This window comes from Acinetobacter sp. PC34, assembly GCF_051789135.1.
In the GTDB taxonomy this organism is placed as follows: domain Bacteria; phylum Pseudomonadota; class Gammaproteobacteria; order Pseudomonadales; family Moraxellaceae; genus Acinetobacter; species Acinetobacter johnsonii.
Window position 1 is genome coordinate 57,672 of the sequence record NZ_CP196665.1, and the last position, 57,671, is coordinate 115,342.

General features: G+C 39.4%; 44 protein-coding genes, 11 pseudogenes and 1 other annotated feature (2 of these 56 cut by a window edge). Of the genes and pseudogenes, 33 read left to right on the plus strand and 22 right to left on the minus strand.

Annotated features, from left to right (window positions below; genetic code table 11):
- Window positions 1-410: the beginning of a chromate resistance protein ChrB domain-containing protein gene (locus tag ACSC9N_RS17310; protein WP_026055779.1), read on the minus strand. Its footprint begins 517 nt before the window's first position; the window shows 410 of its 927 coding nt (coding positions 1-410); the start codon lies at window positions 408-410; its stop codon lies off the left edge, out of view.
- 190 nt (window positions 411-600) lie between these two features.
- On the opposite strand from ACSC9N_RS17310, the gene ACSC9N_RS17315 reads away from it, so the two are divergent.
- Window positions 601-951, plus strand: a complete 351-nt coding sequence (locus ACSC9N_RS17315; protein WP_004644745.1) for a DUF3147 family protein — start codon at window positions 601-603, stop codon at window positions 949-951.
- Window positions 952-1,176: 225 nt separating this feature from the next.
- Here the strand turns inward: ACSC9N_RS17315 and ACSC9N_RS17320 are convergent, their stop codons facing one another.
- Window positions 1,177-1,743 carry a recombinase family protein gene (locus ACSC9N_RS17320; RefSeq protein WP_000678311.1) on the minus strand — a complete coding sequence of 189 codons (567 nt, stop codon included), beginning with the start codon at window positions 1,741-1,743 and terminating at the stop codon, window positions 1,177-1,179.
- A 69-nt stretch (window positions 1,744-1,812) separates the two neighbouring features.
- Between ACSC9N_RS17320 and ACSC9N_RS17325 the strand changes: the two genes are divergently transcribed.
- From ACSC9N_RS17325 to ACSC9N_RS17335, 3 genes are read left to right on the plus strand one after another with little or no spacing between them, the layout of a single operon-like run.
- The gene (locus ACSC9N_RS17325; RefSeq protein WP_001067784.1) at window positions 1,813-2,517 is read left to right on the plus strand and encodes an IS6-like element IS1006 family transposase; all 705 of its coding nucleotides are present in this window, start codon (window positions 1,813-1,815) and stop codon (window positions 2,515-2,517) included.
- Between the two features lie 58 nt (window positions 2,518-2,575).
- Window positions 2,576-3,319, plus strand: coding sequence for a DUF1173 family protein (locus ACSC9N_RS17330; protein ID WP_332108386.1), 744 nt, complete (start codon window positions 2,576-2,578; stop codon window positions 3,317-3,319).
- Window positions 3,320-3,329: 10 nt separating this feature from the next.
- Window positions 3,330-3,680: a hypothetical protein gene (locus ACSC9N_RS17335; protein ID WP_228740241.1), complete on the plus strand. Its 351-nt coding sequence runs from the start codon at window positions 3,330-3,332 to the stop codon at window positions 3,678-3,680.
- Between the two features lie 208 nt (window positions 3,681-3,888).
- Here ACSC9N_RS17335 and ACSC9N_RS17340 read toward each other — a convergent pair whose 3' ends face one another.
- A complete protein-coding gene (locus ACSC9N_RS17340; RefSeq protein ID WP_044113053.1) occupies window positions 3,889-4,200 on the minus strand; it encodes a hypothetical protein in 312 nt (103 codons plus the stop codon).
- Between the two features lie 191 nt (window positions 4,201-4,391).
- Between ACSC9N_RS17340 and ACSC9N_RS17345 the strand changes: the two are divergent.
- The 19 genes and pseudogenes from ACSC9N_RS17345 to ACSC9N_RS17435 all read left to right on the plus strand — a co-directional run.
- A pseudogene (locus tag ACSC9N_RS17345) lies at window positions 4,392-5,084 on the plus strand (HAD-IC family P-type ATPase); the annotation flags it as partial.
- A 272-nt stretch (window positions 5,085-5,356) separates the two neighbouring features.
- Window positions 5,357-5,800: a hypothetical protein gene (locus ACSC9N_RS17350; protein WP_005248669.1), complete on the plus strand. Its 444-nt coding sequence runs from the start codon at window positions 5,357-5,359 to the stop codon at window positions 5,798-5,800.
- A gap of 47 nt (window positions 5,801-5,847) precedes the next feature.
- Window positions 5,848-7,047, plus strand: coding sequence for a TolC family protein (locus ACSC9N_RS17355; protein ID WP_005248670.1), 1,200 nt, complete (start codon window positions 5,848-5,850; stop codon window positions 7,045-7,047).
- An 11-nt stretch (window positions 7,048-7,058) separates the two neighbouring features.
- A complete protein-coding gene (locus tag ACSC9N_RS17360) occupies window positions 7,059-8,534 on the plus strand; it encodes an efflux RND transporter periplasmic adaptor subunit (RefSeq protein ID WP_044111958.1) in 1,476 nt (491 codons plus the stop codon).
- 12 nt (window positions 8,535-8,546) lie between these two features.
- Window positions 8,547-11,676: pseudogene (locus ACSC9N_RS17365) on the plus strand (efflux RND transporter permease subunit).
- Window positions 11,677-11,687: 11 nt separating this feature from the next.
- A complete protein-coding gene (locus tag ACSC9N_RS17370; RefSeq protein WP_005403915.1) occupies window positions 11,688-12,026 on the plus strand; it encodes a hypothetical protein in 339 nt (112 codons plus the stop codon).
- 40 nt (window positions 12,027-12,066) lie between these two features.
- Window positions 12,067-12,780 carry a HupE/UreJ family protein gene (locus ACSC9N_RS17375; RefSeq protein ID WP_005248674.1) on the plus strand — a complete coding sequence of 238 codons (714 nt, stop codon included), beginning with the start codon at window positions 12,067-12,069 and terminating at the stop codon, window positions 12,778-12,780.
- An 11-nt stretch (window positions 12,781-12,791) separates the two neighbouring features.
- Window positions 12,792-13,008, plus strand: a pseudogene (locus ACSC9N_RS17380) (transmembrane anchor protein); the annotation flags it as partial.
- An 83-nt stretch (window positions 13,009-13,091) separates the two neighbouring features.
- A pseudogene (locus ACSC9N_RS17385) lies at window positions 13,092-13,430 on the plus strand (transmembrane anchor protein); the annotation flags it as partial.
- Window positions 13,431-13,513: 83 nt separating this feature from the next.
- On the plus strand, window positions 13,514-14,821 hold the full coding sequence (locus tag ACSC9N_RS17390) for an MFS transporter (RefSeq protein WP_005248677.1): 1,308 nt from the start codon (window positions 13,514-13,516) through the stop codon (window positions 14,819-14,821).
- Window positions 14,818-14,949 (plus strand): annotated as a pseudogene (locus ACSC9N_RS17395) (DedA family protein); the annotation flags it as partial. The gene ACSC9N_RS17390 and the pseudogene ACSC9N_RS17395, both read left to right, overlap by 4 nt.
- Window positions 14,950-15,056: 107 nt before the next feature.
- Window positions 15,057-15,341, plus strand: a pseudogene (locus tag ACSC9N_RS17400) (transposase); the annotation flags it as partial.
- A gap of 42 nt (window positions 15,342-15,383) precedes the next feature.
- Window positions 15,384-15,635, plus strand: a complete 252-nt coding sequence (locus ACSC9N_RS17405) for a tryptophan synthase subunit alpha (protein ID WP_005401806.1) — start codon at window positions 15,384-15,386, stop codon at window positions 15,633-15,635.
- Between the two features lie 291 nt (window positions 15,636-15,926).
- Window positions 15,927-17,051 carry an ABC transporter ATP-binding protein gene (locus tag ACSC9N_RS17410; RefSeq protein WP_098733170.1) on the plus strand — a complete coding sequence of 375 codons (1,125 nt, stop codon included), beginning with the start codon at window positions 15,927-15,929 and terminating at the stop codon, window positions 17,049-17,051.
- Window positions 17,052-17,072: 21 nt separating this feature from the next.
- Complete coding sequence (locus tag ACSC9N_RS17415; protein WP_044111962.1) at window positions 17,073-18,089, plus strand: extracellular solute-binding protein; 1,017 nt, start codon at window positions 17,073-17,075, stop codon at window positions 18,087-18,089.
- 82 nt (window positions 18,090-18,171) lie between these two features.
- A complete protein-coding gene (locus ACSC9N_RS17420) occupies window positions 18,172-19,800 on the plus strand; it encodes an ABC transporter permease (protein WP_044111963.1) in 1,629 nt (542 codons plus the stop codon).
- Window positions 19,801-19,969: 169 nt separating this feature from the next.
- Window positions 19,970-20,497, plus strand: a complete 528-nt coding sequence (locus ACSC9N_RS17425) for a helix-turn-helix domain-containing protein (RefSeq protein ID WP_044111965.1) — start codon at window positions 19,970-19,972, stop codon at window positions 20,495-20,497.
- Between the two features lie 60 nt (window positions 20,498-20,557).
- Window positions 20,558-20,977, plus strand: a complete 420-nt coding sequence (locus ACSC9N_RS17430) for a transposase (RefSeq protein WP_081241779.1) — start codon at window positions 20,558-20,560, stop codon at window positions 20,975-20,977.
- Between the two features lie 334 nt (window positions 20,978-21,311).
- Window positions 21,312-23,396, plus strand: coding sequence for a TonB-dependent receptor family protein (locus tag ACSC9N_RS17435; protein WP_044111966.1), 2,085 nt, complete (start codon window positions 21,312-21,314; stop codon window positions 23,394-23,396).
- Window positions 23,397-23,532: 136 nt separating this feature from the next.
- Here ACSC9N_RS17435 and ACSC9N_RS17440 read toward each other — a convergent pair.
- Together ACSC9N_RS17440 and ACSC9N_RS17445 are read right to left on the minus strand one after the other, a co-directional pair.
- Window positions 23,533-23,931, minus strand: a pseudogene (locus ACSC9N_RS17440) (recombinase family protein); the annotation flags it as partial.
- Window positions 23,932-23,984: 53 nt separating this feature from the next.
- Window positions 23,985-24,689, minus strand: a complete 705-nt coding sequence (locus ACSC9N_RS17445; protein WP_001067783.1) for an IS6-like element IS1008 family transposase — start codon at window positions 24,687-24,689, stop codon at window positions 23,985-23,987.
- A 62-nt stretch (window positions 24,690-24,751) separates the two neighbouring features.
- On the opposite strand from ACSC9N_RS17445, the pseudogene ACSC9N_RS17450 reads away from it, so the two are divergent.
- From ACSC9N_RS17450 to ACSC9N_RS17465, 4 genes and pseudogenes are all read left to right on the plus strand, one after another.
- Window positions 24,752-25,234: pseudogene (locus ACSC9N_RS17450) on the plus strand (zinc-binding dehydrogenase); the annotation flags it as partial.
- Window positions 25,235-25,327: 93 nt separating this feature from the next.
- A pseudogene (locus ACSC9N_RS17455) lies at window positions 25,328-26,550 on the plus strand (IS256 family transposase).
- Between the two features lie 42 nt (window positions 26,551-26,592).
- Window positions 26,593-29,259 carry an excinuclease ABC subunit UvrA gene (locus ACSC9N_RS17460; protein ID WP_004979617.1) on the plus strand — a complete coding sequence of 889 codons (2,667 nt, stop codon included), beginning with the start codon at window positions 26,593-26,595 and terminating at the stop codon, window positions 29,257-29,259.
- A gap of 167 nt (window positions 29,260-29,426) precedes the next feature.
- A complete protein-coding gene (locus ACSC9N_RS17465) occupies window positions 29,427-30,359 on the plus strand; it encodes an IS5 family transposase (RefSeq protein WP_079284451.1) in 933 nt (310 codons plus the stop codon).
- 133 nt (window positions 30,360-30,492) lie between these two features.
- Here ACSC9N_RS17465 and ACSC9N_RS17470 read toward each other — a convergent pair whose 3' ends face one another.
- Together ACSC9N_RS17470 and ACSC9N_RS17475 are read right to left on the minus strand one after the other, a co-directional pair.
- Window positions 30,493-31,656, minus strand: a complete 1,164-nt coding sequence (locus tag ACSC9N_RS17470) for a zinc-dependent alcohol dehydrogenase (RefSeq protein WP_439036154.1) — start codon at window positions 31,654-31,656, stop codon at window positions 30,493-30,495.
- Window positions 31,657-32,066: 410 nt separating this feature from the next.
- Window positions 32,067-32,768: an IS1 family transposase gene (locus ACSC9N_RS17475; RefSeq protein ID WP_004282341.1), complete on the minus strand. Its 702-nt coding sequence runs from the start codon at window positions 32,766-32,768 to the stop codon at window positions 32,067-32,069.
- A 132-nt stretch (window positions 32,769-32,900) separates the two neighbouring features.
- Here ACSC9N_RS17475 and ACSC9N_RS17480 point away from each other — a divergent pair.
- Window positions 32,901-34,134, plus strand: a pseudogene (locus tag ACSC9N_RS17480) (IS3 family transposase).
- Window positions 33,190-33,306: a sequence feature (AL1L pseudoknot), on the plus strand. It overlaps the preceding pseudogene by 117 nt.
- Before the next feature lie 39 nt (window positions 34,135-34,173).
- Here ACSC9N_RS17480 and ACSC9N_RS17485 read toward each other — a convergent pair.
- Window positions 34,174-34,740 carry a recombinase family protein gene (locus tag ACSC9N_RS17485; RefSeq protein WP_004897285.1) on the minus strand — a complete coding sequence of 189 codons (567 nt, stop codon included), beginning with the start codon at window positions 34,738-34,740 and terminating at the stop codon, window positions 34,174-34,176.
- Between the two features lie 731 nt (window positions 34,741-35,471).
- Between ACSC9N_RS17485 and ACSC9N_RS17490 the strand changes: the two genes are divergently transcribed.
- From ACSC9N_RS17490 to ACSC9N_RS17505, 4 genes are read left to right on the plus strand one after another with little or no spacing between them, the layout of a single operon-like run.
- On the plus strand, window positions 35,472-36,485 hold the full coding sequence (locus ACSC9N_RS17490; RefSeq protein ID WP_005006358.1) for a nucleotidyltransferase domain-containing protein: 1,014 nt from the start codon (window positions 35,472-35,474) through the stop codon (window positions 36,483-36,485).
- Between the two features lie 9 nt (window positions 36,486-36,494).
- Window positions 36,495-38,153 carry a ThiF family adenylyltransferase gene (locus tag ACSC9N_RS17495; RefSeq protein ID WP_439036155.1) on the plus strand — a complete coding sequence of 553 codons (1,659 nt, stop codon included), beginning with the start codon at window positions 36,495-36,497 and terminating at the stop codon, window positions 38,151-38,153.
- Window positions 38,138-38,638: a Mov34/MPN/PAD-1 family protein gene (locus ACSC9N_RS17500; protein WP_005006362.1), complete on the plus strand. Its 501-nt coding sequence runs from the start codon at window positions 38,138-38,140 to the stop codon at window positions 38,636-38,638. Before ACSC9N_RS17495 ends, ACSC9N_RS17500 begins: the two co-directional genes overlap by 16 nt.
- Before the next feature lie 2 nt (window positions 38,639-38,640).
- Window positions 38,641-40,266, plus strand: coding sequence for an SAVED domain-containing protein (locus tag ACSC9N_RS17505; protein ID WP_005006366.1), 1,626 nt, complete (start codon window positions 38,641-38,643; stop codon window positions 40,264-40,266).
- A gap of 146 nt (window positions 40,267-40,412) precedes the next feature.
- Here the strand turns inward: ACSC9N_RS17505 and ACSC9N_RS17510 are convergent, their stop codons facing one another.
- Window positions 40,413-40,739, minus strand: a complete 327-nt coding sequence (locus ACSC9N_RS17510; RefSeq protein WP_005028412.1) for a hypothetical protein — start codon at window positions 40,737-40,739, stop codon at window positions 40,413-40,415.
- 145 nt (window positions 40,740-40,884) lie between these two features.
- Between ACSC9N_RS17510 and ACSC9N_RS17515 the strand changes: the two are divergent.
- A pseudogene (locus ACSC9N_RS17515) lies at window positions 40,885-41,807 on the plus strand (IS5 family transposase).
- 129 nt (window positions 41,808-41,936) lie between these two features.
- Here ACSC9N_RS17515 and tnpC read toward each other — a convergent pair.
- The 13 genes from tnpC to ureE all read right to left on the minus strand — a co-directional run.
- Window positions 41,937-43,541 carry an IS66 family transposase gene (gene tnpC / locus ACSC9N_RS17520; RefSeq protein ID WP_004835366.1) on the minus strand — a complete coding sequence of 535 codons (1,605 nt, stop codon included), beginning with the start codon at window positions 43,539-43,541 and terminating at the stop codon, window positions 41,937-41,939.
- A 74-nt stretch (window positions 43,542-43,615) separates the two neighbouring features.
- A complete protein-coding gene (gene tnpB, locus ACSC9N_RS17525) occupies window positions 43,616-43,951 on the minus strand; it encodes an IS66 family insertion sequence element accessory protein TnpB (protein WP_004282310.1) in 336 nt (111 codons plus the stop codon).
- Complete coding sequence (tnpA, locus tag ACSC9N_RS17530; protein ID WP_098733097.1) at window positions 43,948-44,331, minus strand: IS66-like element accessory protein TnpA; 384 nt, start codon at window positions 44,329-44,331, stop codon at window positions 43,948-43,950. The genes tnpB and tnpA overlap by 4 nt, the downstream gene beginning before the upstream one ends.
- Before the next feature lie 141 nt (window positions 44,332-44,472).
- The gene (locus tag ACSC9N_RS17535; protein WP_005005738.1) at window positions 44,473-45,849 is read right to left on the minus strand and encodes a hypothetical protein; all 1,377 of its coding nucleotides are present in this window, start codon (window positions 45,847-45,849) and stop codon (window positions 44,473-44,475) included.
- 3 nt (window positions 45,850-45,852) lie between these two features.
- On the minus strand, window positions 45,853-51,078 hold the full coding sequence (locus ACSC9N_RS17540; protein WP_308957383.1) for an AAA domain-containing protein: 5,226 nt from the start codon (window positions 51,076-51,078) through the stop codon (window positions 45,853-45,855).
- Window positions 51,079-52,138: 1,060 nt separating this feature from the next.
- Window positions 52,139-53,839 (minus strand): urease subunit alpha, encoded by a 1,701-nt coding sequence (gene ureC, locus ACSC9N_RS17545; RefSeq protein ID WP_395474870.1) that lies wholly within the window; start codon window positions 53,837-53,839, stop codon window positions 52,139-52,141.
- Window positions 53,840-53,881: 42 nt separating this feature from the next.
- Window positions 53,882-54,190, minus strand: a complete 309-nt coding sequence (locus ACSC9N_RS17550; RefSeq protein WP_005100595.1) for an urease subunit beta — start codon at window positions 54,188-54,190, stop codon at window positions 53,882-53,884.
- 19 nt (window positions 54,191-54,209) lie between these two features.
- Window positions 54,210-54,512 (minus strand): urease subunit gamma, encoded by a 303-nt coding sequence (ureA, locus tag ACSC9N_RS17555; RefSeq protein WP_000422459.1) that lies wholly within the window; start codon window positions 54,510-54,512, stop codon window positions 54,210-54,212.
- A gap of 100 nt (window positions 54,513-54,612) precedes the next feature.
- Entirely contained in the window at window positions 54,613-55,491 is an 879-nt protein-coding gene (locus ACSC9N_RS17560; protein WP_005100596.1) for an urease accessory protein UreD, read from the minus strand.
- 71 nt (window positions 55,492-55,562) lie between these two features.
- Window positions 55,563-56,129 (minus strand): HupE/UreJ family protein, encoded by a 567-nt coding sequence (locus ACSC9N_RS17565; RefSeq protein WP_005100597.1) that lies wholly within the window; start codon window positions 56,127-56,129, stop codon window positions 55,563-55,565.
- Window positions 56,130-56,143: 14 nt separating this feature from the next.
- Window positions 56,144-56,758 (minus strand): urease accessory protein UreG, encoded by a 615-nt coding sequence (gene ureG, locus ACSC9N_RS17570; protein WP_005100598.1) that lies wholly within the window; start codon window positions 56,756-56,758, stop codon window positions 56,144-56,146.
- Window positions 56,759-56,775: 17 nt separating this feature from the next.
- Window positions 56,776-57,441: an urease accessory protein UreF gene (locus tag ACSC9N_RS17575; RefSeq protein WP_005100599.1), complete on the minus strand. Its 666-nt coding sequence runs from the start codon at window positions 57,439-57,441 to the stop codon at window positions 56,776-56,778.
- Window positions 57,428-57,671, minus strand: partial view of an urease accessory protein UreE gene (gene ureE, locus ACSC9N_RS17580; protein ID WP_005100601.1) — the 3' portion only. Its footprint extends 239 nt past the window's final position; the window shows 244 of its 483 coding nt (coding positions 240-483); its start codon lies off the right edge, out of view; the stop codon is at window positions 57,428-57,430. The genes ACSC9N_RS17575 and ureE overlap by 14 nt, the downstream gene beginning before the upstream one ends.

Below are 57,671 nucleotides of genomic sequence, written 5' to 3' on the forward strand. Positions count from 1 at the left end.
TTCAGTGTTTTGCTTTGATGAGTATTTGGGAAAAAATCTATTTCTATCAGTGAATTGAGGTTTTTTCTTAATTTTCGAATCTGTTTGAGATGTTCTTTTTTCTTATTTTCCTCAAGCGTATTTTGTATTTGTGAAATTTCAGTTCTCAGTTCTTCATATTCTCCAGTTCTGTCGAAAAGTTGAGCAAGGTCTAAATGTGCAGGAGGTTCAGTCTGAAAGATATAGGCATGCCCATGTTCATTAAGATGATCATGAACAACAGACTCGAATTTTTCAGAATGTGCTTCGGGTAAGAGGTAAACACCATCTCTTAAAGTTGCTGCACCATTTGACTTTAATGAACGCCAAATTCGCATTCTTGCGGTTGTGCTTTGACTGGGAAGTGATGAGATCAGTAATGATATTTTCATGTTATAAAATCAACAAATTTTGTTTATCTTATAACAATTTTAAAGGATTAAAAATAGTTTTCCTTTAATAAGAATATATGTAAAAGTCATAAAAGATTTTTCTATCCTTTAATAGTAAATTCAACAGATGCTTATAACTTAGCAGTTTGTAAAATAGAACTTTATAAATCTATTCATCTAGGAAATGCACATGGTCTGGCTTATTGCTAAGTACGCTCTAACTGCTGGAATGGTCATACTTATTTCAGAAGTTGCTAAACGTAGTGACCGTCTAGGCGGATTGATTGCAGCCTTGCCTATCGTAACGATACTTGTGCTGATATGGATGAAACTTGAGAATCAAGACCCGCAGAAAATTTCAAATCATGCTTGGTATACCTTTTGGTATGTAGTACCGACATTACCTATGTTTTTAGCATTCCCAATACTTTATCAGCGTTATGGATTTTGGCTATCTCTAGCCATTTGCTACGTAATGACCATTCTTCTTTTTCTTGCATGGGCAGCTATATTGCACCATTTCGGTATTGATTTGCTATAAATGAACTAGGGGCATGAATGTTAGTTTTTCTAAAATTAACATAATACACCTTATACGAAACACTTTATATTTATCATTAAATTTCAGTATATTAGATTAAGCCGCTCTAGGAAGTAAGGCACCAGAGCGGCTTTTTATTGATTATTCATGTTCCACGCTTAAAATTCGAACAGTGTTTCATGTTTTTTATAAGTTAAACTAAATTTAGTTGCTAATCCCAATAAGCTATTCACTAACTTGTAAATATCGGTATACCGCCTGACGACTAATCCCAAAAGCTTTCCCTAATGCCATTTTCGATGGATACTTCCCCTCCTTCCATGCTTGTCGTAAAGCTTCAGCTTGGTCAGGCTTTAGTTTATGCACCCGACCTTTGTACTTCCCCTGAGCAGAGGCGAGTTTTATTCCTTCCTTTTGCCGCTCTAAAATGATCTCACGTTCGAACTGTGCAAAAGCACCCATCATTTGAAGCATCAAATTATCCATCGGGGTGGATTCGGCTGTAAAAGTAATATTTTCTTTTACAAACTGGATGGCGATCCCTCGTTTGACCAGTTTATCTACTTCAGTGACCAAATCTTTTAGGCTTCGCGCAAAACGATCCATTGAATGTACAATCACCCTGTCCCCTTCCCGGACATAGTTCAACATTTCCTGAAATTTAGGTCGGTCAGTATTTTTACCTGAAGCACGGTCAACAAAAATCCGGTCGACCTCAATTCCTTCAAGTTGACGTCCAGTGTTTTGCTCGACAGAACTTACCCGGACATACCCTACTTTTTGGCCTTTCACTTTTTCAGGCACTGTTGCAAATAACCACGAATGGTAAGCTGAAGACTGTTTTAGCTAAAGGTGCAGCATATGAATCCTTTCCATGGTCGGCATTTTCAGGGCGAAATCATTCTTTGGGCTGTGCGCTGGTATTGTAAATATGGCATTAGCTATCGTGAACTGCAGGAAATGCTGGCCGAACGGGGTGTGAATGTTGATCACACGACTATTTACCGTTGGGTTCAACGTTATGCTCCTGAAATAGAAAAACGTTTACGCTGGTATTGGCGTAATCCTACAGATCTGAGCTCGTGGCATATTGATGAAACCTATGTAAAAGTGAATGGACGATGGTCTTATCTGTATCGTGCAGTCGATCAACGTGGCGATACCATTGATTTTTATCTTTCTTCTAGACGTAATACCAAATCAGCATATTGTTTTCTTGGAAAAATTTTAAATAATGTGAAGAAGTGGCAAATTCCACAAGTGATCAACACGGATAAAGCACCCACATATGGACGTGCTTTATCACGGTTAAAACGGGAAGGTAAATGTCCACCAGACCTTGAGCACAGGCAGATTAAGTATAAAAATAACGTGATTGAATGTGATCATGGCAAGCTAAAGCGGATCATCAGGGCCACATTAGGATTCAAATCTATGAAGACGGCTTATGCCACAATTAAAGGTATTGAAGTCATGCGTGCACTACGTAAAGGACAAGCATCGTCATTTTATTATGGTCAGCCTCAGGGTGAAGTGTGTCTAATCAACAGGGTTTTCGGTCTCTAAGTACTTTTTAAAGGGAACATCATCGACTCAAATCTCTATTTGCAACAGTGCCTTAAAAATAGCCTTGAACGATAAAAAGAATAAAAAAGATGATTTAAGCGGATTGGTTTATATCCCTGAATATTACGACCAAACTAAACATAATGAGATTGAAGCTCGCAGAAAATCAGAGTTAGCAGACCTGAAAGTTAAAGGGAATAAACGCCCATTAAAAATATTTATTGGTGTGATTAAGTCTATTGATGATGCACGTTTTGATGGGGGTAGAATCATTCTAAAACATGCCCCTACATTGCATTTATTTATGGATGCAAAAATGTATAGCCAAGTTAATAAACGCTTTGAAGCAGAGCTGGAGCAAGCCCATTATCAAGATGATGTAAGCCTATTGGCGATTGGAACTTTTGGATTTGCAGACAGTGGCATTGCAAAGATTGAAGAAATAGCTCTAGTGCCTTTAAATCAAACTTGGCTACCATTTGAGAGTTTAGGTGAAAAAGAACTATTAGACACGCTCACAATGCAAAATAGATCATTTATTAAATGCCTGCGATATAACCTAAGTCCGAAAAGTCCAATTGCAAACGTATTGCTTACAGATACCAACCCACCAACGGCATTTTACTTGATCAATGATCAGACTGAAGATTCTTATATTGCTGAAGCAAAGGAATTGATTGCATCAAGTGAGTTCACTTCAATTCTGGTCAATGTAGATCGGGACGTTGTGGACATACCACCACCTGAAAATAAGCCATTGTTAGGCTATAACAATTACACTGACACCGCAGTTAATAATTAAGGATTCATACATGGATTACCAAGAACAGGAACAATTTAAAATTTTTACAGGCTTTGTCGCTTTTCTAATAGCTGTTTTTTGCTTTCTAGTATGGAAAGGTTCAAGTGCAGTGGGCTTAGACTTTGCAACTGGCATGAGGTCTAGTGTTGGTTTAATTGCTTTGGTAGTGGCGGTGTACTTCGCTATCAAATGGGATATACCTAAAGCTATACTTTTCCCTGCTGTAGCAGTTTTATTGGTTGTGTGCCTGTTCCCTGCATTGAATTACTACGCACTTGAAGCATCGGAAAAGTCATTTAATCATACGACTAATTTTTTAGGTCAACCAGTACAAGAATTTTCGGCAACTGTGCGAGAGTAGTAAAGTATCATACTGATTTACTTTCAAGTCTTTGATTTTATATATCCACATAGAAGCCGATAAGACAATAAAGATTCATACTAGAGCTATCAAATTTAAATCTATGAAAAATTTACAAGCAATAAAGTTTCATACTAAATTGAATATTTTATTAATATTCTTTTTATGTTGAGCTAACCCAACTTCTGGAACTTACATTCTCATACATTTAGTCTGAATATTCAGGTGTATATCGCGTCCTAATAATACTTCCATCCTTTAAGAATAAAAGAAGCGCACCTCCTTCTAAATAGCATGGATGAAATAGGCTACTAAATGCTTGATTAACAAGATTTCTTTTAATTGTTAATTCTTCTTGCTTAAATCCATCACTCAATAAATGTTCAGAAAAATCTTTTTTAGTATATTCACGTCCTACTTCATGCGAATGAATAAACGATGCGAATGAATCTCTGAAACGCTGTAAATCAATTTTTTCAATCTGTGCCTTAGAAAGTTCATATTTAGGATATTTACGCATTTAATTAATCCTTATTTTTATAGAGACGCTTTTTATTTTAGGACAGTATTGCTGTTTTGCAATGTTCTACAGAAGAATAAAGCATAGTTAAAATGGGCTTAGGGAATTATAGCTGTGTCTGATCAATATAGGATGAAACTATATTAATCAGTACGATACTTTAATACTTAGTATGAAACTTTATTGCTCTCGTACAAAAACTAGGTTTGAATCCTAATGTTTTTTCTCAATTTTCGGATCGTTTGGGAGAAGAAGGAAAAACCCCTCTCTATGTTGCGATTGACCAGAAACTTGCTGCCATTATTGCTGTAGCAGATCCAATTAAAGAATCAACATTTGCTGCAATTGAAGCGTTACATCAGTTAGGTTTAAAGGTTGCCATGATTACAGGTGATAACCGTCATACAGCTCAAGCGATTGCAAAAAAACTAGGTATTGATGAGGTTATTGCTGAAGTCTTACCTGAAGGTAAAATAGAGGCCGTTAAAAAATTAAAAAATCAATATGGTAAACTCGCATATGTTGGAGATGGCATTAATGATGCCCCTGCACTTGCAGAAGCAGATATTGGCTTAGCGATAGGTACAGGTACAGACGTAGCTATTGAAGCTGCTGATGTGGTTTTGATGTCTGGCAACCTGAAAGGAGTGCCGAATGCTATCGCTTTAAGCAAAGCGACTATAAGCAATATTCGTGAAAATTTATTTTGGGCATTTGTTTACAATGCAGCTCTGATTCCTATTGCAGCTGGTGTACTTTATCCGCAATTTGGACTGCTACTTTCTCCTGTATTTGCTGCTGGTGCAATGGCTCTCTCGTCAATATTTGTACTAGGAAATGCTTTACGATTAAAACGTTTTAAAGCCCCCCTTGCAATTATTTAACCATTTTTTATATACATTTAAAGTCTTGTTGGCTTCACTTTATATATTTGGAAATGAGATCCTTATTACAGGCATAACAACAGTAGTGGGTATTGAATAAGATAATTCCAAAATAAGGTTGTTGAGGAAATCAAACATTAGAGTACTTATCTTTGGTAGCTTACTCATACCTTTTTCTAAAAATAATACAAATAGTTTTTATCTTAGATAACAATTTACTTTTGAAGTTCTATTCAGTATGCTTTCTGCGAATCTCGAGATGATTTTTTCGTATGCCACATAATAAGTTCTCAAAACTTATTCTTGCGTTTGTCCTGTTTTTGTTTGCGATAACAACAACGGGAGCTTACACATGGGCGCCAGTTATAGCTAAAAATCTTGACCATCATCATGATGTGACTATCTCAGTTGAAACAGACAGTTCCAGCCAATGGTCTCTTATTCATCATGCTGAAGAGCAAGTCTTAGAAGATACTAAAAATCACAACTGGACCAGTTATGATGAAGCACCTTTTCATCATTCTACTAAGCCTATTCAAGCTGATGATCAAATTACAATTGATCCAGTTTTTCTCTTAAGTTTTTCCCTCCCGCTCATTCTGCTTTTCCTGAGTCTTTTTGAACGACCCGTTCGATCCTATGCACTTAGGAAAAGGATAGAATATCTTTGTAATTCCTATATATTTACAAAAGGTTTAATTGTTCTAAGAAATTGATTTTTCTGTACAAAAAATAATTTCCATTTTTTTGTATAGGTAAAGTCATGTCTAAAAAATATCAGATATTTCTTGCCTGTGGTTTAGTAGCAGCAACGACTCGATTATTTGCAGCATCTGATTACGTTCAGCTACAACAACAGGTAATTTCAAACGATTCAATTTTGAAGAGTTTGCAACAGTCTCAACACGCATATGCCATAAATCAGAAATATGCCGGTAGACTTAATAATCCTACGTTTAATCTTGAATTAGACAATTTAGGTAATTCAGACCTTAAAGATCTTGATGGGCCAACGACTATGATTGGTTTGTCCCAGGATATTCCTCTCAATAATAAACGCGCTTTGCGTAGGCAGTTGGCAGGGTTTCAAGGGAATAATAACCAATTTGAGGCATTGAAGCGTCAGGCTGAATTAAAAGCCGATTTCCGTGTTTGTATGTCAAATTGGTATGCGGCTTCAAAACGGGTAGAAATTTATTCTACCGAAAGCAAGATGAACGCGAGACAAGCCCATGTTCTGAATGAAAAATTGAAGTTTGGCAGAGTAATTCCATCTGATGTTCAATTGAGTTCAGCTTTATCGTCTGAATCAAAACTACGTTATCAGAACGAAGTGAAGAAAGTTCAATTTCAAAAAAATCTGTGTTCCAAATTCATATCTGTATTACCTGATCAAGCAATAGAAGTTCCTTTAAGCATTAACTTTGCGGATAAACTGAGCTTATCTGAACAAGAAGCCTTGCTTAAAACTCAACTGGCTAAAACCCAGTATGAATTAGCTAAAAAAGAAGCCGTGCCAGATATTACACTGGGTTTAGGGGTAAGGAACTATCAGGAGACCAATGATCAAGTTTTCTTAGTTTCTACATCTATTCCCCTATCTGTTTTTAATCGAAATAAGGGGAGCATTGCACTTGCACAAGCGGAGCAAGTACATGCAGAAACTCGTTCTATTCTCGTAAACCGTAACTCCAAAATTGAATTAGAAAATAAGTCTATTGAAGTATCGAACCTGATTGATTCGATCAAAAATTATGATCAGTCCATACTTCCTGCCACCAAAGAAAGTTTGAGAATTGCTGAAATGGGGTATCAGGCAGGAAAAATTTCTTTACTTGAATTCAATACTATTAAGCAAATTTGGTTGGATAAACATCTCGCTCGATTCGATTTGTGGTTGGCTTTGCAAAATCAAATTGCAGAGGTTGAACGAAATTATGTGACCAATTTAGATCAAGAATAAGGCCTGAAAATATGAATAAACCAACCAATACTTTAATTACTACAGGTGTTATCGCTTTATTAGTCGTTTTATGTGCAATCGCTTGGTACAAAACGGGTAATAAAGCCGAAACTTCAAGTCATAATGAGGTGACTGAAGAAAAAGTTGCTGTAGCAGGAGATGAAAAAGGCCCGCATGGGGGCCGTTTATATCGCGATGGTGATTTTGCTGCTGAAGTCAAAATCTTCGAGGAAGGGGTAGAGCCTCATTTACGGGTGTATGGCTACTTTAAAGATAAGCCATTAAAACCAGAAGAGATTAGTGCCAATATTTTTATCCAGCGTCTTGATGCAGAACAAACCATATCATTTAAGCCTGAAAGCGATTATCTGATTGGGAATGAAATTGTCTATGAGCCACATTCATTCTTGATGGTGATCAATGTTGATTATCAAGGTAAAAAACATACTTGGAAATGGGATACCAAAGAGGGACGAGTCACTATGCTTGATAGCAGTATCAAGAGCAGTGGTTTGGAACTTTTAAAAGTTGAACCCATGATGTTTGAAAATGCACTCGAACTCAAAGGTGAACTTAAATTTCCTGATAATTTTGAAGGCTTTATTACACCTAAAACGAGTGGAACATTAATAAAAACGTACCGTTCAATTGGCGATAAAGTGAATCAGGGGGATCTGTTAGCGACTGTGCAAAGTCAGGAGTTAATCCGTCTTAATGCGGAACGTACGCTTGCATTGGATACCTTACAATTTGCCCGTAAAAAGATGGAACAGGAACGAGTTTTATTTCAAAAGAAAGTTTCACCTGAAATTGACTACATCAATGCCAAACGTGAATTTGAAAATGCTCAGACTAGGGCCAATGAGCTGAATAGCTTAATCCGTTCCTATGGGGGGGCAGGTAATGGAACAATTGAAGTCAGAGCCGCAATGTCAGGTACGATTCTACAAGTGCTTGGTGCTGTTGGTTCTAATGTAACGCCATCATCTCCATTGTTCAAAATTGCCAATACATCTCAACTTATTGCTGTGGTTAATGTGCCTGCGGATCAACTGGATGCCATTAATCCAAATAATAAAGTAACTGTTAAGCCTCAAACTCAAACAGGCACAGAAGAAGCATTGGGGCGCATCAAATATATCAGTGACGTGATTGATCCAAAAACACGAACTGCGCAAGTTTTTATTGAAATTCCCAACCAGTTCAGATGGCGTTCAGGACAGTTAATCACTGCACAAATCTTTGAAAACCAGAGCATGAAACCGATGGTTGTCCGTGAAGATGCTTTGCAAAACTTCCGTGATTGGGATGTGGTGTTTATTCGTGTCGGGAATGACTTTGAAGCACGTCCTCTAGAGTTAGGCGATAAATTTAATGGTTTTGTTGAAGTTAAATCTGGTCTAAAAGCAGGGCAGATTTATGCAGCAGGTAATTCTTATTTATTAAAAGCAGAGCTGGGTAAATCTGGCGCTACTCATGATCATTAAGGAGTAGCGTTTATGTTTGACCAAATTGTAAAGCTCTCGATAAAGAATCGTTGGCTGGTACTGATCATTTTCCTATTCATAGGGGCATTTGGCGTTTACAACTATTTTAAACTGCCAATTGATGCTGTACCCGATATTACCAACGTACAAGTTCAAATTAACAGTGAGGCCCAGGGCTTATCTCCAACCGAGATGGAATCCCAGGTCACCTACCCCATTGAAACGGCTTTGGCTGGTATTCCTAATCTGGACTATACCCGATCAGTATCCAGATACGGCTTATCTCAAGTGACTGCGATTTTTAAGGAAGGCACGGACATTTACTTTGCCCGTCAGCTAGTGAATGAAAAGTTGCAAGGGGTTACACCAAGTCTTCCAGGAGGTATATCGACTTCTATGGGTCCTGTTTCTACAGGACTTGGCGAAATCTTCATGTACACGGTGGAAAATGCAAAAAACAACCCGACTCCACTTTCACCGACTGAATTGCGAACACTTCAGGATTGGGTGATCAAGCCTCAGCTTCGAAATGTCGAAGGTGTGAATGAAATCAATACGATTGGTGGCTATTTAAAACAATTTGTTGTACAGCCCGACTATGCGTATTTACGAAGTATTGGTCTAGATCAAAAGACTATTTTGGATGCTATTTCTAAAAATAGCATGAATAAAGGTTCAGGCTATATTGAGAAGAATGGTGAGCAGTACTTGATACGTTCTGATTCTCAAATCAGTTCGATTGAACAAATTCAGAATATTCCGATCACCACAAGCAGCGGTTACATTCTGCGTTTGAAAGATGTGGCAAAAATATCGATTGGTCACGAGTTACGTACAGGTGCAGCAACTAAAGATGGGCAAGAAATTGTCTTAGGTACTGCATTTATGCTGATTGGTGAAAACTCGCGAAATGTTGCTCATGCGGTAGATCAAAAGTTACAAAAAGTCCAAGAGTCATTGCCAGAAGGTGTTGAGGCAAAAGCAGTTTATAACCGTACAACCTTGGTTGATGCGACGATAGACACGGTGAAGAAAAACCTTCTAGAAGGTGCAATCCTCGTTATTGTCGTTCTTTTCTTATTTCTTGGACATTTCCGTGCAGCGCTCATCACTGCGATGGTGATTCCTTTATCAATGCTCATGACCATTACAGGCATGGTGAATCAACGAATCAGTGCAAACTTAATGAGTTTAGGTGCGCTAGATTTCGGGATCATTGTCGATGGTGCTGTGGTCATTGTTGAAGCTTCACTTGCAAAATTAGCGATGAAGCAGAAAGAATTAGGACGAATACTCACCCGTCAAGAACGATTCACGACGGTTTTTGAAGCGACTAAGGAATCACGAAAAGCCATTCTCTATGGTCAGTTGATCATCATCTTGGTGTATCTGCCTGTCATGACGCTTACTGGTGTTGAAGGCAAGATGTTTACACCGATGGCAGCTACAGTTGTTATGGCTCTCGTGGCTGCAATGGTTCTTTCGATTACTTTTGTTCCTGCAATGGTGGCTTTGGTCACGACAGGCGAAATTAAGGAAGAGGAATCGAAGATTGTTCATTTCATTAAGAAAGTTTATAGCCCAATTTTAGATTGGTCTTTGAGTCATCGTTATAAGCTGATCGCGTTCGTAGCAATTTTCTTTGTATTCAGTGCGAGTCTTTCAACTCGTTTAGGTTCCGAATTTATTCCCTCATTAGATGAAGGTGATGTGGCATTACATGCACTTCGAATTCCTGGAACTTCTTTAACTCAAGCTGTTGAAATGCAGTATGCGCTTGAAAAAGAAATCGTCAAAATTCCTGAAGTGAAAACCATGTTTGCCAAAGTGGGGACAGCTGAAATTGCGACTGACCCAGTTCCACCAAACGTCGCTGATAATTTTGTGATATTGAAACCACGTAGCGAATGGCCGAATCCTGACAAGGAAAAATCAGCTGTCGTTGCCGATATTGAACGTGTGGCAAAAGGCGTTTATGGCAACAACTATGAGTTCACTCAGCCGATTCAAATGCGTTTTAACGAACTGATTTCAGGTGTCCGTACAGATGTTGCAGTGAAGATTTATGGTGATGATTTAGATCAGTTGCTTGAATCTGCAAATGCTGCAGCGAAAATTTTAGAAGGTGTGAATGGAACAGCCGACTTAAAAGTTGAACAGATGAGTGGGCTTCCAATGGTCTCTGTTGAACTTAAAAAAGACATGATCGCCAACTACGGTCTTGATGCTGAAGATGTACAAAAGCAAGTATCCAGTCTGATTACGGGGCAAACAGCAGGTAAGGTTTTTGAGGGAGATCGTAAGTTCGATATTGTTGTGCGGATGGATCAAAACTCAGTAACTGACCTGGAAAAACTGTATCAAATTCCTGTCAGTTTGCCTGATGGTTCAAGTGTATTGTTGTCCGAATTGATTGAATTGAAGAATATTCAAGGACCCAACCAAATTTCTCGTGAAAATGGTAAACGTCGTATTGTGATCACGGCAAACGTGCGTGGTACTGATATCGGTAGTTACATTGCTGATGCACAATCAAAATTAAACTCCTGATTTCCAAATGCCAGAAGGTTACTGGCTCACTTGGGGCGGTACTTTTGAACAAATGGAGTCAGCCTCTAATCGACTTATGATTGTTGTACCCATCGCTTTGATTTTGATATTTGCAATGATTTATATGGCCTTAGGCAATATCAGAAATAGTGTGCTGGTCTTTACTGGTGTGCCTTTTGCATTAACGGGTGGCGTCATTGCTTTAGCCCTCCGTGATATTCCTTTCTCTATCTCGGCTGCTGTTGGTTTTATTGCTTTATCGGGTGTTGCAGTACTCAATGGTTTGGTACTCGTATCGGCCATTCAGAGATTGCGTGATCAGGGTGAAGGGCTGATTGATGCAGTAAAACATGGTGCATTAGAACGTTTGCGGCCAGTGCTGATTACTGCACTGGTTGCCTCTTTGGGCTTTATCCCTATGGCTTTAAACGTGGGGATTGGTTCAGAAGTACAGCGTCCAATTGCAACCGTTGTTATAGGGGGAATTATTTCCTCAACGCTACTTACCTTGATTATTCTGCCCACCCTGTATGTTTGGTTTAACCAAGCTCTTCAGAAAAAATCTGACGATTTCGCTGAGCAGAAAGGGTAGAGAAGTTCAATATGATGGCAATAGTGCAAGATTCAAAAATGAGATATGTGATGATGTGGCTGGTTTGCATCATCAGTCTTGCACTATGTCTGCATTTTAACGAGCATGCGACTGAAAACCGCTTTCAAGAGCATGCCTATGTAGATGTGATTCATACTCATCATCATGAGGTAAATCAGCAACATTCACATCATCATCAAGATACCTATTACGAACATTTTTCTAATGTTGCATCTCTCAAAGAAATAGCACTCATCTTGCTTCTGTTAGGTGCGCAAATATTTGACCGTACGAAGAAATACGCTCTATTGCTTGCAAGTCGTATTTTTAAACCTCCAAAAAAATCATGAGTTTTTTGAACCATTTTTTAATTTTTGGAGTTTGATTTAGATGCAAATTATTGATTCACATTATGTGAAGCTCAAAACCTATTTAAAGCTGTTGATTGCTTTAGGTATGGTCTTGATAAGTCCTGCACTTTTTGCTCATGGAGTTGCAGAGGGTGACAAAGGCTATATACAGGAAATCTACGGTGTTCATGTGATCCCCTTTATTTATCTGGGCGCCAAACACATGGTTACAGGTTATGACCATTTATTATTTCTGGTCGGTATTATTTTCTTCTTATACCGTATGAAAGATATTGGTTTGTATGTCAGCCTGTTCGCCATCGGTCATTCAGTTACCATGCTGATAGGGGTGTATTACAACATTTCGATGAATGCATACATTATTGATGCAATCATTGGTTTTTCTATTGTTTATAAAGCTTTAGATAATTTAGGTGCTTATCAGCGCTGGTTTGGATTCCAGCCCAATACAAAAATTGCCACGCTGATTTTTGGTTTGATTCACGGCTTTGGTTTAGCTGTAAAAATTCAGGAATATGAAGTGCCAGATGATGGCCTGCTTGCGAATCTGATCTCATTCAACATCGGGGTCGAATTAGGGCAACTCATGGCATTAGCCATCATTTTACTGCTTATGACGATGTGGAGAAAAACTCCTTATTTCTTCAGAACAGCATATCAAAGCAATGTCTTCTTGATGTTCCTTGGTTTTCTACTTGTTGGCTACCAACTCACTGGCTTCATTACTCAATAAGGATCTAAATTATGTTTAACGCTGAAATTCCAAAAGATGTTGAATTACCCTCTTCAAAAAAACTGATCAAATCAACTGTTATTGCGGCGGTGAGCGCCATTGTTGTTCTTGTGACTTGGGTAATGCCAGCCGAATACGCTATTGACCCTACTGGTGTCGGTAAAGTTTTGGGTTTAACCAAAATGGGTGAAATTAAGCAATCTTTAGCGGCTGAATCAGTGAATGGTATGGGAGAGAGCTCTCAGATCCCTTCAGTAACTACTGCTAATAGTTCGGTTGCTCAGGCTGCTGTACCAGATGAGAGCTCAAATACAATGCCCGCTATTAAGAAAGAATCGATCTCTATCGAATTAAAACCTAACCAGGCAACCGAAGTTAAGTTGGCTATGCCCAAAGATGCAAGTGTAACCTTTGATTGGAAATCATCAGGTGGTGGTCTGAACTATGACACGCATGGTGATCCTGTAAATGCACCAAAAGATTTCTATCATGGATACGGTAAAGGTAAAAATGAAACTGAGCAATCTGGCACATTGACCGCTGCATTTGACGGAAAGCATGGCTGGTTTTGGCGAAACAGAACAGAAAATCCAGTGACTGTAACTTTGAATATTGAAGGTCATTTCAGTGAAATGAAAAAGGTCTTTTAATTTGTAAAATTCCAGATGAGGGCTAAGCCTCATCTGGAACCTGTATGGCATAAAAGTTAGGTTCTAAATAAGGAGTCCCTAAAATGCTAGAAGTATTAAAAAACACAACATATCGGCATTTGTTCTTAGCCCAAGTCATCGCTTTGATTGGTACTGGACTCATTACTATTGCTCTAGCTTTACAGGCTTATGACATCGCAAAAGAGCAAGCAGCCCAAGTCCTGGGTATTGCCTTGGCGATTAAAATGATTGCTTATATTAGTGTCGCACCCATTGCCTCCGCATTTGCAGAAAGATTACCGAGAAAAAAAGTTTTGGTAGGGTTGGATGTCATTCGAGCCTTAACCGCATTGTGTCTGCCTTTCGTGACTCAAATCTGGCAAATCTATATTTTGATCTTTATTCTTCAGTCTGCCTCAGCTGCTTTTACCCCCACATTTCAAGCCATGATTCCTGATGTATTGCCCATAGAAGAAGAGTATACAAACGCGCTGTCTCTATCACGATTGGCCTACGACCTAGAAAATATTATAAGTCCAATGCTGGCAGGCTTGTTACTCACTGTGATGAGTTATCACAACTTGTTTTTGGGAACTGTGGTTGGATTTATTGGTTCGGCACTATTTGTAGTCAGTGCAAAATTACCAAATGCGAAAATGCCGGAGTTTATCGGGGTATATAACCGAATCAAACAAGGCGCAAAAATATATTTCAGAACACCCCGCCTAAAAGCCTTACTCGCTTTAAATCTGGCTATTGCTTCAGCCAGTGCGGTTGTCATTGTCAATACGGTTTTTTTAGTTCAAACGACATTTGAATTAACTGAACAGGCGACTACTTGGGCATTTGGTTTATTTGGATTAGGCTCAATGCTTGCTGCATTTGCATTACCAAAAATATTAGATAAATTGAATGATAGAACTGTCATGCTTTCAGGCACTGTGGTTCTCGTCGTTGGATTGTTTAGCGGTTACTTTATTTCTGCCTATACTGGGCTATTAGCCCTCTGGTTTATATTAGGTATTGGTTATTCAGTTTCTCAAACACCAACCGGACGTCTTATTAGAAAGTCTGCATCAAGTGAAAATCGAACAGCGCTATTTGCAGCTCAATTTGCATTTTCACATGCCTGCTGGCTAATCACTTATCCATTAGTGGGCTGGTTAAGTACAAGCTTTGGAACGCTTATAACTTTTTTGCCTATGGCATTCATCGCCTTGGTATCAATAGTCGTCGCGTTTGTTATCTGGCCAAAAAACGATAATTTAGTTTTAGAACATACTCATCTTGATTTACCAGAAGATCACGAGCATTTATTGCAGCACAACTATAAAGGTAAGCATGAACATGAATTTATGATTGATAGCTATCACCAGCACTGGCCTAAATAGTGGCTTATATTTTTTTATTCTTAAGTGCATTTGGGGCAGCAACATTACTGCCTCTTCAATCAGAATCTGTATTGGCAGGAATGCTAATATTGGGAGAATATTCACCGGTTTTACTTATAGGTGTGGCGTAAGCGTCCGCTGAACACACCTTATGAATTCGTCCTATAAGCCTTAATTTGAGATGAATTAAAAGCATTAGTTAATCTATTATCAGAAAGAATTTGAGACCTCTTTTACATCTGGTCTAAAAGCAATCTATCAGACAAGCACAGAGGACAATGCATTAAAGTCCCTAGATATCTTGTGTGATCAATGGAATCAACAATATCCAAAAATTGGCGAATCTTGACAGGAAAATTGGGAAAATATACGAACGATCTTTAGCAATCCAGCTGAAATAGGTCATGTAATTTATACGAGGAATGCGATTGAATCGTTGAATAGCGTAATCCGCCATTCAGCTAAAAAGAGAAAGATCTTCTCTTCTAATAATTCAGTGAAAAAGGTCATTTACTTAGCTGTACTAGCTCAAACCTGATCTGACAGTTACCCATTTTTTATTGTGCCCTATCTCAGAGCACTCAGTGCTGGACAAACCGTACATCAGACAGTTGAGCTAGTGAAAGCAGTCCGTCTACAGGATGACACAACTCCGATTGTTTTCATGACCTATTTAAATCCGATCATGCAATATGGTTTCGAGAAACTGGTTGTGCATACCGAAAATCTGATTGATGGGATCCTGATTCTGGATGCACCCTATGAATATCGGGAACAATTTAAACTGCGATTAACTGAAAAAACATGCATTTAATCGCAATGACCGCACCAACTACCCTTGTTGAGAGGGTGAAATAAATCTCGGCAAGCGCGACAGAATTTTTATATCATGTTGCGGAAAATGGCCTCACCGGAGGCAATTTGAATCTACCCAATCTTGAAAAAAAGATCGCTGATAGGTGATCTGAACAGTCTTGATCAGTTTTCACCTGCGGCTAAAGATCAAAATGATCTAGAATTTTTATAAGCCAACTGATAAAAAGACTCTACATGAGAAAGATTATTAGTTATTATTTGTTAAAGAAAATAGCACGATGAGTTCAATATGAATGCCTATGCAGAACATTCAGCCAATGTCTTAACAATTTATAACTTAAGCAAGAAATTCGGCCCACGTTTTGCTGTCAATCAAGCGACATGGTCTGCAACAAGCGGACAAATCATTTGCTTACTCGGACATTCCGGTTGTGGTAAAACAACCATGCTACGTTTGATTGCAGGTATGGAAACCCCAACGAGTGGCTCGATTCAGCTTGAACACAACGTTTTATGGAATGAAGAACAACATATCCCTGCAGAAGCCCGCAATATTGGTCTGGTTTTTCAGGACTATGCACTTTTTCCGCACCTGAGTGTGCTGGAAAATGTGATGTTTGGACTTAAAAAGTTCCCTAAAAAGCAGCGACAGGAAATTGCTGAACAAGCCTTAAAACATGTATCCATGCATCATCACATGCACAGTTATCCATACACCTTATCGGGTGGTGAACAACAGCGTGTTGCTCTGGCGCGTGCGTTGGCACCTAAACCTCACGTGTTACTGATGGATGAACCTTTTTCTAATCTGGACCACCGCCTACGTGATCAGATCCGCCAAAGTACCATTGATCTTTTAATACAGACAGCGACTACGACGGTGATTGTCACGCATGATCCGGAAGAGGCTTTGCAGATTGCGGACCAGATTATCCTGATGCATCAAGGGCAAATTATTCAGATCGGGACACCTAAGCAACTCTATTTGCAGCCGTCTACTCTGTTTGCGGCACGTTATTTTTCTGCTTTGAATGAAATACCGGCCCAGCGTCTGGATCAGCAAATTAAAACAATTTTTGGTCAGGTCACAGTACCTAAAAATTTGGCAGATACTAAAGAATCGATTTCCTGCTGTTTCCGTCCACATCAAGTACAGGTGAGCCGAGAACCCGTCACAGATGCAGTCACAGCGAAAGTCCTTTCATCCAGCTTTATGGGGCATGCCTATCAGTTACGTCTGCAGCTTGCCTCTGATTCAACCATCATATTGGTGCAAGTTGACCATCAGCAGCATTTTTCTGCCAATCAACAGGTCTATGTGTCAGTCGATTTAGCAGCATGTTTTTTCTTTGCATCCAGTGACGACACAAGCATTGCCATCACATCTCAGCTTGAACAAGCCGTTCAGGTTTAAACTCTGTTAAGGAAATAAGAAATGAAACCACTCTCGAAAGTTTATCTTCTTTTAACTGGTCTGGTTGCCTTCAGTGGTAGTTGGGTACATGCAGCCGAAGTCAACCTATACACCACGCGCGAACCTGTTTTAATGCAGCCTTTGTTAAAAGAGTTTAGCCAAAAAACCGGCGTGAAAGTCAATACGGTTTTTATCAAGGACGGGTTACTGGAACGGGTTAAAGCTGAAGGCCGACGCTCCCCTGCAGATGTGATGCTCACTGTCGATTTTGGCAATCTGGTGGATCTGGTTGAAAGTGGTTTGACGCAGCGCGTAGACTCCAAAATCTTGAACAAGTCCATTCCGGGTAATTTACGTGCCGCAAATGGCCACTGGTATGCCTTATCGATGCGTGCACGTGCCGTGTATGTGTCCAAAGACCGTGTTCCTCTCAGCGCGATCAGCTATGAAGATTTGGCTAACCCAAAATGGAAAGGTAAGATCTGTATTCGTTCCGGCAGCCATCCTTACAACACCGGTTTAATTGCGGCCTATATTGCCCATCATGGCGAGAAAGAAGCTGAAACATGGTTACGCGGTGTCAAAGCCAATCTGGCACGTCCTGCAAGCGGTGGTGATCGTGATGTCGCCCGCGATATTCTCGGCAAGATTTGTGACATTGGGGTAGCAAATACCTATTATGTCGGCACCATGCGCACAGGCGATGCTGAGCAACAACGTTGGGGCAATGCCATTAATGTAGTCTTACCACGCTTTAAAAATGGCGGAACACACGTCAATGTTTCAGGTGCAGTCGTCTCGAAATATGCACCTAACCGTAAAGAAGCGGTACAACTGCTTGAGTTTTTAGCCTCAGACCATGCTCAGGCGATCTATGCGAAAAGCGACTTTGAATATCCAGTGAAACCTGGAGTTAAAATTGATCCGATTATTGCAAGCTTTGGCAAACTCAAGGTGGATTCTATTCGTTTAAGTGACATTGCCCGACACCGTAAAACCGCCAATCTGTTAGTTGACAAAGTACAGTTTAACCACTAAGTCTCGTTCGACTTACAGGGAGCAATTTACGCTTCCTGTAAGATCGACTTTGTTTCCACCTCTTATCACAGCTAAATCTTCAATGCCCAACAAGAAATTTGCATTTCGTCCGTTATTTTCGCTCAGTGGACTATTGACGCTGCTCGCCTGCTTACCCGTCCTGGCTTTAGTCTGGACAGCCCTGCAAGGTAATAGTGAGATTTGGCAACATCTGATCCGCTATGTTATTCCGCCAACACTGGTCGAAACATCCGTACTTTTACTAGGTGTTGGTGTATTGACTATCCTGATTGGCACAGGCAGTGCCTGGATTGTCACAGCCTATCAGTTTCGTGGTCGAGCATTTCTGGACTGGGCACTGCTCTTACCTCTGGCCGTCCCCACTTACATTATTGCCTATAGCTATATCGACATTCTGCATCCCATTGGTCCGGTTCAAAGCCTGTTCCGAGAGGGGCTGGGATTAGACATGCAACAGTTCTGGTTCCCCAATATCCGTTCGGTATGGGGAGGAATCTTTTTATTAAGTTTTGTCCTGTATCCTTATGTCTATTTAAGCACCCGTGCCATGTTTCTCATGCAGTCAGCCAGTCTGATTGAAGTTGCACGCAGCTTGGGACTAAAGCCGAATCAGGTCTTTTTACGAGTTGCAATGCCACTCGCACGACCAGCAATTGCCGTGGGCACCAGCCTGGTGTTAATGGAAACCATTAATGACATCGGTGCAACCGAGTTTCTGGGTATTAGAACACTTACGTTATCCATTTATTCAACCTGGATCAACCAGTCTGATCTGGCCAGTGCCGCGCAGATTGCCATTTTTATGCTGATGATCATTACCTTTTTAGTGATCGTAGAAAGGTTGGGACGACGCAAACAGCGTTATATGAACTCTGCTCAACGCAGTCGCCTGATGCCCGCTCAGCCCGTTACAGGAAGCAGAGCGCTCACCTTATTCGTGCTTGGGTTGATTCCCGTTACGATCGGCTTTTTGATCCCATTTAGCCATTTGCTGGTAGAGTCTTATAAACGTATTCAATATGCGGGTTTTTCTGAATATTTATTACAAGCTTCGATCAATACCCTTACCTTGGCCAGCATCGCGACGTTTATTACTATTCTGGTAGGTTTCTTCATTGTCAGCGCTGCACGATTTAGTCGAACTACATGGTTTAGCCGAATTTCAAGTTTAGGTTATGCCATTCCGGGGACGGTACTTGCCATTGGCCTGATGCTGTCGTTAGGTGCTCTCGATCATGCCGTGGCGGATTTTTTTGAATTCCAGCTTGGCATTTCTACCGGGCTACTCTTTTTGGGGACCAGTTTTACCTTGATCTACGTCTATGCGGTGCGTTTTCTAGCGATTTCAATTGGTAGCATAGAATCCGGATATAATCGGATCCATGCGGTTCTTGATGATGCTGCATGTAATTTAGGACAGAACAAACGGGATATTTTATGGCGCGTTCATTTCCCTCTTTTACGCCCCGCGATCATCTCGGCTGCATTATTGATCTTTGTAGACTGTATGAAAGAATTACCTGCCACACTCTTATTGAGGCCACTGAATATGGAAACGCTGGCCACACAGCTCTATGCGGAAGCCTCAAGAGGCACCTATGAAGATGGCGCAATCGCAGCTTTACTGATCGTATTGGTAGGCTTGATACCGGTGATTTTACTTGCTCGTATGAGTAAAAATAGCCGATAAGAAAATATTATAATGAAATTAAAGCATCTGTAAGTATAAGAAGAACTGATTAAACGGTTCTTCTTGATCAAAAACTTAAGCATTCCACTCATCAATAAAGATGTCTGTAATCTATAAAATAAAAAATTTTCTCTAATACCATTCAATCGAAATAAGCTAATATAGTTGTATGAGTAAAATATCTGCCTATCAATTAACTGATATTGATTTCATCGCACTGTCCAAAACAGAGTCGAATCCACGCACGCGGGTTCGACTCTTAATGCTCGCCCAAATGGCAAAAGGCGTTTCTCCTCAACAGGTTGCTGAACAGTTTGGCTTTAATCCCATTACTATACGCAAGTTGCGGCGTACCTTTCAGACTCAAGGCATCAATGGCCTGTATGATCGGGAAGGTCGAGGCCGCCATAGCCCGTTGTCAATCGAGCAAAAAGAACAACTCAAAACCGAGATCGTGGCTCTCCAGCAACAACGTGGCGGTGGCCGGGTCACTGCGGTAAACATTGCCGAACTCATTCAGCAGAAATTCAACGTGGTTTACAACCCTAATAGCTTGTACAAACTGTTAAAGCAGATTGGCATGAGCTGGGTATCAGGTCGCTCTGCCCACCCAGAAAAGAACGACGCTGCTCAAGCTGAATTTAAAAAAAAATTGCCAGCAAACTCAAAGAAATCCTTCCTGCATCTGCAGATTTAGCGAAAGTTGATTTATGGTTTCAAGATGAGTCAAGAGTAGGACAGCAAGGTTCGATCAGCCGTGTTTGGCATTACCGGGGTGAACGACCACGCCTGGTTCGTCAGCAGCAATTTGAGTACAGTTATATTTATGGTGCCATTTGCCCTGCCCGAGGAGTCTGTTGTGGATTGGTTCTCCCGAGAGCAAATATCGAAGGAATGCGTCTACATTTACAGGAGATTTCAGCACAAGTTCCTGAGGGGCATCATAGCTGTTGTGATCGTTGATGGCGCTGGCTGGCATCAAACGAGTCTCAACTTGACGAATGTCAGTTTATTAAAATTACCGCCATATTCACCTGAACTGAATCCGATGGAACAGGTGTGGCAGTGGTTAAAACAACTTTATTTATCAAACCGATGCTTTAAAGATTATACCGAGATTGTTGATGCTTGCTGCATGGCTTGGAACCAGTTTGCCAAACGAACCCAACTCATCTAATCGATTGGAACTCGCAAATGGGCTGAATGTTAGGTTATTTCAATGGAGTGGTATAATAATAATCTATGATTGCTATAGCATTTATTCGAATAGCATAGTGTGATCTTAAAGATGGATGCCTTTCTTGCAGTCAGGCAATTAATAAAACAAATTTAAAAAATCAGAATAATTTTTAGAAAAACAATCGATTTTATTAAGATTCATTTCTTATAAAAGATAATCATTTTTAAAATATAAGTGATAATTGTTATTATTTGTGTTGCAATTTACTTGTTTTGTAAGTTAATTTATCTGCCAATCGATTGCCACCCCGATCTTTTAAATAGAGGTAAACATGGAAAAACGTTGCTTTTTGAAAAATCCAATCGTCATGAGCGGATTATTATTCAGTAGTTTTATACCTAATTTATATGCAGCCCCTGAGCAAGAACAAAAAAGTATGGTGTTGCCTATGATTCAGGTGATTGGCTCACAGGAGGACGCTGTTTCGAAGATTCCGGGGGCAGCGGTGATAGTAGACCAAGAGCAAATTAAACAAGTTATTCCGACATCTACAGAAGATATCTTAAAACGTGTTTCCGGTGTCTATGTGAAACCTGAGGAAGAGTCTGCTGTAGTTGCCAATATTGGTATGCGAGGTATCAGTTCAGCTGATTATAAAACTTTAATTTTAGAAGATGGTGTGCCTGTAGCTCCTGGTCTATTTGTTGGAAATGGTCGTTATTACAATCCACGTGTACAGCGCATGGATAGTATTGAAGTGATGAAAGGTTCTTCAGCTTTGCGTTATGGTCCACTGAACATTGGAGGGGTGATCAATTACCAGACTAAGCAACCGAAAGATGGTGCTCTGGTTGATGTATCGGTTGGCTCTTGGGATACGTATAAAACAACAGTTGAATTAGGAGGAAGTTCTCCAAACAAAGACAGTAAGGTTGGGGCAATTTTAAGCTGGGCAAAAAGTGACGGTTTCATGGACAAGGGCTATGAAATGAAAGATGCTGTCATTAAGGCGGGCACAGCAATTGGTGATAATCAATGGTTAGGTGTGAAATTCACCCATTATGAGAATGATGCCAACATCTCTTATCGCGGGCAGTTCCTGGGCGAATATCAAAATGAGAAAGAGAGCAACCCTGCACCAGATGACTGGTTCTTAACAGAACGTAATTCTTTCGATGTTAATCACCGCTGGAATATAAATGATGATATGGAACTGCAAACATTATTTTATTGGAGTGAAATGAATCGTGATTACTGGCGTTATGATGTTGACGGAGCTGCATCAAAAGCTGCAGGTCAGTGGATATATAAAGATACATTGAATGGCAATAATCGTGCATTTGAACGTATCGGTGCTGAAACCCGCTTAGTGACCAAACATACTTTATTCAATATTTCAAGTGAGGCAGAAGTTGGCTTACGCCTGATGAATGAAAAAATGGATGATGTCACCATTAAAGCCACTCGTGCAACGCCACGTACAGGCACGATCGATAAGGATGTTAAAGATTCTGCTAAAAGTGTCGCTTTCTATGCTCAAAACCGTTTAGATATTACCGACCAGCTGTCGGTGACACCGGGGGTTCGTATTGAACATTATGAGCAGCAACGTGAAGATAAGAAAAAGAGTGAGTTGGTTAAGACCTCAAATACGGAAGTGATGCCTGGACTTGGTATGACATTCCAGTTAGATCCAGCTGTACAGTTGTATGGTAGTGTCTATAAAGCATTTTCCCCAGCATTGAATGGTGACTCTCTCAGTGGCTTGCAAGACCAAAAATTGGATGCGGAAACTGCCGTGAGTTGGGAATTTGGTTTAAGAGGTCAACAAGATGCTTTGAGCTATGAAATGACTGCTTTCCGTATGGACTTTGATAATCAGATTATTCCAGCGAACAGTAATTCTGACTTTCAAAGTACAAATGGCGGTAAAACCTATAACCAAGGCCTAGAAGGCGCGGTTAATCTAGAATTGGACAACGGATTTGATGTATTCGCCAATCTGACTTGGGTAATAGATGCTCAGTTCAAGGGCGACCGTTATAATAAAAATGGTACGCTTAAATCAAGAGATGGCGATCGTGTTCCGTATACACCAGAGTGGATAGCAAACCTAGGTTTAGGTTATACCTATGCAGGTTTACGTACGCAGTTAAGCGCGAATTATACGGGTTCACAATTTACCGATGAATTGAATACAAAACCAATTGTAGAAAACACATCTGGTTTTTTCACGGGCAAAATCAATGGCTATACGACAGTTGATTTGACTACGCGTTATACGCTTAATGATCAAGTTGAATTCTATGGTGCCGTGAAAAACTTGGCGGACAAACGTTATATTGCAAGCTTGCGTCAGGGAATTTATGTAGGTCCAGAACGTTCGCTTGAAGCCGGCGTTCGTTATCGCTTCTAAATCATTCTTTCTTTTCTAAAATCGGTAGGTCATATTTATGGATTTTTAAAAATATGACCTATCATCAACGAGATTGAATATATAAAGTAATTGTAATAGCCCCCGATTTGTAGATACCTTTTGGTCCATCTAGTGACTAATTAATTTTTTTTAAATACCGATAAACTGCTTGTCGACTAATATCAAATGCTTTTGCCAGATCAACTTTGGATGAATACATCCCTTCATCCCAGGCTTGTTGTAACGCTTTGGCCTGATCGGGATTCAATTTATGGACACGACCTTTATATTTGCCCTGAGCTGCTGCGAGCCTGATACCTTCTTTCTGACGTTCTAAGATAATTTCTCGCTCAAATTGAGCAAAAGCTCCCATGAGCTGTAACATCAGATTATCCATCGGAGTGGCCTGAGCTGTGAAGGTAATATTTTCTTTTATAAATTGAATAGCAACTCCCCTCTTAACAAGTTGATCAACCTCAGTAACCAGATCTTTCAAACTCCGTGCGAAACGATCCATAGAGTGAACGACAATCATGGGCACTGTTGCAAATAGTGATTTGAGTCGATGATGTTCCCTTTAAAAAGTGCTTAGAGACCGAAAACCCTGTTGATTAGACACACTTCACCCTGAGGCTGACCATAATAAAATGACGATGCTTGTCCTTTACGTAGTGCACGCATGACTTCAATACCTTTAATTGTGGCATAAGCAGTCTTCATAGATTTGAATCCTAATGTGGCCCTGATGATTCGCTTTAACTTACCATGATCACATTCAATGACATTATTTTTATACTTAATCTGCCTGTGCTCAATATCTACTGGACATTTTCCTTCTCGCTTTAATCGTGATAAAGCATGGCCATAGGTCGCTGCTTTATCTGTATTGATGACCCGTGGAATTTGCCATTTTTTCACCGTATTGAAGATCTTTCCTAGAAAACTATAGGCTGATTTACTGTTCCGTCTAGCGGAAAGGTAAAAGTCAATCGTATGACCCCGTTGATCAACTGCACGATACAGGTAAGTCCATCGCCCCTTCACTTTGATATAAGTCTCATCCATATGCCATGAATGTAAATCTGTAGGATTACGCCAATACCAGCGTAACCGTTTTTCCATTTCTGGAGCATAACGCTGAACCCAACGATAAATTGTACTGTGATCCACATTTATGCCTCGTTCAGCGAGCATTTCTTGAAGTTCACGATAGCTGATGCCATATTTACAATACCAACGAACAGCCCAAAGAATGATTTCACCTTGAAAGTGCCGACCGTGGAAGGGATTCATCTGCTGTATCTCGAAATAAATAAGATATTTAGCTTATCATGTCAGCCTATTTGCAACAGTGCCTTATTTTGAATCATCTTGGTTATGAGATTACAGCTTCGACTGGTCGACCTCAAGAGTCAGAATATTTAACCTATCTAGGGGCGAGTGAAATTATTGATCGTATTGAATTATCTTCCCCAGGAAAGCCATTAAACAAAGAAGTTTGGGCTGGCGTAATTGATACTGTTGGAAGCCATACTTTAGCCAATGCATGTGCTAGTACAAAATATCGTGGTGCAGTTGCTGCGTGTGGTTTGGCAGGCGGAATGGATTTTCCAGCAACAGTTGCTCCATTTATTCTAAGAGGGATTACCTTATATGGAATTGATAGCGTGATGGCACCAATCGAATTAAGAAAAGAAGCATGGGAACGTTTGGCTACAGAATTAGATCAAACAAAATTAGAAACAGTAACGACTGAAATTCAGTTAACAGATGCTTTAAATATTTCAAATGAAATTTTAGATGGAAAAATTCGAGGTAGAGTTGTTGTACAGATATAGTTCAACAAAATGAGTTGTGGGACTGTTCTAAATTTTGTGTAAGTACTTAATTTTCATTTATCCTACTGAGGATAATAAAAAGAGGTACTTCACATGGATGAAGCTACAATCAAAAGTATGGCAGCTGAATTAGCTAAAGGTTTAAAAACTCCTGAAGATTTAAACCAAATGACAGCCATATTTAAAAAGTTCATGATCGAAACCGCTCTGAATACTGAGCTTTCTGAACATTTAGGCTATGAAAAGCATCAACCTAAGAAAGGATCTAATGCACGTAATGGTTTTAGCTCCAAAACAGTTCTAACACAAGATGGGCAGCTTGCTTTAGATATCCCTCGTGATCGTGATGGCTCTTTTGAACCACAGATTATTAAGAAGCATCAAACACGCATTACTAGCATGGATGATCAAATTCTTTCGCTATATGCGAAAGGAATGACAAATAGAGAAATTGTTGCTTTTTTAAAGAAATGTACGATGCCGATGTATCTGCCTCCCTTATTAGTAAGGTGACGGATGCTGTCATTGAACAAGTGACAGAATGGCAAAATAGAACACTCGATAGTCTTTATCCTGTTGTCTATTTAGATTGCATTGTTGTTAAGGTTCGTCAGCATTCAACAGTAATCAATAAATCAGTTTATTTAGCATTAGGCATTAACCTGGATGGCCAAAAAGAACTTCTTGGCATGTGGCTTGCTCAAACAGAAGGTTCCAAATTCTGGCTGTCAGTCATGACAGAGCTTAAAAATCGAGGAGTGCAAGATATTCTTGTAGCCTGCCTTGCGAAGCAGCGCTTCTCAGGACTAAAAGGCTTTCCTGATGCGATAGCCTCTGTCTACCCTCATACTGATATCCAGCTGTGTATCGTACATGTTGTACGCAATAGCCTGAGATTTGTGAGCTGGAAGGACTACAAAGCTGTAACAGCAGGATTGAAGGCGATCTATCAGGCAAGTACAGAGGAAAATGCTTTAAAGCCCCTAGATATCTTCTGCGATCAATGGAATCACCAGTATTCAAAAATTGGAGAATCCTGGCGGGCAAATTGGGAAAATATCCGAACGATCTTTAGCTATCCTGCTGAAATACGTCATGCGATTTATACAACAAATGCAATTGAATCATTGAATAGCGTGATCCGCCATTCAACTAAAAAGAGAAAGATCTTCTCTTCTGATGATTCAGTGAAAAAGGTCATTTATTTAGCAACTTCAAATGCTGCTAAAAAATGGACCATGCCAATTCAAAATTGGCGTTTAGCAATGAATTGGTTTACGATTCAGTTCGATGATCGATTAAAAGATCATTTATAAAAAATGAGACTTACACAAAATAATTTACAGGCTCGTAGAAACATGAAAATACATTCTTTTGGTGAACACAATAACATTACTTTATCTAATAATTGTATTGAAGTTCGAGGTGCACGTGAGCATAACCTTAAGGATGTAGATGTTTCTATCCCAAGAAATGCACTTGTTGTTTTCTCAGGTGTATCGGGTTCAGGAAAATCATCACTTGCTTTTGGAACTATTTTTGCTGAAGCACAAAGAAGATATTTCGAATCTGTTGCACCTTATGCAAGACGCTTAATAGATCAGGCCGGAGTACCAGATGTTGATGCTATTGATGGTCTACCACCAGCAGTAGCATTGCAACAACAACGTGGTGCAAGTAATACCCGTTCTTCTGTTGGAAGTGTAACAACTTTATCAAGTCTCGTGCGAATGATTTATTCGCGTGCTGGTGCATATCCTGCCGATCAGCCAATGTTATATGCCGAGGACTTTTCACCGAACACTCCTCAAGGTGCTTGTCCTACCTGTCATGGTTTAGGTCACATTTATGAAGTTACAGAATCGACAATGGTTCCTGACCCAACACTCAGTATTCGTGAGAGAGCTATCGCATCATGGCCACCTGCTTGGCACGGGCAAAACTTACGCGATATCCTAGTAACCCTAGGGTATGATGTCGATCGACCATGGAAAGATTTACCGCAATCGGATAGAGACTGGATTTTATTTACTGAAGAAACCCCAACAGTTCCTGTCTATGCTGGTTTAAGCCCCGCTGAGACTCAATCTGCACTTAAACGTAAACTAGAACCCAGCTATATGGGCACTTTCACTGGTGCTCGTCGCTATGTCCTTCATACTTTTGCTAATACCCAAAGTACGTTGATGAAAAAACGTGTTTCACGTTTTATGGAAGGAAAAATATGCCCTTCCTGTCATGGTAAACGCCTTAAACCAGAAGCCTTATCTATTACCTTTGCTGGAGTAGATATTGGTGAGTTTATGCAACTTTCTTTGGATAAGTTAACTTGCCTGCTTGAGCCCATTGTTCTTGGCAATTTCGACGCTCATGATGCTGGAGAAAAGACTAATAATAAAGTAACCCAACTTGATAGATCCGAACGAGCAACAACAGGTAGAGCAGTGCATTCTGTATCTCCAGATGTAAGACGTACGTCAGCACTTTCAGATGAAAAGAAAATTGCTGCGCAGCGTTTAGCAAATGGTGTGGTGGGGCGTTTAAATCAATTACGCCAGTTAGGTCTTGGTTATCTAACATTAGATAGAGCCACACCGACTCTTTCAGCGGGAGAGTTACAACGTTTGCGTTTAGCAACACAATTAAGTTCTATGCTATTTGGTGTAGTTTATGTACTGGATGAACCGTCTGCTGGATTACATCCTTCAGATAGTCAGTCATTATATGATTCTCTCGATAAATTAAGAGACGCTGGAAACTCCGTATTTGTTGTAGAGCATGATTTAGAGCTCATGCGTCGTGCTCAATGGTTAGTGGATGTTGGACCAGATGCAGGAGAGCAAGGTGGTAATATTTTATATAGTGGAGTACCTCAGGGTTTAAGTGAGATTTCAGCTTCACGTACTGCAAGTTATTTATTTAATAAAATCCCAGTTACTCAAAGTTATGGACGTACACCCTCTGGTTGGCTTGAACTTAACAATATTTACCGACATAACCTGCATAATATTGATGCTCGTATACCTCTTGGTGTACTTACAGCAGTTACAGGTATTTCAGGTTCAGGTAAATCTAGTCTCGTTTCTCAAGCTTTACCCGAGTTAGTACTTTCATATTTAGGCAATGAATCTGAAACTGAAAACAATAATGAAAATAATCCTTTAAATGAAGGAATGTTGGTTACCGAGGTTACACAGGGTTCTCTGGCTGGTGATGTGGAGGCTATACAGCGTCTGGTACAGGTTGATCAAAAACCAATTGGCCGTACTCCACGTTCTAATCTGGCAACTTATACGGGTTTATTTGATCATGTTAGAAAGTTATTTGCTGGGACTCCTGAAGCTCGCCAAGCTCATTATGATGCTGGACGTTTTTCGTTTAATGTGGCTAAAGGGCGATGTGAAACTTGTGAAGGTGAAGGCTTTGTCAGTGTAGAATTATTGTTTATGCCAAGTGTATATGCCCCTTGTCCGACATGTCATGGTGCTCGATATAATGATGACACTCTGAAAATTCGCTGGAATGGACGTAATATTGCTGAAGTATTAGGAATGACCGTCAATGAAGCACGTGATTTTTTTGATGGAGAGGTCTCGATTGCTCGTTCACTACAATTATTAAAGGAAATTGGCCTTGGTTATTTACGTTTAGGGCAACCAGCGACTGAACTATCTGGTGGAGAAGCGCAACGTATTAAATTGGCGACCGAGCTGCAACGCAATCAGCGTGGAAATACACTGTATATACTTGATGAGCCAACTACAGGTTTGCATCCATCAGATGTAGATCGATTGTTAGTTCAATTGCAGCGATTAGTCGATGCGGGTAATACCGTGGTTATGATTGAGCATGATATGCGTGCCGTTGCACAAGCAGATTGGGTGATTGATGTGGGACCAGGTGCTGGAAATGCTGGTGGGAATATTGTTGTGGCAGGAACACCAAAACAAATAACAGAAAATCAAGATAGTCGTACTGCTCCATATTTAGTTAATGAGTTAGTGAGTCGTGATACTAAACGTTGATATTGCGAGTGGGTAGAATAAAACCTTAAATTAAAAGCCTGTAAAATCAATCAGATATTTTTTTGTTTTAGGTGGTGTGTGAGCATGAAATCTAAAAGTTTTTTTCAACTAAGGGCTTTGTTGCACAAACCTATCTGTAACGGCTTTTTCAGCGATATAATTTTCAAATGAAGAAGCCTACACAGAAAATCTACCGCACAACCAATTGGCCCGCATATAACCGAGCACTCATGAGTCGCGGAAATATTGCCATTTGGTTTGATCCTGCTACGCAATGGTATGCTCCATCAAAAGGCAAACAAGGGCGAAATCAAACCTACTCCGACGCAGCCATCCAATGCTGCTTAATGATTAAATCCTTATTCCGTCTGTCTTTACGTATGGTCACTGGCTTTGTGCAAAGTCTGATTAAACTTTGCGGATTAAATTGGACAGCACCAGATTACAGTACGCTTTGTAGAAGACAAAAGCATATTGATATTGCAATCAGCTACCAAAAAAGTAGCGATGGGCTGCATCTACTCATAGACTCTACAGGCATGAAGTTTCTAGGTGAGGGCGAATGGAAACGCAAGAAACATGGACCTGAATATCGTCGCCAATGGCGTAAATTTCATATTAGTATAGATGCCAAAACCCTGCAAATACGAGCAGTTCAGCTTACAACCAATAATGTCAGTGATTCACAGGTGCTTGGTGATTTACTTGATCAGATTCCACAAGATGAGCAGATTGACTCTGTTTATACCGATGGAGCTTATGACACCAAGCAATGCCGTCAGGTCATTGCAGATCGGCAAGCGCATACGGTGATTCCACCTAGAAAAAATGCGAAACCATGGAAAGATACAAAGAGTAGCTCGCTAGAGCGAAATGAATTACTTCGAACAGTTAAACGTTTAGGCAGGACACTATGGAAAAAATGGTCAGGCTATCATCGGCGAAGTTTGGTTGAAACTAAGATGCACTGCATTAAATTATTAGGAGATAAACTCAGTGCAAGGAGTTTTGATAGCCAAGTGAATGAGATCCATGCACGTGTAGCAGTGCTTAACAGATTTACGGAATTAGGTCGACCACTTACCCAAGTTACGCCTTAAATTTGGCTCAATTAGGGGCGCTTTGCATTTCAAATCTTTGTGCAACAAAGCCCTTAAAAACAAGAAAAAGAGGATTGATAAAATGATGATAAAAAATAAAAAAGCGCCTGATGGCGCTTTCCTTTAATCATATTTATGGCGTCAGAATCACTTTACGACAGTCTTCTTCTTTTTTATCAAAAATACGGTAACCTTCCGCAGCATCTTCCAGTTTCATGCGATGGGTAATAATCAGATCTGGAGACAGATCTCCATTTTCAATATGTTCTAGCAACTGCGGCAAGTAGTTATGCACATGGGTTTGTCCCATTTTAAAGGTTAAACCTTTGTCAAAGGCATCACCAAACAGGAAGCCATGAATTGGACCGGCATAAACTCCAGGTACACTCACCACACCGCCGCGGCGGACCGCTGCAATACATTGTCTTAACGCTGAACCACTCGAACCTTCTAATTTCAGGTTGGTCATTACGGTTTCCAGCATGCTGCCTTTAGCTTCAAAACCGACCGCATCAATGACGGCATCGACTCCACGATAACCCTTGGTATTTTGAATGATAAATTCAGCGGCATCGACTTCATCAAAATTGACCGGAATCACTCCATAGGTTTGATGTGCGAAACGCAGACGATAAGGATGGTGATCGACCATAAAAATCTGCTCGGCACCGAGCATCCGCGCACAGGCAGCAGCCAGCAGACCGACTGGGCCAGCACCATAAATCGCCACACTGGAACCTCGACCAACTTGGGCATTGTTCACTGCTTGCCAGGCGGTTGGTAGAATATCGGTCAGGAATAATACTTTTTCATCAGGCAGGGAGCCTGGCACTTTAAATGGTCCGACATTGCCCTTGGGGATCCGCACATATTCAGCTTGACCACCCGGTATACCACCATACAGATGGCTAAAGCCAAATAAAGCTGCCCCTGGTGGAATCTGTTTTTTATTGAGAATTGCACCACGGCCGGTATTGGTATTTTCACAGGCAGCCATTAGTTCATGTTCACAGAAAAAACAGTGACCGCATGCAATCACAAAGGGAATAATTACCCGATCACCTTTTTTGACTTCGGTTACTTGTGGGCCGACTTCTTCTACAATTCCCATAAATTCATGGCCGAAAATATCACCGTCTTCAGTGGCCGGGATTTTTCCCCGGTATAAATGCAGATCTGAGCCACAGATGGCGGTGGCTGTCACCCTTAAAATAACGTCATCTGGTTCCTGAATCACTGGATCTGGAACAGATTCAACTCGTACATCCCGAGCACCATGATAGGTAAGAGCACGCATGCGGATTTCCTCTTTCTAGTTCAACATTAAACAGACTCGTAGCAAGGCTGCCAAGAATTAAAAAACACTTTTATTAGAGCCTTATGCGCCAAGAAATCGCTGTAAATTAATGTATGAAATAAGACATCCGAGTGTTTAAAAAATAAACTTATATAGGGTTTACGTAATTCGTGAGCTTATGTGTCGAATGAATAGAAAAGAACAGAATTAAAGAAACATCTAGTAATTTCTATAACTTATAGTGAATAGCCACCAATTTTGTAGACACCTTTTAGTTAGATAAAAAAGCAATTTTTTTGATCTTTAAAGAATGAGGATATAGTATTTGTAAAATTACTTAGCTGCTTAAAACTTAATTCTAATTGGTTAATAGGTGAAAAATGGGTAGTGTTTCAAAAAGTATGCTGGCATTAAACGAATCCATTATTGATATAAAAGAACACTAAATCAAAGGCTTTGAAATGATTTTCAAGCTTTTTGGAGAAGTTGCAGCTTCTCCTAAAGCCTCGCCTGATTCGATGCCGTAATCGACAATTATTGCCTTCTATACCCACAGTGAAAAATTTACCAATCAACTGTTTGCATTCTTTAAAGGTCGTAACAAAGCTATCCCAATGGTCACTTGATATACATGTATAGCTTACACCTAACTGCTTCAATTTTAATTTAAGTCGTTTTGCAGTGGCTAAATCTCGGTTACCCCATACATAAGCAACAATTTCACCTGTTTCTCGATGATAGGCATAAATTAGCCATTGTTTATTTTGCTTATGACCAACAAAAGTCCAAAACTCATCTACTTCAAGGGTTTCATAATGACTTTGCTGTGCTCGAAGTTGATATTTTGATTGGCTAAGTGTCCGTAGAACTTTACCGATACTTACTCTTTCAATTTCTGCTATATCCCTGACACCACTGCCTCGCACCATGAGGTGTAATATTTTGGTTTTGATACCTGAGTGACAGCCTTGATAACTGAGAGCATGATCACCAATAAATTGACGTCTGCATATTTTACATTGGTAATTTTGCTTACCATCTACTTTTGTGCCATTTTTCTTTATACTGTCACTTAGGCAGGCTGGACACTTGATTTCTAGAGTTATTCGCATTTCTCTATTTTATCAAAATCCAACCTGCTTTTTTTCAGCATACTTTTTGAAACACCACCCATTTTTTAAATTGATCCTAGACTGAACCGTACCGGGTTTGTCGGAGAGTTAATATTCTGAGAGACTATCCCGATGACAAAATTAAAATATACCCCTGAAATTAGAGAAAGAGCGGTTCAATTATTGATTGAATCTGAAAAAGATTATCCATCGAATTGGGCTGCGATCACCGCTATTGCTCCCTGAGCAGTATACTGCGCAAGGGTTGTACTCCTGAAACACTACGTGCCTGGCATCAAAAGCATTTAGATCAGCAAAATCCAGTTAAAGTACAGCAGCTTTCAGACCAAGAACGTATCAAACAACTCGAACGCGAAAATAAAGAACTGCAACGCGCCAATGAGATTCTACGTAAAGCAGCCGCTTTTTTCGCCCAGGCGGAGCTCGACTGCCCACACAAATAATGGTGGATTTTATCCATAATAATAAAGAGCTGTACGGAGTCGAGGCGATTTGTAGAATTTTACCAATCGCACCTTCAACCTATTACCGCACTCTAGATCTCTGCGAAAATCCAGAACATCGAGCAAAGCGAGATTTACATGACTTGCATCATGCTGAACAAATTAAACGAATTTGGAAGGAAAGTTCAGGTCGGTATGGTGTACGTAAAGTCTGGCAAAAACTGAAACGTGAAGGTTATGTTATCGCACGCTGTACTGTTGCTCGATTAATGAAAAAGCTAGGTATACAAGGTGTTTGGTGAGGTAAGAACAAACAAACCACCCGTAGCCGAGATGACCAAAAACGAGCAGATGATTTAGTGAAACGTAATTTTACTGCTGATCATCCTGACCAACTGTGGGTGAGTGACTTTACGTATATTCAAACAAATTCAGGCTGAGTCTATACCGCCTTTATTATTGATGTGTTCTCACGAGCAATTGTTGGCTGGAAAGTATCTACACGAATGAATACAGATATGGTGCTCGATGCATTGGAGCAAGCATTGCATGATCGAGGCATGCCAAAGAATGTGATTCATCATTCAGATAGAGGTGTTCAATATCTTTCCATTCGCCATACCAATCGTTTAGAAGCTGCAAATTTACGAGCATCAGTCGGTACGACTGGTGATTCATACGATAATGCTTTGGCTGAAACGGTGAATGGCTTATACAAAACAGAGGTGATTGAATATCTAAAAGCAGGTTGGCAAGGTTTAGCGGATGTACAACTTGCGACACTAAATTGGGTAGATTGGTTCAATAAAAAGCGTGTACACAGTGCACTGGGTTATGTATCGCCTTTTGAGTTTGAAGCAATATACTATGATAAGATTAACCCGTTAGGTCAGGTGGCCTAACTTAAATAAAAAAGTCTCCGACAAACCCGGTACGGTTCACTATTCACTAACTTGTAAATATCGGTATACCGCCTGACGACTAATCCCAAAAGCTTTTCCTAATGCCATTTTTGATGGATACTTCCCTTCCCTCCATGCTTGTCGTAAAGCTTCAGCTTGGTCAGGCTTTAGTTTATGCACCCGACCTTTGTACTTCCCCTGAGCAGAGGCGAGTTTTATTCCTTCCTTTTGCCGCTCTAAAATGATCTCACGTTCGAACTGTGCAAAAGCACCCATCAATTGCAGCATCAAATTATCCATCGGGGTGGATTCGGCCGTAAAAGTAATATTTTCTTTTACAAACTGGATGGCAATCCCTCGTTTGACCAGTTTATCTACTTCAGTGACCAAATCTTTCAGGCTTCGCGCAAAACGATCCATGGAATGTACAATCACCCTGTCCCCTTCCCGGACATAGTTCAACATTTCCTGAAATTTAGGTCGGTCAGTATTTTTACCTGAAGCACGGTCAACAAAAATCCGGTCGACTTCAATCCCCTCAAGTTGACGCCCAGTATTTTGCTCGACCGAACTCACTCGCACATAACCTACTTTTTGGCCTTTCACTCTTTCTCGCCCCAATTGGATAAAAATGAACAATTTTGTAAATTATAAATCTTTAATATCAAAGTTACATGTTACTTATGATTAAAAATCATTTAAATGATACATAATTTCATGAACTTTCAGATTGTAACTTTAGGGTATAGTCTAAAGTAACAGAATGAATATTCTACCCCCGATAGAAACAGCCGTACTCTGGGGGGAGATTTTTTTGATGTGCAGGTGCCGACCCTTACCAGAAGGCACTGTTGAAAATAACCACGAATCGTAAGCTGAATACTCTTTTAGCTAAAGGAGCAGCATATGAATTCTTTCCATAAAATTTAGGCTTGTATACCCAGAAAAATGTGGAACTTCTTAGGTTTCATACATGAGGATTTTGATAGGCTCACTGACTATTTTAAATTGTGTGCCTTAACTCTCTGTTCTAAAAGGCTATTCAGAATTTTTAGACTGTTTATTTTGAACATTCTTTTTACTCTGTGGTGGCGATGCCGTAATTGGACCTTGCAAGATGCATGGTCGTGTATGGGCGATGTCCAGAAAGAATTTGACTCAAAACTATTTTAGTTGGGAAGGAATGCTAAAAATTGGAGATTGATACATCTCATCGTTTGTTTAAATATTTTTTGATTAAATTTTCCCTTTAAAAATTCTATTTTTTTTAATGTCTTAACTTGTATTTAATATAGGAGATCCCCATAACAACAAAAGCACTACAGGAATACTACAATATGGCGAATCCACAAAAACACTATGCTAAGTTCCACACAAATATTCGATTAGGTCGTTATGACGAAGAAAGTACATTACGTGAAAAACGTGACCTTTTGATTAGCACCTTAAAAGATGAACTCAAAAAGGATCCAAATGGTCCTCAATTTGTTGAATACTTTAATCAAGGTAGTTATGCCTTGGGCACAGGGATTAAGCCTAAGAATGGAGATTATGATATTGATGTAGGAGTTTTATTAGATTGTGACAAAGAGGAATATGGCTCAGTAGAAATTAAAAAAATTGTTAGAGATGCTTTAACTCATTCAAATAGAACTGTAACGATCAAACGACCTTGCGTAACTGTCACTTATCTCAAAAATGGTAGTCCCGATTATCATGTAGATCTGCCCATCTACGCTGAAGACGACAAAGGCAATATGTATCTAGCTCGAGGTAAGGAATTCTCCTCTGAAGACCTTAAGACTTGGGATATTTCAAATCCTACTGAACTTACCGATACAATTTTGGGAAAATTTGAAGATGATTCAGATTTACGTCATCAGTTTAGACGATGTACTCGCTACTTGAAACAATGGCGAAATGAGAAAGGTCTAGATTTTTTTAAGAGTATTGCTATCACTACAGCTGTATATGAGCATATAACAGCTGAAGATTATGAGAATGATAATAAGGTATTACTTTCTATAGTAAATAATGTATTAGATCAATTCACTACCTTTAGCATTGATCCAGAAAATAACGAGTATTACTTCAGACTCGTAATTAATTTACCTGCACATCAAGGTGTAGACTTACTCGAAAAATTGACCCGAAAACAAATGGAGCACTTAAAATCAAAACTTGAAGATTTAAAATCATCTTTAGAAGCTGTAAATGAGGAAACTGATACAGTAGAAGCTTGCAAAATTTTAAATAAAACTTTTGGAAGACAATTCCCTATCCCTGAAATACAAGAAGTGTCCGAACCAGTAGTACAAACTTATTACACTCAAGAAGGAAAATCTGCTTAGGAAAACTCAATGTTTTTTGATAACCCAAAGTTAGACAATATTGAAAAGCTATTAAGTGAACATGGAGCTCAAAATATCCATGTCACTTCTATTACTAAGGATTGGGTTAATCTAAAATTTGATTTTCTCATTAATACACAACAGGTTTGCCTTGGTCTAATTTTTCAAAATAGAGCTAATTGGACGATACCTCCCATTTTTAGAATATTGACACGACCAATGTCTGCCTTAGATCATGTGAGTCAAAGTGGGGAAATTTGTACTACGGATCATCAAGGTGAAAACTTTGAAGGCTATAGACATAAAAAACTTATTACTGAATTCTTTGAAAGGGCTATAGATATACTCAAGCAATCTTTTATTAATTTTCAATTAAACAACCGAGTAAGCTTGTATAACGAACTAGAAGGATATTTAGGCAGCACTCAAAATATAAATGAGGATGTAATATTACATTGCGACCCTACTTCTACATTTAATTTATATGGTTGGTTAAGAAAATCATCAAAAGGGAATCATCAAATATTAGAGCATATTGATGATGGCGATAGTTCTTACATAAACCACAACCAGCTCACAAAAGTAAAAATTCATAAGATATTATTAGAAGATGCTTCTGTTTTCCCCATACCAGATATAGGAGATTATTTTAATGAGGACTATTTTCTAAAAATTGTTAATACCCTCTCTAATGAGAACAAACGATCTTTGTTAAAACAAGGCAATCATTATGCCCTAGTGGGAATTCCAAATGAACATGGATTTGCTTATGTGATTTTTTATTATGCCATTTGGTATTCTTTCAAAGAAAAAGTATCCTTCAAAGGCTTTAAAGTCTCTTTAACACAAAGAGCGTGGATAGATTATTTATTAAATAGAACGGGGCAAGAGAAAAAAACAAGACATATAGCGATTATCGGATGTGGGGCTTTAGGCTCAAAGATTGCAGAGATATTAGCTCAAACAGGCGTAAATAAATTTTCTTTCATAGATCCAGAGCTTTTAAAAACAGATAATATTTATCGTCATTCTTTAGGTTTGCAGTATGTTAATACCTATAAATCTACTTCTTTAGCTAATAAGTTTTTAATAGAAAGGCCCGGATTAACTATTTTTCCATTCGTAAGCCATGGTGAAAGCTGGATAAAATCAAAAATTACTGAAGATATTGATACTATCATCATAGCAATTGGCCATACTCCTACTGAGATTTCTCTCGTAAAAACTATTTATGAAATAAGTGCAAACATTCAAGTAATAATAGGCTGGTTAGAACCTTATGATTTAGGTGGACATTTTATTTCTTTCAATAATAAACATGTAGGATGTTTAAACTGCTTATATTTTGATGAAAAATCAAATAAAAGTCTTACCCCTATGTATAAATATGTACAATCTGGACAGCTAATTGCTAAAAATATTACAGGGTGTGCTGGTGCATTTACCCCCTTCTCTTCTTTAAATTGCATGAAGCTAGCAAGCTATATTTCTGAATATGTCCTGAATCAACAATTAGGATTTGTTTCTATTTCTGGCGACAATCAGAATGCAAATAAAAATGGAATAATTACTACCCCTTTTTATAATTCAGTAAATAATTCAAATGGAATTAATATATTGAATTTAAAAGAAATTTATAAAGAAGTATGCCCATGTTGCAATACATAACTCAAGGGAGGATTAAATGTGACACACCTACAGGCCAAGTCTTTATTATTCAAGCAAATGTTTTAAAGAGTTTAAAGCAATTTATACAATTAGAATCAGATTCTCCAGAATCGGGTGGCATTCTAATTGGAAGAACAGACATAGAAACTAAAGCTAAAATCATTGAAAGCTTTACCTCTCCTATGGAAGGAGACTGTCAAACACGTATGTCTTTCTTTAGGTCAAAGTCCCACCAATATGCTTTAATACAAGCTTGGAACGAATCTAAAAAATTCTATAATTTTCAAGGCCTATGGCATACACATCCTGAAGATGTACCAACACCCTCTCCAACCGATTTAAGGGATATAGATACTGTTCTAAATGGCATTACCAATCTTAATGACCCAGTTTTATATTTAATAATCGGAAGAGTAAAAACTGGAATCTGGATTGGTAGAAAAAATTTTAAAATCAAACTGTTAGGTTATATTGAGTTAAATTGAAAATGCAACTAGACCCATCCCTAAGTTTACAGACTTCTTTATCAGCAATAGATGATTTATCAAATGCAAATAAATATATAGAAGAAATTTTAAAGCATATTTGTATAGATTCATTAGGTGTATTAGTTGATGAAGAACGTAAAAATATAATTTTTGTCTTATTGAAAAATAAAAGCCCTGAAAGTTTTTTCCGTATAATTCTCAATTATGATGATACTTTAACTTTTGTCCGAAGATTGCTTGCCAAAAAAATTTCCATTTATGCACGCTTTCTTCAAGGTCACATAATTGATGCCCACACTCTACATGATTTTGAAAAGTTAAAAGAAACATGGAATTTAACCTCCTCTCAAGAGAGCGAAGTTAAAGATGTAGATTTTGTTCCTAGAAAGATTCCTAAACAAAAACCAAACCCTGTAAACCAATTAGAATATTTCATAAAAAGAATTTTTGATTTTGAGCATCTTACAGGTAGGGGTAACGATTTATCTGAAAAAGATAAAAACCAGATTTATCTCTCAAGTCATGGCCGATGTATGTTTAAAGGATGTGGTGCAAAATTAAACATAGATGAAATAACTGGATTTGAAGGTACATATGGCGTTTTAGCTCATAATGTTGCAGCATCAGAAAATTCTACTCGCGGTATCCCCTTCTTCTCATATCAACTATCAGATGATCCAACGAATATTTTATTATTATGTGAAAAACATCATAGGTTAATTGATAAAGTTGCTGGCGCAGAATATACAGCTTCAAGACTCTCGCAAATGAGAAGTAATTTCACAGCACAATGCGAAGATTTATTAGATTCTTTAAGCTTTACTCCTATGCCAGTGTATTTATTTTTCTGGCCCGTGAATCGCAATATTCCTCAGTCTCCTTCACGACGTGATATTGCAAGCTGCCTTCTCCCATTAAAATCTATTTTGCATAAAGATAAGACACTAATTCATGAACCATTACCAGCTCATTTAAGAGCTTCAGCTGATGAGTTCTATAAAAAGTATTTTTTAGAAGAATTTGAAGTTCAAACAGAACAATTACTTAGGGAAACTAAATTTGATGATAAGAGAGTAGCTATTTTTGGCTTCGGCCCTATGCCATGCCTAATAGCATTAGGAAGTAAATTAGGAAATAAAGGGAAATTTATACCTATGCTTATGTATAGGGATGGAAGTTGTTGGATGTGGCCTGATCTTATATGTACAACCAAAGCGTATGAAATTAATAATTTCAGTGAAATAGAAGATTGTACTGAAATTACTATTAGATTGAATCTCACTGCTGATCCAGAAACCTCTAAAAATAAGGCTGTTGAATTAGGACATCCGGTAATTAATATTACTGCTAAACCAGAATATATGGGGAATGGAGCAATAAGAAATCCTGAACGAGGACTAAGTTTCATGCAAGATATTCATGCGTTATTTCATAGTCTAACAGATAAAGGAATTACCAAAATTCATGTCTTACCATGTGCATCCAATGCTGCTTGTATATGGTTTGGACAAGCATTTGATCTGCATCATCCTGAAATGGTTATTTATGATTACTTAAATAATTCAATGGTTCCAAGACTTCAAATTCGAAATAATGGAAGCAAGAATGAAATCGCTGTAATTTAAACAGTATATTTGATAGTACTTTCATACCATTAGATTTAAATATGACATTAGTAAATGGAGTTTAGCTCTAATGGGGCTTTGTTGCATAAATATCTAAGACTATGATTTTGTTTAATTTATTTTTGGATTAAAATTTAAACAAATCCTTAAAAATCAGTATCTTGAAGAATGTTTATACAACAAAGCCGTTTTAAACTAAAAAATGTTTGTAATACTATTTTATTTAAATCACTCTGCGATCTAGGTATTAAATTTAAGACTTTCCATGGTTTTAAATAATCTTGCAGATTTTTTTGTGGTTCGAGAATATTTAAATCTTTATTAATATCAAAATTTGAGGGAATTCCATTTGTATTTTTTGCTAATAATTCCTTAACTAAATTTGTTGGAATAGCTCCATTTAAATGAACGTGTAAATCACCCTTAGGAAGATTCACTATCATATCTTCATTAATTTTTTGTAGTGCAGACATAAGTGTAGAAATTAATATAGCTGATTGAATTTTATCATAAAATCTATTTCCAAGTTATTTATTTTTAAATTTTTCTATTTCAATTCTGAATGGCTTTGTTGCACAAACCTATCTGTAAAGGGTTTTTCAGCGATATAATTTTCAAATGAAGAAGCCTACACACAAAATCTACCGCACAACCAATTGGCCCGCATATAACCGAGCACTCATGAGTCGAGGAAATATTGCCATTTGGTTTGATCCTGCTACGCAATGATATGCTCCATCAAAAGGCAAACAAGGGCGAAATCAAATCTACTCCGACGCAGCCATCCAATGCTGCTTAATGATTAAATCCTTATTCCGTCTGTCTTTACGTATGGTCACTGGCTTTGTGCAAAGTCTGATTAAACTTTGCGGATTAAATTGGATAGCTCCAGATTACACCACGCTTTGTAGAAGACAAAAGCATATTGATATTGTAATCAGCTACCAAAAAAGTAGCGATGGGCTGCATCTACTCATGGACTCTACAGGCATGAAGTTTCTAGGTGAGGGCGAATGGAAACGCAAGAAACATGGACCTGAATATCGTCGCCAATGGCGTAAACTTCATATTGGTATAGATGCTAAAACCCTACAAATACGAGCAGTTCAGCTTACAACCAATAATGTCAGTGATTCACAGGTGCTTGGTGATTTACTTAATCAGATTCCACAAGATGAGCGGATTGACTCTGTTTATACCGATGGGGCTTATGACACCAAGCAATGCCGTCAGGTCATTGCAGATCGGCAAGCGCATGCGGTGATTCCACCTAGAAAAAATGGAAAGATACAAAGAGTAGCTCGCTAGAGCGAAATGAATTACTTCGAACAATTAAACGTTTAGGCAGGACACTATGGAAAAAATGGTCAGGCTATCATCGGCGAAGTTTGGTTGAAACTAAGATGCATTGCATCAAATTATTAGGAGATAAACTCAGTGCAAGGAGTTTTGATAGCCAAGTGAATGAGATCCATGCACGTGTAGCAGTCCTTAACAGATTTACGGAATTAGGTCGACCACTTACCCAAGTTACGCCTTAAATTTGGCTCAATTAGGGGCGCTTTGCATTTCAAATCTTTGTGCAACAAAGCCACTTCAAAGTAGAAATGTCTGGTCTGGATTGTTGCCACTCTAATTTGTAAGCGTCCGCTGAACCCCATGCCTATTTTTTAATTTGAGTTGGATTTCCAGCGATGTGGCAGTAATTCTTCTATTTGGGTCGCTTTATGTGTCGGCAGCCTTTTCAGCACATCACTTAAATAGGCATACGGATCCAGCCCATTCAGCTTTGCTGACTGGATTAAAGTCATGATATTGGCTGCTCGTTGACCACTGCGCAGCGAACCTGCAAATAGCCAGTTCTTTCGTCCCAAGGCCCAGGGGCGCATTGAGTTCTCTGCCCAGTTATTGTCAATGGGTAGATTGCCATCATCCAGATAGCGGCTTAAAGCTGGCCAACGCTTAAAACTGTAATTGATGGCCTTGGCGGTTGGAGAACTCGATGGCACCGTCAGATAATGTTGGTTGAGCCATTCATACAGTTGTTGCATCACCGGTTGGCTGTGCTGTTGTCGGTATTCGCGGCGGTGTTCTGCTGTACTATCGGTCTTTTTCCTGAGTTCTGCTTCTATCGCATACAGTTTCTGAATCATCAGTAATGCCTGTTCAGCGATCTGACTTTTCCCAGTCACATGTAGCTCATGGAATTTACGACGTGCATGCGCCATGCAGCCCACCTCAATGACCTGGCCTGATTTAAAGCGTGCTTTATAACCACTGTAATCGTCACAGACCAGATGACCCTGCCAGCCATTCAGGAACGCTTCAGCATGCTGACCTGAACGACTATCCTGAAAGTCATAGATCACTGCCTGAACTGGATTGTACTGTGTGGTGGCATAGGCCCAGACATAACCTTTCTTCGGTTTTTTCTCATTCTCACCCATCCGCATAATGGTGACCGGCGTTTCATCGGCATGGATCACCCGCTGTTGCAGCATCACCTGTTTTAAGGCATTGGCCAGAGGTTCCAGTTCTACACCGCAGCGACCAATCCAGTCAGATAACGTGGATCTGGACAGATCAATGCCCGCCCGCTGATAGATCAGGCGCTGACGGTACAGCGGCAAATGATCGGCATACTTCGATACCAGCACATGGCTGAGCAGTTCAGGACTGGCAATACCTTTATCAATCACATAGGCGGGCATCGCTTGCTGAGTCAGGGTGTCACACTGATCACAGACCCATTTGCCACGTACATGCTGTTCCTTATAGAACTGTGCCGGTCTGAAATGCAGTTTTTCACTGATATCTTCGCCGATACGACGTAACTGGCAGCCACAACTGCATTGGGTTGATGCAGGTTCATGCTCAATACGGATGGTGTGTAGATGATCGGGTAGCAGTCGACGTTTAGGTTTGTTGACTGTGGCTTTCTGTGTCGCTGCATCGGTTTTATCTGCATTTAATCGTTCTAATTCTAGATCAACGGCTGCAATATCTTCTTCGACCGCTTCATCCCAGAGATGGATTTGTTTTGCGGTGAGATGTTCGTTTTTACTGCCGAATTTGTGCTTTTTAAACAGCGCCAGTTCATGCTCGTATTTTTGATTGAGAATGGAAAGATGTTGGTTGCATGCTTCAAGATGCTGAACTTTGGTATCTAATTGTTGGTTATCTTCTGCGAGTTGTTGATGCTGCATTGCCAACTGTCTGGTAAATTCCAGCAGTTGTTCATGGGTCAGTTGGCTTAAGTCAGGCAGCGTATTCATGACCGCAGTATGCCTGAGGTCATGACGCAGAGGAAATAGAACGTTTGGAGAATAGCAGAATGTAGCAGCCTGGTTTAGAGCATCGTCACTACCTGCTGTTGTCCAATGCGCTGCCAGGGCAAACCCTGGATCAGTGCCTGTAACTGTTCCGGGCTGAGGGCTACGCTTTCACCCTGGTGAACTTTAGCCCAGTGAAATTTGCCCTGTTCCAGCCGCCGGGCACACAGCCAGATCCCCAGTCCATCATGCACCAGTACTTTCATGCGATGGCCACGTTTATTACAGAACAGGTAAGCACAATGCGGTTTGATGTAGCCAAAGGCTCTCACCACCTGAGCCATGGCCGTATCCATTCCTGCTCGCATGTCCATGGGCTGGGTAGACAACCAGATTTCATCGATACGGATCATGTTGCCAGTGCCTTGAGTAATTCTGCTAAAGCAGATATTTTTGATACTTGCCATTTCAAGCCAATTTCTGCTTTTGAGTGGGGTAAAGTAATTTGAACCGTTAATATGTCAGTAGGAGTAGGATCTAATGGTGCAGAGCAGGATAAGGCAATAAATGCAGGTTTATTCGGTAGTGGTGAGCGATCATTCCCTGGCTTAGCATCAATTAAGCGAATCCATTTGGATACAAGATTTGTATTCAATCCATGTTGCAAAGCGACCGAAGCAATTGAAACGTCCGGTGCTTTACAAGCCTGAACGATCTGCTGTTTAAATTCAGCACTGTATGTTCTTCGTTTTTTCGCAAGAGATGCGATGGATGTCTGGTTATTTGTAGTCATAAATTTTAGTCCCCACTTGTTTTTAAGTGGGGACTAAATTAAGGCTTATAGGATGAATTCATAAGGTGTGTTCAGCGGACGCTTACTCTAATTTGAGTTTAAAAAAGCTAGCAAATCTGCTAGCTTTTTAAGATGATTATTCTATTTTTTAGAATTTAATAAACCAAAGAAGTTCTCTCCATCGTTCTCTAAGTCTTCAAAAAACTTATAAAACGATTGGGCAATAGCCTTATTTTTGACAATAATACCCACAGGCACTGTTGTTAAAATATTTGTGGATGAATCACTAACGTGAATAATCAAAACACAAAAAGAGTCTTTCATAACCAAAAGCTCAAAATTACCGTCAAAAACTACACTACTTTCCTTAAACGTTAGAAAGTGCTTGGCTCCTGCCTCAGCTGTGATTAGTTTTTTATAACTTGCGATTGATTGTTTATCATTTCTGTATGCCACTGGTAAGAAGCATTTAAAGTTTTTGGTAATTGTGGTTGTCGATAAACGATCAATAAAATCACTAAATCTATCTGACTTACCCCAAAATTCATCTGATGGAGCTAACCAATACAGCTGTTTATCATCATTATTCTGGTCTTGATATTGTTTGATTGTTTTGAAAAACAGGTCTGAATTTTCCTTAGAATATATTGGCCCGATAAAGTATTCATTGGATTTGTGTTCTAGCTTAAATAAGCGATCTAAATTAAGCTTATTCTCGCTAAAAATAGATTCAACTGAAAAAGTATCCTCCATATCTAATTCATGGAGTACCTTTAGAATATCCTCAATATTTTGTGGCTTCTTAGCTGATCTAAGAGCAGCGTAAAGAGAATCTTCGATTTTGTTAAGATTTTCCATGTGATTAAAATCACTAATCTCTGTAGGTGTATAATTCTCATCAAGCGTCAATGGTAATGTAAAACGACGAGAATGGTCTCGCAATTTTTCCACTTGGCTCATTTTATACAGTTGCAGCTTCTTTTCATCCACTGATGGATTCAACTTAACTAATCCTTGGCTGAAATAAAATCGAAAATTTTTCTGAAACTCCTTACTAACCAAAGACTCACCATTTGAAAGGTATTGGTTAGAAGCATCTAATTTAATTGAATTTGCCCCATTGTCAGATGCGTTGGGATTAACTGGCTCAGGATTCAAGCCAATCATCTCAAAACTCATCTTTTGAATATTGTCCTCAATCTTATTTACATAAGGAATTGCACAAACATCCGAGAATGCTTTCTCAAGTCGCTGAGTCAGAGCAAATCGATCATCTTCAAGATGTTTTATCTGCATTTGTTTTAATAATTTAGTTAATAGCACATCTGTTTCATGATTAGATAACCCTAAGAACCGCGCTATTTTTTCAGCAGAAAGTGGTGCAATTACCAATAGGCGCAATACCATAGAATCAATAAAATCTAAGGTATCTGTTGTGGTATAGCTAAATGCCACATTGAATAGTTGTGATGGCAATGTAACATCTACGTCATGATAGCTTCTTAGTGAATTTTCCATGAGTTATACCCCTGCCTTTCTATATTTTTTTGATCTATTTTTATTAATGTGCGGATTGTTTTGTACTATTTTGACAATGGCGCGTTTTGAAATATATCGATATTCTAAAGTCTGATTTTCACGGCACTTGATGTAATTTAATACGCGTCCTAAAGGTAAGTTACTGTTGACTCCTTGCCACATTTCTGACGCACCAAAGATTACAAGACGATCCATTGCGCGAGATAAAGCCACGTTCACACGATTTGGTGACTTCAAAAATGCAGGAAACTTAGTTGGATCATTTCGCGTAACTGAGAGAATGATGATCTTATTCTGTTTACCTTGATAACTATCCACCGTATCAATACGCACAATTGATCTCAATGCATCTGACACTTCACACAAAGAGAAGGCTTTTCTTAACCGGTTTTTTTGCTCAGCATAGGTACAAATTACACCAATAGCAGGCTCTTTAAGGGAATCAGGCTCTGGCACTAATTTATTTAACAAGAGTTTGTCTTGGTCAATCCGCTGAAGAAAATCGATAATTTCATTAATTTCATGTGGGTTATAAATACTACTACCTTTCTCCATTTTGAAATGCTCAGCATTCCCAGTATCCACCCAAGTAACTGTTGAATTCAATTCTATTACGATGTCGGATGCATAGTTATCAGGCACAATCCGCTTTAACTTAATTTCTTTCAGCTCTTCATCACTTAAACCACGAGAATCGACAACTTCAGTTTCAAGTTTTCCTTCATAAAAACAGTCTGAAACTAATTCGCCGATGCTCGGACTCATTCGGTACTGTGACAAGAGTTCTGAACTAGCCTTTAGTCCATAATGTGAATTAAAGATACGGCCAAAGTCGCTTTGTAATTTATCTTCCAAATCATCATCTGATATCTTAAGTTGCTTAGCTAAAGCCTTTATATGATCGCTCGAATATAGTGGAGGAAGTTGGTCTTGATCCCCAACTAATAAAATACGTGCACCTGACTGCATTGCAATTGCCAATTCTGAAGCGATTGAACGTGCTGCTTCATCAATAATCACCCAATCAAATACGTGATTGGCGATTCCAATACTATGTTGGCCAACACCAACGCATGTGCCACAGACTAATTGCCTTGTTTTGACCAGAAAACTTTCATAATTAGCATTTTGGCTTTCAATTAATGGTTCATAATCTAGGGCAATATTGATCAAGGCTTTCGCTTTAAGTCCTTCCTCATTAGATACCCCGTAGTATTGATTAAGTGCTGCGAACGTAATCATGTCGATCTTATTTAACTGGTTTAATACTGTTATCTCTTTATCATTGATACAGTCTTCCAGTTGATCCCAAAAGTCTTGATTTCCGTCAAACATGCTCTTCAGCTTATGCATTGCTGATTTGAAAGCCTGGGTATACTCTTCTAATGAGAAACTAAACTTTTGATCAAGATCATCTTGGTCGATTGACTGATACGCAGATTTAAGACTATTTAAAATAGTGACTCTGATTTCATAAAGATCGCTCAAGTATTCAGCTTCAAGTGATAAATCTTTTGCAAGCTCAAGCACTCTTTCTTTAATATTAGACTTAAACAGCTCTATCTGGCTCGTAATAATTGAGCCTGTATAGACATCTTTTAATTCAGGAGACACAGCACTCTCTTTATTGCTTATTCGAGCAATACTTAATGGTGTGTCATACTCTGTGCATAGCTGACGTATACGCTCAACACTTGTATTTACAGCTTCGTGCGACTGACTAACAATTAAGATGTTAGATACATTTTGTTTATCATAGAGATAGTGAGCCAGTATAGAGATAAATTCAGTTTTGCCGGTTCCTGGTGGTCCCTTTAATAGTGATACAGGTCCATACTTAAGCACATTACGGAACGCTTTACGTTGTAATGGATTGAGGGCTTTAACCAATTCCCCATTTTTGTATTTGTTATAGTGATCTAGATCTTCATCAGGCACTTCAATCTCATAATCTTTTGCTTCAATCACTAATGATGGTTCAAAGTAATCTACGAGATTTTCAATGACAGCCTTATTACTCAGAATATTTGTCAGAGCATCTGCACGTTTCCGATTAGATGACTTATCTGCCTTGCTTTGTAGAAACAGTGTTGCTTCTTCAGGAACTTCATTTGTTTTTTTACAAAAATCGATCCACAATTCTCCGACTTTTGATTGCGCAATATTCACCGTACCTATGCAGAAAGTGTAATCACCTCCCGCCCCAGTTTCTTTAGTGCACATTACATCGACTTTATCGGTCTTTGAAAATTTAGCTGAAACATCTTCTGCAGAGTCATAGTATGCAATAGCACTCTTTGAATCTTTAAAATGTTTGCTCGAAACTATCTTTAACGGCTCAGACAGAGTGATTGTAGGATGTGCATGACGCTCAGTCGCCATGACTTTTTTCCACAACTCTTTCGTTTCAATATCAATTAAGTGGCTATGTGTAGGCAGATGACTCATTGGCTGTGCCATAAGCTCATCAGTAGCTATAACATCGCCTATCTCTTCTTGTAATGCTTTTTGTTCACGCAGAGCCCGTAATGTTTCCTCTTTCTCTTGAGTCCTTTTGAGCTGTGCTTGCTTAAACTGTTCAATAGCATCCTTAAAGTTTTGATCTTTTGCTAAGAAGTCATTTAACTCTACAATGTTGTCACGCTTACTCATCCCAGATATCGGGTGGACTTCAATGCTAACATCAATAGTCAGATCTGCATCCCTACTAGCCTTCCACCACAGGTCTTGTTTTTTGACAAAATCAAGGAAACTTAATTGATTTTCATGGGGCTTATAAAACCCTTTTAACATGCCATTGATTCCGCTAAGTGTAAATCGAAAATCCCCCTCACTTGCTGCCTCAAGTTGGATATAAACTTTGCTGTTTTCGGGATAAATCGTAAAGGGCGTCTCAACCTTACTTGTATAAATACTAATCTGAGGAGCTTCTTTTACAATAGCACCCTTACATTCAAATGCCTCTATAAAGCGAGAATTATCAATATAGCGTACACTTGGATCTTCCATTCCTTCTATGCTCAAGGCTGTATTTAGCCAGGATAAAGTAGGATCCATTGAAGCCACATCATCCACAGCCAAGTCTATATCGTATAGATCTGCGATTAATTTCAATGCAGTAAAGTTGTCACACTGAATGACTGTTGGATCTTCAATATCAGATGGGAAATAAGCATTAGAAGAATCAGGTTGTGGTACTTCAGGATGGAAGCAATCATTAAAACTAACTTTCAAGTTTGTTTTATCTACTAGAATCTTTTCATCATCCAAGTTTCCATGTTGAAAGCCATGCTCATGAAATTTTTTCAGAGAATGCAATAACTGAAGTGAAAGTTCATTTTTTTCATCCTCAGTTAAGCCCTCAATAACCGTTGACCAAGCTTCACCCTTTACCATTTCAGTTACTAGATACACACATGCTGTGCTAGTTGATAAACCAAAATCAATAATCTTAGGAAGGTATGGCAAATTGAGAGCCTGCGTCATTTTAAGTTCTTCAAAGAATCGCTTAAAACAACTCTTTTGATAAGTTGTCATTGCAGATGCAACTTTACCCATCCATGTTTTGACTAACATGTTGCCTGATGCATAGAGTGTAAAATTTTGGTTAGCATCAATAGGCGCGCCAAATATCGGGTAACTGATATAGGTATTTGTCTGATTTAAATATGGATTCAGTACATCTGCATCAAGTTCATAACTAACTTGTTCAGCAGGTTTTTGAGCTAAGAAATCTTGGAATACTGCACATGCATTATCATATTTCCCTGTCAAAGCTCGTGTTAAAATACGCTCTAACCAGTGGTTCTGATCTCGCTCCTCAAGACTAAATTTTTTCAATGAACGTGGGCTCAGTCGAGCATTCTTCCAAATATGAAGGATTAACTGCCCTAACCAATACACATCCTTTTGTGCAGCTGTCAGCGCAAGATTCGGAAGATGAGCTGTTGTATTCAAAAATGGGAGTTCGTTAGCCAGTTCAGGGTCAATTTTCGAGGGCTGTGTTTGATCATTTGCTGCCGAAAAATTGGATAGCAATATCTCCTTTTTATAAGAGATCCACACACTATGATCACCCACATCACCATGAGTAATTCCCATTTGATGTAGGTGATTAAATTTACCAAGCAAAATCTGGAATAAATCCAATTTCTCAGATTCAGACATTTTCTCAGCATAAGCGCCGATGAATTCGTTGACTCGATAGCTGTTCTCAGGCAACTCATACAACTCATTATATTTTGATGTCATGTCATCAAGACTTGGGTTTGTAATCGGGTGCAAACAACTTTGATAAAGATCAGGCTTTTCTGTTTTAATTTTTTGGAAAACCCGGCGCTCATTGCAGATCAAGTTGAATCGATGTTGAGGCTGACTCATTCTTGAGTTACTCAACTTGAATTCATTAAAATCCCAACAACGCATTAAAGATTTTTCACCAACGATGGTCAATGAATGCGCTTTATACTCGCTATAAATCTTTTTAGGATGCGGTAAGATCAAGTCACCTCGTTCATGATTATTAATAATCAAAGAGCGTGGTTGAATTTGGTCAGGCGCAAAAATTTCATCAATAATGGCGTGATATTCTTTTTTAATATCATATATGCGACCATCACGTTCCAGATGCTTGCGGAACATATTATTAAAATTCTTCTGTTGAGCTAATTGTATAAACTCATCTATCGAAAGAATGTGCTCTAAATCTTCTGGAGGCAGGCGCGAATAATCTGCTTTACCACACATGACAACAAAGTGAGAAACACTTTGGTAATGAAATGTAATGCCCTTAGCTTTCTTTTCTGAAACTTTATCCTTTAGTTTATTAACTATAATTTGCATTTTTTTTACATTTTTAGCTACAGGGCATGAATCTTGCTCTTTATTACCTACGTACCATTTTCCTGCAACTTTTGTAATTTCCTTACCGTTCCAGTCCTTGAATTCAATGACCAAAATGTTTGCATGAGTAATAATTAGGAGATCATATTCAAATTTCTCAGAACTACCTTTCGCTACTGCTTTTTTTCCATTTTTATGCATAAATTCAAAACCAGCATATGCTCGCCAGTTTTTAGTTTTTTCGCCACGATCAAAGACCTTTTTAATCTTATCAATTGCTTTGAGTTCGTGCTCGTATATACCTGTCTCTGGATATGTAACTTTCATATTAAAAGATTCTTTATTTAAAATGTCTTGCTTTTGCACATACAACAAATAAGCGTCAAAAATGATGCTAAATTTTTATTAACATAAAGTAATGCTATATGTACGGTGTCTTTTAGAAAAAATACTTAGCGTAAGAATTTAGTTTTTTCAGGTTGATGGTTAGTTTGGCCAAATAAGCCCTCCGAAGGTTTTTTATATTCAGTTTAGGATTGTATTTAAAATAAAGTCTGCCAAATATTTTGGTGTAAAACCTGAGTCTTCTAGCACGATCATCATTTAGATGATCTAACTCAATCATTCGTTTAAGCAAAACGTATTTCACTTAACGGTTCATAATGTGACTTATATTACATTTAATTTTTGAGTATTCAAAATTATTTTATTGAATTATAAGAAAAAAACTTAAGGAATTCCTTAAAATTTGATGACAATGGTCATATCTCTAATCACTAAAAAGACCAAAAATAGATATCTACCCATATCTCTCGGACAAATTAACTCTATTTTATAAAAGTATCAATAAATTCATTAGGTTCATGAACCAAAAATTTATAATTATTTTTTTATTTATATAAGTTATTGAAAATAATAAATAAAATTATTAAAAGTTTTATTAACTAGACTTCAGGTGAACATAAGACAATTTTAGTACATGATACGTTAAGTTCATAAGGCTTTGTTGCATAAAGATTTAAAAAATTGAGCTATCGCAATCCACTCAAATTTAATCGACAACTCAGGTATGAAATTTGCTGAAATAAGTTTCCGACAAATTCGGTACGGTTAAGTGATAGCCATCGCCATAAAAAATGGTGAGAGCTGCTGCCACATAACTGGAAACCTGCCTGAAATCTAGTAAGGTATTCATCGAATGATTACGTTTTAATTAGCTTAGAGCTGTTCTAATTTTAAAATCTTTGTGCAACAAAGCCTGAAAGGACATGCCAGTTAGTTAAAACTAGTTTGGGTATCCTAAATACTCATGCTTAGTAAATAGAATCATTAGCCAAAAATCCATAAAGGAGTTTATTCACGTTATGGATTTAAGACTTTAAACTCGTGAGAGATTAATTGGCTGGCTTTTAAGCAAGATAATTAATTAAAACAAGAAATAACGCTGTGCCATTGGCAATAATTCTGCTGGTTCACAGGTCAAATGTATGCCATCTGCCCGTACTTCGTAGATTTCCGAATCAACTTCCATCACTGGTGTATAGGTGTTGTGCTTCATATCGGCTTTTGAAATATTACGTGTGTTTTTACATGCAGAAATGATTTTCTTCAGACCTAATTTTTCCGCTACATCATTATTAATTCCTGCCTGAGACAAGAAGGTAATACAGGTGTTATGCACACCGCGGGCATTTGCGCCAAACATGGGACGGTAGTGCACAGGCTGCGGCGTTGGAATGGACGCATTAATATCCCCCATTGGTGCTGCTGCAATCATACCGCCTTTAATAATCATGGCAGGTTTAACACCAAAAAATGCAGGTTTCCACAGCACCAAGTCTGCCAGCTTACCTTCTTCGACCGAGCCGACTTCATGACTCAAACCGTGGGTAATGGCTGGATTAATTGTATATTTCGCAATATAACGTTTAACCCGCTGATTATCGGTATGTGGCGTATCACCTTCTAGCGGTCCACGCTGCACTTTCATTTTATGTGCGGTTTGCCATGTACGAATAATCACTTCGCCCACACGCCCCATTGCCTGTGAATCAGACGACATCATGGAAATTGCGCCCAAATCTTGCAAAATATCTTCCGCGGCAATGGTTTCACGACGAATTCGACTTTCGGCAAATGCAACATCTTCTGAAATCGCAGGATCTAAATGATGACATACCATCAGCATGTCCAAATGCTCATCAATGGTATTAACCGTATATGGGCGCGTCGGATTGGTTGAAGATGGCAACACGTTGGCCTGACCAATAGCTTTTAAAATATCAGGCGCATGACCACCACCTGCACCTTCAGTATGATAGGTGTGAATGGTACGCTGTTTAAATGCCGCCAACGTTTCTTCTAAAAAGCCGCTCTCGTTTAAAGTATCAGTATGAATTGCGACTTGCACATCATATTCATCCGCGACAGTCAAACAGTTATCAATGGCAGCAGGGGTTGAACCCCAATCTTCATGCAGTTTTAAACCCACCACACCTGCTTCAATCTGCTCGCGGACAGGATCGGGCAAACTCAAATTTCCTTTGCCCAATAGCCCAATATTCATAGGTAAATCATCGATGGCTTGCAACATGGTCGCAATATGCCATGGTCCCGGTGTCACTGTGGTTGCGGATGTCCCTGCTGCTGGACCTGTTCCGCCACCAATCATAGTGGTTGTACCTGACATGAGTGCAGTTTCTACCTGTTGCGGGCAAATCCAGTGAATATGCGTGTCAATGCCGCCTGCAGTTAGAATTTGACCTTCCCCCGCAATCACTTCCGTGGCCGCTCCCAACGGAATGGTGATATTGGGTTGTATGTCAGGATTTCCCGCCTTACCAATTTTCCAGATACGACCATTCTTTAAACCGACATCGGCTTTCACAATGCCCCACCAATCGACAATAAGTGCATTGGTAATGACGGTATCGGCAACATCATCTGCCAACAATTGGGATTGCCCCATGCCGTCTCGAATGACTTTACCACCACCGAATTTAACTTCTTCACCATAAGTGGTCAGGTCTTGTTCGACTTCAATAAACAGTTCCGTATCCGCCAAACGAACACGATCCCCTACGGTTGGTCCGAACATTTCCGCATATGCACGACGTGACATTTTCATCATAGATTACTCTAAATTCTTAAAAGATTTTGATGGCCCGACTTAGTCAAGTTTCCCCATCACTCGACCCGCAAAACCATACACTTCACGCTTTCCTGCTAGTGCCACCAATTCGACATCTCGGCTCTGACCCGGCTCAAACCGTACTGCGGTGCCCGCAGCAATATTCAAACGGTAGCCTTTGGCACGCTCGCGCTCAAATTGCAAAGCATCATTGGCTTCATAAAAGTGAAAATGCGAACCAATTTGAATTGGTCGATCCCCAGCGTTCGCAACCGTTATTTTTAGGGTTTCACGTCCAACATTTAACTCAATATCGCGATCTGACGTAATTACTTCACCTGGAATCATCTTTATTCCTTATAGTTCTTTACATAATCGGTTGATGTACAGTCACCAGTTTTGAACCATCTGGAAAGGTTGCTTCAACTTGGACTTCAACAATCATTTCTGCGATGCCATCCATCACATCATTGCGGCTCAGTAAAGTCGTGCCGTAGTGCATCAGCTCGCTTACGCTCATGCCATCGCGTGCACCTTCAAGCAAGGCAGCAGAAATATACGCAATCGCTTCAGGATAATTCAGCTTTAAACCACGTGCTTTACGGCGCTCTGCAACCAAACCCGCGGTAAAAATTAAAAGTTTGTCTTTTTCTGTTGGATTTAATTCCATATCTTTTACCTATTTAAACGTGGAGATGCTTCGCTCATGAGCTATACATGACCAAAAATCGTTGTGTCATTTGGTCTTGAAATTACAGGCTAAAATGAATTTAAGTTCTCCAAATACGTGGGAATTCTTCATCCAGATCGTACCAATAGCGTCTTAATTTCGCTCTGATGGCAGCAAAAGCATCGTGACATTGCCGAACATCATTCCCCAAATAGCGCGCACAAATCACATCATCCAAAACCGTTAAGGTGACAGGTACATCCATACGCATCATCAGTTCACGGATTAAATCCAAATACTGTTCTAAATCTAGACTGGCACGATATTGCATGGGGGGCACGGCCCAGAAACTCCCCATCACAGATTGACCATGCATGCCTAGGCATGAACTTAACCAGCGGTCATTGCCCTTAAAACTTAAAGTATCTGCCACCAACAAAGTTTGATTACGGAACAATTTGAACTGGTTGCTATAGGCACCATCACTAAATTGCTCTTCACGTGCTTGGCGACCAATGACCAACATGTCCCAACCAATAAAACTGGCTGCATGATCCAAATGAATGATGGTTTCTGAATGCGCATTCGCACCATTAAACAGCATGGTTTCTTGCGGCAGCCATTCAAAAATAGCATCAGCATTCAAACAAATATTGATATGCTGATAGGCCTTTTTACCATTGGTTTTGTACCATTTACCTGCGCCCGGGGTGGTCACTAAGGCATGAGCCTGCGCATCGACAGACATATCAAAAGTCAGGTGATCCCCACCCGCAATGCCCGCAGGTGGATGCACAATAATGGCATGGCAAACCCCTGTTTTTTCAGGCCAAAGCATTTTTTGTACCCGAACAGGACCATAATGTTTGCGGTGATGTAACACCGTGCATTCAGGCTCTTTTTGAGCCTGAAAACCGAGTTCCAACTTGGCAAACCATAATTGAGCATCATGCGTTCGACTGACGGTTAAATCCTGCATGCTTCCTCTGCGTGATCAATACCAATAATTTGCTGTGCTGAAATTTGTTCATCAAAACGACCTAAAAATCATTAAGCCAAACCAATCAATGCAACAACTGCGGCAATTCCACCGACAATTTTCTTACCATGTGGCACATATTTTTGTACCAATGCACCTAAACCCAAGCCACCTGCGTAGATACAAGACATAGCAACAACCATGCCGAAGACTAAACCGATCACATGACCTGAATGACTCAATTCGGCACCATGCGCCATACCATGAAAACTTGCTAAAACCATAGTCGCAACTGCAAACAGTCGATTGGCTTTGGTCCATAGGGCAATGGCAAGAACAGATAAGGAGAAAACAATGCCGTATTCAGCAATATTTGCGGAAACGATATGCAACTGCCCAAGGCTAAAACCCGCAATCATGGCCACAACTAAACCCAACAATCCGCCTACTTTCCAACGATTAGCCGCTGACCACAGCAGCACACCAAAAGCGATTGCCATTGTGAGGTGATCAATTCCAGTAAATGGATGAATAAAGCCCGTCAAGAAACTATTCTGTTGTTCATGTCCGGGATGTGCCATTGCCCACATTGGAAAAGCTGCGGCGAAAGTGGCTAAAGTTCTTTTTAAATAAGTCATGGTGTTTCCCCGAATTAAGCTTTGAATAGACCTTGTTTTTCAATGAACGAAATAATAATTTCCAAACCTTCTTTGGTTTTCATATTGCTAAACAAGAACGGCTTATCGCCACGCATACGTTTAGCATCTTGGTCCATCACACTTAGGTTTGCGCCGACCATTGGTGCCAAGTCGGTTTTATTGATAATCAACAAATCGGATTTGGTAATGCCTGGACCACCTTTACGTGGAATCTTTTCTCCCCCCGCCACATCAATCACATACAGGGTTAAATCTGAAAGCTCAGGACTAAATGTCGCTGCCAAATTATCTCCACCACTTTCAATAATAATCAGCTCAAGCCCATCAAACTTTTCACATAAATCATCAATTGCCGCGAGGTTAATAGACGCATCTTCACGAATGGCAGTATGCGGACAACCACCTGTTTCCACCCCAACAATACGCTCTGGAGACATGGCTTCATTGCGGGTTAAAAAGTTTGAATCTTCTTTGGTATAAATGTCATTGGTGACGACAGCCATATTATATTTTTCACGCAAGGCCTGACATAAATTCAAGGTCAGCGCTGTTTTACCCGACCCGACTGGTCCACCAATTCCTACACGTAATGGGCTACGTTGTGACATGTTTTTTCCTCTTAAAATTATGATCTGAATAGTCTTGAATATTGGGTCTCGTGGTGCATACTGAGCATGGCATATTGCGGTAAAGCACTACTGATTTCTGTGTCTGGCAATGCCAGCGCACGCGTAATTGCTGCGGGAATAAGCGCATGTAAATGCCACAAAATACGCTGACCACTCATCTGTCCAAGCGGTACGGTTTTAACTGCCGCCAAGACCTGATTTTCTAAAAGGGTAAAGGTATAAGCCGTGAGTACTTCTGTTTGATTTAGCCCCAAGGTGCCACACAGGTTTCCATACACTGGAACAAAGCCCAGCTGTTTTTTCACTTTAACTGGTTGCTTTAATACGTCTCTAATCCATGCATTTAAAGAAAATGCCAACTGTTTCGATTCTGCCAGTAGCTCTTTACTCTCACGGCTGGCGCGGTAAAAGTTTGCCCAGTAAGTAAAATTTACTTCGTCATCACTGTATTGCATTAAACGTTTCAGCACTGGCAACTCAAAACGAACCAAGAGCATTTCCAGCACTTCTTCAAAATAAGCAATGCTGGAGGCTTCATCATGAATCAGCCCTCGATCAATGGCACTTTCCACACCTTGCGAATAGCAATATGCCCCTATCGGTAACGCAGTTGATGACAAGGTCAACAAGCTGAGTAGTTGTGACGGATTAGTGATGGACATGATGTAAAGTCTTGATTGGGCTTAAGCGATGATCATGTTGATGTTGTGCATAAGCACCGCTTTCTGGTTCAAAAGGATGATCTACCTCTGCAACGTTTAATCCCAAACCCACTACCATTTCAGCCAGTACATGATCTGGTTCGAAATATAATGCTGTTGGCGTCAACATTAAGGGAACGTGACGATTGCCGAGATGATATGCAGCTTTTAATAAATCAAATTCTTGCTGT

What these genes read in the sequence shown, in the direction of transcription:
- ACSC9N_RS17315 (WP_004644745.1), top strand. Translation starts at nt 601, where the DNA reads ATGGTCTGGCTTATTGCTAAGTACGCTCTAACTGCTGGAATGGTCATA.
- ACSC9N_RS17325 (WP_001067784.1), top strand. Translation starts at nt 1,813, where the DNA reads ATGAATCCTTTCCATGGTCGGCATTTTCAGGGCGAAATCATTCTTTGG.
- ACSC9N_RS17335 (WP_228740241.1), top strand. Translation starts at nt 3,330, where the DNA reads ATGGATTACCAAGAACAGGAACAATTTAAAATTTTTACAGGCTTTGTC.
- ACSC9N_RS17340 (WP_044113053.1), bottom strand. Translation starts at nt 4,200, where the DNA reads ATGCGTAAATATCCTAAATATGAACTTTCTAAGGCACAGATTGAAAAA.
- ACSC9N_RS17350 (WP_005248669.1), top strand. Translation starts at nt 5,357, where the DNA reads ATGCCACATAATAAGTTCTCAAAACTTATTCTTGCGTTTGTCCTGTTT.
- ACSC9N_RS17355 (WP_005248670.1), top strand. Translation starts at nt 5,848, where the DNA reads ATGTCTAAAAAATATCAGATATTTCTTGCCTGTGGTTTAGTAGCAGCA.
- ACSC9N_RS17360 (WP_044111958.1), top strand. Translation starts at nt 7,059, where the DNA reads ATGAATAAACCAACCAATACTTTAATTACTACAGGTGTTATCGCTTTA.
- ACSC9N_RS17370 (WP_005403915.1), top strand. Translation starts at nt 11,688, where the DNA reads ATGATGGCAATAGTGCAAGATTCAAAAATGAGATATGTGATGATGTGG.
- ACSC9N_RS17375 (WP_005248674.1), top strand. Translation starts at nt 12,067, where the DNA reads ATGCAAATTATTGATTCACATTATGTGAAGCTCAAAACCTATTTAAAG.
- ACSC9N_RS17390 (WP_005248677.1), top strand. Translation starts at nt 13,514, where the DNA reads ATGCTAGAAGTATTAAAAAACACAACATATCGGCATTTGTTCTTAGCC.
- ACSC9N_RS17410 (WP_098733170.1), top strand. Translation starts at nt 15,927, where the DNA reads ATGAATGCCTATGCAGAACATTCAGCCAATGTCTTAACAATTTATAAC.
- ACSC9N_RS17415 (WP_044111962.1), top strand. Translation starts at nt 17,073, where the DNA reads ATGAAACCACTCTCGAAAGTTTATCTTCTTTTAACTGGTCTGGTTGCC.
- ACSC9N_RS17420 (WP_044111963.1), top strand. Translation starts at nt 18,172, where the DNA reads ATGCCCAACAAGAAATTTGCATTTCGTCCGTTATTTTCGCTCAGTGGA.
- ACSC9N_RS17425 (WP_044111965.1), top strand. Translation starts at nt 19,970, where the DNA reads ATGAGTAAAATATCTGCCTATCAATTAACTGATATTGATTTCATCGCA.
- ACSC9N_RS17435 (WP_044111966.1), top strand. Translation starts at nt 21,312, where the DNA reads ATGGAAAAACGTTGCTTTTTGAAAAATCCAATCGTCATGAGCGGATTA.
- ACSC9N_RS17445 (WP_001067783.1), bottom strand. Translation starts at nt 24,689, where the DNA reads ATGAATCCCTTCCACGGTCGGCACTTTCAAGGTGAAATCATTCTTTGG.
- ACSC9N_RS17460 (WP_004979617.1), top strand. Translation starts at nt 26,593, where the DNA reads ATGAAAATACATTCTTTTGGTGAACACAATAACATTACTTTATCTAAT.
- ACSC9N_RS17465 (WP_079284451.1), top strand. Translation starts at nt 29,427, where the DNA reads ATGAAGAAGCCTACACAGAAAATCTACCGCACAACCAATTGGCCCGCA.
- ACSC9N_RS17470 (WP_439036154.1), bottom strand. Translation starts at nt 31,656, where the DNA reads ATGCGTGCTCTTACCTATCATGGTGCTCGGGATGTACGAGTTGAATCT.
- ACSC9N_RS17475 (WP_004282341.1), bottom strand. Translation starts at nt 32,768, where the DNA reads ATGCGAATAACTCTAGAAATCAAGTGTCCAGCCTGCCTAAGTGACAGT.
- ACSC9N_RS17490 (WP_005006358.1), top strand. Translation starts at nt 35,472, where the DNA reads ATGGCGAATCCACAAAAACACTATGCTAAGTTCCACACAAATATTCGA.
- ACSC9N_RS17495 (WP_439036155.1), top strand. Translation starts at nt 36,495, where the DNA reads ATGTTTTTTGATAACCCAAAGTTAGACAATATTGAAAAGCTATTAAGT.
- ACSC9N_RS17500 (WP_005006362.1), top strand. Translation starts at nt 38,138, where the DNA reads ATGTTGCAATACATAACTCAAGGGAGGATTAAATGTGACACACCTACA.
- ACSC9N_RS17505 (WP_005006366.1), top strand. Translation starts at nt 38,641, where the DNA reads ATGCAACTAGACCCATCCCTAAGTTTACAGACTTCTTTATCAGCAATA.
- ACSC9N_RS17510 (WP_005028412.1), bottom strand. Translation starts at nt 40,739, where the DNA reads ATGTCTGCACTACAAAAAATTAATGAAGATATGATAGTGAATCTTCCT.
- tnpC (WP_004835366.1), bottom strand. Translation starts at nt 43,541, where the DNA reads ATGAATACGCTGCCTGACTTAAGCCAACTGACCCATGAACAACTGCTG.
- tnpB (WP_004282310.1), bottom strand. Translation starts at nt 43,951, where the DNA reads ATGATCCGTATCGATGAAATCTGGTTGTCTACCCAGCCCATGGACATG.
- tnpA (WP_098733097.1), bottom strand. Translation starts at nt 44,331, where the DNA reads ATGACTACAAATAACCAGACATCCATCGCATCTCTTGCGAAAAAACGA.
- ACSC9N_RS17535 (WP_005005738.1), bottom strand. Translation starts at nt 45,849, where the DNA reads ATGGAAAATTCACTAAGAAGCTATCATGACGTAGATGTTACATTGCCA.
- ureC (WP_395474870.1), bottom strand. Translation starts at nt 53,839, where the DNA reads ATGAAAATGTCACGTCGTGCATATGCGGAAATGTTCGGACCAACCGTA.
- ACSC9N_RS17550 (WP_005100595.1), bottom strand. Translation starts at nt 54,190, where the DNA reads ATGATTCCAGGTGAAGTAATTACGTCAGATCGCGATATTGAGTTAAAT.
- ureA (WP_000422459.1), bottom strand. Translation starts at nt 54,512, where the DNA reads ATGGAATTAAATCCAACAGAAAAAGACAAACTTTTAATTTTTACCGCG.
- ACSC9N_RS17560 (WP_005100596.1), bottom strand. Translation starts at nt 55,491, where the DNA reads ATGCAGGATTTAACCGTCAGTCGAACGCATGATGCTCAATTATGGTTT.
- ACSC9N_RS17565 (WP_005100597.1), bottom strand. Translation starts at nt 56,129, where the DNA reads ATGACTTATTTAAAAAGAACTTTAGCCACTTTCGCCGCAGCTTTTCCA.
- ureG (WP_005100598.1), bottom strand. Translation starts at nt 56,758, where the DNA reads ATGTCACAACGTAGCCCATTACGTGTAGGAATTGGTGGACCAGTCGGG.
- ACSC9N_RS17575 (WP_005100599.1), bottom strand. Translation starts at nt 57,441, where the DNA reads ATGTCCATCACTAATCCGTCACAACTACTCAGCTTGTTGACCTTGTCA.